The sequence below is a fragment of the Parahoeflea alexandrii genome (genome assembly GCF_024105735.1).
Lineage (GTDB): Bacteria > Pseudomonadota > Alphaproteobacteria > Rhizobiales > Rhizobiaceae > Hoeflea > Hoeflea alexandrii.
The window spans coordinates 57672-115342 of the sequence record NZ_JAAAML010000001.1 but is presented as its reverse complement, the minus strand read 5'-3'; the positions used below and the strand labels follow the sequence as shown (position 1 = coordinate 115342).

Sequence of the window (57671 nt, the reverse complement as noted above, 5' to 3'; positions counted from 1 at the left end):
CAATCCGCCGGCCAACACCACGTTTCTGGTGGGCAACCTGATCGGCGATTTCCGCGTGGAGATCGAGGCCGAGGCCGTCGTCAGCCGCAAGCGGGACTAGCGGCTATCCGGCTCAGATCCCGAGCCGGTCCCGCAGGCGATAGACGGCAACCGAAGGGGCCAGGAACCATGGCTTTCCGGTGTAGAACGGCCGCGTCTGGAACGGAATCTGGCTGAAGGCGCCCAGATCCGGATCGACGCCAGCCGCTGCCTTTCCAAGCCTTGAGCCGAGATAACCGGCCATCCCGACACCCGAGCCGCAATAGCCCATCGCGTAGGAGAGCCCCTTGTCTTCGCCGCAATGCATCAGCGTGTCGAAAGTGAAGGCCACGATCCCGGCCCAGGAATGGCTGATACGGGTTCCTTCCAGCTCGGGGAACAAGCGCACCAGCTCGGCCAAGAGCTTCGGCCCGCTCTTGCGCGGATCGGTTTCCTGCAGCGACACCCGGCCACCGAACAGGATGCGTTTCCGGTCAGGCGACGGACGATAGTAATAGACCAGCTTGCGTGTATCCGACAGGATACGGTTGGTGGGAAACAGCCGGTCCATCACGTCGGCGGGGATTTCCTCCGTGGCGATCACGTAGGATCCGATTGGAATCACCCGGCGTTGCTGCCATGGCGACAACGGACCCGTGTAGCCGTTGGTGGCGATGATCACCTTGCTGGCACGAACCCGTCCCTTGTCGGTCGACACTTCAAATCCCTGGGCTGAACGCTCGAGATCATTCACCCGGCACTGGCTGATGATGTTGGCACCCGCCGCCTTTGCCACGCCAAGAAGCCCTGCATGATACTTGCCGGGATCGATGCTGGCATGCTTTGGAAAGACGATCCCGCCATGATAGGCATCGGTGCCGAGTTCCCCGTGCTGGCTGCCACGCGGCACCATGAAGGCGCCGGTTTCGAAACCGGGATGCCGGCTCTCGCAATCCTTTGCCAGCTTGTCATACTGTCCCGCGGTGTGTGCCCCGTGGAAGCGGCCAACCACTCCAAAATCACAATCGAGCTTTTCCTCCGCCACGAACCGGGCCACATGATCGAGCGAGGCCTGACCTTCCTTCAGGATGGCAACCGCGCGAGCCTCGCCATATCGCTGCTTGAGCGTGGAAAACGACGGTTTGACGCTGGTGGAGATCTGCCCGCCATTGCGGGTGCTGCAGCCGAAGCCCGCTGCTTCCGCATCGATCACGACCGTCTCCAATCCCGCGCGCGCGGTCTGCACCGCCGCATGCAGCCCGGTGTAGCCTGACCCGATGATCAGCACATCCGCAGTCGCCGGCGGTTTCGCCATGTCATCGGGCTGCTGCGGGCTCGCATCCCACCAGTAGGGCGTGGGCTTGAAATCGGGAGTAAAACAATCGCTCGATTTTGTCATCTTATGTTCCCGCGTGATCGGAGAGGATCATGTCGGCGCCCTTTTCCGCAACCATGATGGTCGGCGCATTTGTGTTGCCGGATGTCACGGCCGGAAAAACCGAGGCATCGATTACTCGAAGATTGTCCAGCCCGTGCACCTTGAGCTTCGGGCTGACGACACTGTCACTGGCGTCGCCACCCATGCGGCAGGTGCTCACCGGATGAAACACGGTGCCAGCGCGTGCGCGGATATCGGCGATCATCTCATCGTCGGTCTCTACCTGGCGTCCCGGGCGGATTTCTTCTTCGAGGATTTCCGCAAACGCCGGAGAATCGGCAAGCCGGCGTAGGAATCGCGCGCCTTCGAGCTGTTCAGCAACGTCGTGATTGGTCGACAGGTAATTCGGGTGGATCGCCGGCGCATCGAACGGGTCGGACGACTTCAGCCCCAGATGACCGCGGCTGGTCGGCCGTGTCGGCTGCGTTCCCATGATCACACCGGAGAATGGGTCCGGGCTCATCAACGGACGCTTGCCCGGCGGCGCCTTGGTATAGCTTACCGGCGAGAAATAGAGCTGCATGTTGGGGCGCTCGAGCTCCGGCCGCGTCCGGATGAAGCCACCTGCCTGGTTCACGCCGAGTGACAGCGGCCCCCTGCGCCTGAGAACATAGTTGATGCCATGGCGCAGTTTTCCGATGAGCGGCCTCAGGTCGTCATTGAGCGTCTTCACCCGAGCCTTGTAGGTATGGTCGATGCAAAGATGATCCTGAAGGTGCTGGCCTACATTCGGTTGGTCATGCACGACCTCAATGCCATGCCGCTTGAGCGTTTCTGCCGAGCCGACCCCGGAAAGCATCAGGAGCTGCGGCGAGTTTACCGCGCCACCCGAAATGATGACCTCCCGTCCCGCGTAGACCCGTTCGATCTTTCCGTTTCGGACATACTCCACCCCGGTCGCACGGCTGCCCTTGAACAGGATCCGTGTCGCATGGGCGCGCGAAATGACCCTCAGGTTTTGGCGCCGCCGCGCCGGATGCAGATAGGCCCGCGCCGCCGACATCCGGAACCCGCCCCTGGCGGTGTTCTGATAAAGCCCGACGCCCTCATTGGTGGCGGCATTGAAATCGGGATTGTAGCTGAGCCCGCACTCTTCCCCGGCCCGGATGAAATTCCGGCAGGTGGGATGCAAGTCGCGTTCCATGGTCGAAACATGGAGCGGACCGCTGCCACCACGCCATTCCGTCTCGCCCTGGTCGCTGGTTTCACTTTTCTTGAAATAGGGCAGAACATCATTCCAGCCCCAGCCGGGATTGCCCATCACCTCCCAATCGTCGAAGTCACCGGGATGGCCGCGGATATAGACCATCGCGTTGATCGAGGAGGAACCACCGATCACCTTGCCGCGCGGCCAGTAGCTTACCCGGTTGTCGGTGCCGGGATCGGGTTCGGACCGGTACATCCAGTTGATCTGCTTGTCGTAGAATGCCATGCCGTAACCGATCGGCATGAAGATCTTGAAATTGCGGTCATGTCCGCCGGCTTCGAGCAGCAACACCGAATATCTGCCGTTCTCGCTCAGCCGGTTGGCCAGCACGCATCCTGCCGAGCCGGCGCCGACAATCACGAAGTCATGGGTCTTCACGGGGTACGCCACTCTTTGGTTATGAGGCTCAGGTTTGGGGTTTGTCGCGTTGCACCAGGATCGAAACCAGCGCCAGCAGCGCCGAGCCGATCATCAGGAAGAACGAAACCGCATTGAGCACCGGCGTCGAGCCAACCTTGACCATGCGGTCATACATGGTGATCGTCAGCGGCGCTTCCGAACCAACGAGGAACAGCGTGGTGTTGAAGTTCTCGAAGGAGACCAGAAAGGCGACGATACCTGCCGCCGCCATGGCCGGAAACAGGAATGGCAGCGTGATCGTCCTGAGCACCCGTGCCCGGCTGGCGCCGAGATTGTAGGCCGCCTCTTCCATCGACGCGTCGAACTTGCGCAATCGCGCAATGATCACCAGTGACGTGATCGTGGTGATGAACGAGAACTGGCCCAGCACCACCAGCACGATGCCCGGGCGCAGAAAATCCAGATCAAGCGACAAGGCTTCTTCCGCGCCATTGGCGATGTTGCTGGCCAGCAGCAGGATCGAGATACCAAGAATGACGCCGGGAATGACCAGCGGCAGCACCATCATGATGTAAAAGAAGTCCTTGGCCGGGAACTTGCAGCGGACGAACAGGAAGGCGTTGCAGGTGCCGACAAAGACGGAAAGCAGCGACACGAAGCTGGCGATCACGAAGGAATAGTAAAGCCCGCGCAGCAACCGCCGGTCATGAAACATGCCAAGTTTCGGCTCTGAATCGTTGAAGAACCAGTCGAGCGTGAAGCCCTGCCAAGGCAGCGACGGAAACAACGAATCGTTGAAGGCGAAAACGCCCGCGGCAACCAGCGGCGCTGCCAGAAACACAAAGAACAGGCCAACGTAGATCCGGTAGCTGGCGAGAAAGGCGGTGTTGGGTTTGATAGCCATCAGCTTCGCGCCACCGTGCTGTTGAGTGTCTGACCGGAGAGCTTGAGACCGCCCCAGACCACCAGCGAAGTGAAGGCCAGCAGCAGGAAACCGAACGCAGCACCCGATTCCCAGTTGTAGCGGGTGATGAACTGGTCATAGATCTGCTCGGTGAACCAGCTCGAGTTCTTGCCGCCCAAGAGGATCGGCGTCAGGTAACTGCCCGCGGTCAGCATGAACACGACGATGCAGCCCGAAACGATACCGGGCATGGCATACGGAATGATGATCCGCCTGAGCACGGTCGGTCCGTTGCCGCCAAGATTGTAGCCGGCTTCAATCATCGCATCATCCATACCGTCCAGCGTCGAGACCAATGGCACGATCATGAACAGGATAACCGTATAGACCAGCCCCATGATCACCGTGGCATCGTTGTAGAGGAACTCGATCGGCGTGTTGATCAGTCCGGCCCACTGCAGGCTGCTCGAAATGATTCCGGTTTCCCTCAACAGCAGGATCCAGCCGAAGGCGCGAATGAGATCGCTCACCCACAGCGGGATCAGGCACATCAGGAAAAGTGCGCCGCGGGTCCGGTTACCGGCAATCTTGGCGATGTAGTAGGCGATCGGAAAGCCCAGCAGCAGCGCCAATACGGTGACCAGCAACGACATCGACCCGGTGCGGATCAGCGTGTTCCAGTAGATCGGTTCGGTGAAGAAATTGATGTAGTTCTCGAGCCCGAACTCATACATCCGGGGCCCGACCTTTTCCCGCAGCGAAATATAGAACATCCCCAGATGCGGCAGGATGATAAGCAGCAGGATCCACAGCGCGAAGGGCGCAAACAGCAAGATCAGCGACAGACGCTTGATATCTCTTTGCATCATCGCGTCACCCTCAAGCCTTGAAGCTCATGGTCTGTTCCGGCGACCATGAAAGCGTGACGTCATCCTTCGGCTTCAGGTCCTGCGCTCCGCCGGTCAGAACCACGTCGGCTTCGATCAACTCGCCGGCGCGGTCGCGGACCAGAACCCGGCTGTTGGCACCGTTGAAAAGAATACTGTCGACCTTGCCCTCGATCACGTTCTGACCATTTCCGGATTGAACGGCAGAGCCACCTGCTTTCTCGGCCGTGATGAATTCGGGCCGGACGAAAGCATTCACCCTGTCGCCGATCCCCGGTGCGCCAGCGCCACGAACCGATCCGCGCATCGCCAGACCAGCCTCGGTTTCCACCTCGACCGTATTGCCTTCGACGCGGGTTACCTTTCCGGCCCACCGGTTGGTGTCGCCGACAAACCCGGCAACGAAAGCGGCCGATGGATTGTGATAGAGTTCCTGCGGCGTTCCGATCTGGACAAACTTGCCCTCGTTCATGATCGCCACATTGTCGGACATGACCAGTGCTTCCGACTGGTCGTGGGTGATGTAGACGAAGGTGGTGTCGAACTGGTGCTGCAGGAGCTTCAGCTCGATCTTCATGGCTTCGCGCAGTTTGAGATCCAGCGCACCGAGCGGCTCGTCAAGCAGCAGCACATCCGGGTCCAGCACCATGCAGCGGGCGATCGCGATGCGCTGCTTCTGCCCACCGGAGAGCTGTGTGATCTCGCGATTGGCGACATCGGGCAGGGAGATGCGTTCGAGAACATCATGCACCTTGGTGCGGATGACGTCCTTGGAAGCCCCGGCGCAGCGCAGGCCGTAGGCGATGTTCTCATAGACATTCATCATCGGAAACAAGGCCAGGTGCTGAAACACCATCTTGACGTTGCGCCGGTTCGGCGGCGTCCCGATGACCGATTTGCCCTTGATCCGGATGTCTCCGGATGTGGGCGACTCAAAACCGGCAATCATCCGCATCAATGTGGTCTTGCCACATCCCGACGGGCCCAGAATCGAGAAGAAGGAGCCCTTCGGGATCTCGAAAGAGACGTCATCCACGGCCCGCACCGAGCCGAAGTGCTTCTTGATCTGGATGCATTCCAGATCGTTCTCGGTGTTTGATTGCATCGAGTACCCAGTGCAGTGTGTCATGTCAGGTCTTTGGAATTTGAAGTGCGGCTACACAAACGGGCTGCGCAGCCGCACTCAGTCTCAATCAGTCGAAGATGTAAGACCCGGCTTATTCGGAGCCGGTGGCAGCCTTGATCTTCTCAAGTGTCTTGCCTTCCATGTCCTCGACACCTGCCGGGATGTTGGCAAAGAACTTCAGATTGTTGATGTCCTCGTCGGTGAAGGCGGCATTGACGGCAGCCTTCTTGTCATCCGGAAGCAGGTCCTTGCCGCCTTCGACAGCGGCAATCGCGCCGGTGCTGGCCGACATGGTCTTCACGTTCTCGGGCTCGAGCACGAAGTTGATCCACTTGTAGGCGGCATCATCGGCTTCGCCCTTGCGCGGGATGGCAAAGGTGTCGATCCAGGCCAGCGCGCCGGTCTTCGGCGGCACAAAGACAATGTCCTTGTTCTCGCCATAGAGCTTGTAGGCGGTCGAATCCCAGGTTTCCGAGGCGACGATTTCGCCCGACATCATCATCGCCGAAAGGTCGTCACCGCCCTTCCAGTAGGCCTTCAGGTTGTCCTTGCACGAGATCAGCTTGTCGGCGACCTTGTCCAGGATCTCCTGGTACTTGTCGAGATCGGCATAGGCCGCAAACGGGTCTTCGCCCATGTCAAACGCCATCCCCAGGAGGATCGTGCGGCGCAGGCGCATGGAGGTCTTGCCCGCGTATTGCGGGTCGCAAAGATCGCCCCAGGCCTTGACGTCCGGTGCCATGGTCTTGTTGGCCATCAGGCCCGATGTGCCCCACTGGTGCGGCACGGCATAGACTTCGCCGTCGATGGTGGTGTTGGCCTTGACGCCATCCAGCAGCTTGGCCTGCATGGTATCGGTGTTGATCTTCGACAGATCAAGCGGCTTGTAGATGTTGTATTCCTGCTGCACGGCATAGATGCGGTCATGACTTGGCTGGGCCAGGTCAAAGCCTGCGCCGCCGGTGGCACGCAGCTTGGCGATCATTTCCTCGTTGTTCGAGAACGTCACCTCGACGGTAATGTCGGGATATTTTTCCTCGAACTTTTTCACCAGCTCGTCAGGAGCATAGGAGCCCCATGTCAGCAGACGCAGGGTTTCTGCCTGCGCCGGCGCGGCGGCCATCACGGTCGTGGCCAGAAGCCCGGCAATTGCTAGTTTCATGATCATGTTGATCTCCCTTTGAACCCTCTGAATATCGGCGCATTATTGTTTATAACCCGCGCAGATGTGACGAAGCGTAGCCCCTCATTGGACTGCACCGCATATCCATTATAGATATTTTATCATACCAATTTGTGACAGGAACACTCACTCGTGTACACCATAAGTTTCTGAATTTTCGACACTTTCTGGCACCAACAAGACGCAGTCTTCGTGCCTCATTCATCCCGCTGTAGCGAATAGCCGCGCGAGCACATCCATGCCTTGCCGGATATCGGCCTCGTTGGCGGCACCATATCCTATGACCACCCCCTTGCGATCGATCGGAGCAAGGCAGTATCGGCCAATCCCGGAGAGCGTCAATCCCGCGGCATTTGCCTCGCGGACAAAATCCTCTTCGCTGCGCCCGGGATCGGTGAAATAGCCGACCGTGTGAAAACCCGCCGAGGCACGCTGGACAAGCATGTGCGGTTCGATCTGCCGGGCATGCGCGTGCAGGAGTTCGTGACGCTGCCTGTAGTGGTGCCGCATGGTCCTGATATGGGTGGCGAAATGCCCCTCGTCGATGAAATCTGCAACGATGGCCTGGGGCCAGGTCGGAACGCCGCTCAACGCCGCGGAGAAGATCGCCGACATGGCCTCCACCATGCTGGCAGGCGCTACCAGGAAACCAAGGCGCAGCGAAGGAAACAGGGTTTTGGAGAATGTGCCGACATAGATTACACGGCCATTGGTATCGATGCTCTTGAGAGTGGGCAGCGGCTGGTCGCCGAAATAGAAGTCGCCGTCATAATCATCCTCGACAATGAACGCATCCGCCCGGTCAGCCGCATCCAGCAGTGCCAGCCGCCGGGACAGGCTGAGAACCTTGCTCAACGGCTGCTGATGCGAAGGCGTGACAAAGGCCAGCCGGAAATCCGGAGCCTTCGCCAAACCATCGGCAACCACGATCCCTTCATCATCCACAGGCACGGCAACCAATTCGGCACCGCAGGAAATGAAGGCATTCCTCGCCCCGATCGCACCGGGATTCTCGAACCAGACCTTCTCTCCCCGGTCCAGCAGCATGCCGCCGACAAGCGAGAACGCCTGCTGAGCACCGCCAACCACGAAAACCTGCTCCGGATCACACTGGATCCCGCGGCTGGCATTGAGATGTGTCGCGATAGCTGCCCGCAACCTTGGCAGACCATAGGGGTTGCCGTAACCCATCACCGCATCCCGGTCGGATCTCAGGTGCCGGGCCGAAAGCCGCGCCCATTGCGCCATCGGGAATGCATGCAGCGCCGGCAAGGCCGTGACAAAAGCCTGGGATTTGTGCGGCAGTCGCCGTCTCTCGGCAAACATCGCCCGCGCCCGCATTGTAGAGGGCGACAAGCGTGGCGCCCGCTCCGCATCGATCTTGGCAGCTTTCGGCTTGACCGGTGTGCGCCCGGTCATCGTGTGGCTGACGAATGTGCCGGCCCCGATCCGCGATTCCAGCAATCCTTCGGAGATCAGGCGGCTGACCGCATCGAGCGCCGTGGTTCGCGAAACGCCCAGTTCGGAAGCCAGGGTCCGGGTTGCGGGCAACCGCTCCCCGCCATTGAGCCCGCCGGACAGGATGATATCGCGCAGCCCCATGTAGAGCTGCACGCTGATTTTCCGGTCTAGGCTCCGATCGATCCGGATCGAGGAGAGAATTGCTCCGGCCTTGGTTTTCATGGATGGGCTCTCACGGTAGTCAAAATTGGTCTGGAAGCTTTGCGAGATTGGACCTTATCGTAAGTCCAATCGACCCGCTACGGTTTGCCAAAAATTGCGGCATGGAATGACATCACATGAAAATCACCCACATTGAAACCTTCACCAACGAGTTCGTCTGCTTCGTCAAGGTCACCACCGACACCGGCGACATCGGCTGGGGCCAGGTCGCTCCCTATTATGCCGACATCACAGCGCAGATCGTGCACAGGCAGGTGGCGCCCTACGCGCTTGGTCAGTCGGCGCTCGACATCGATCACCTGGTGGACCTGATCCCCGAGAAGGAACACAAGTTTCCCGGCTCCTATCTCAAGCGTGCACTTGGCGGCCTCGACACAGCGCTTTGGGACTTGCGTGGCAGGATCGAAGGCAAGCCGGTTTGTGAGCTGATCGGCGGCACACCGGGAACCATCCGCGCCTATGGTTCTTCCATGAAACGCGACATCACCCCGAAGGATGAGGCCACGCGGCTGAGCCGACTGCGCGACAAATTCGGCTTTGACGCTTTCAAGTTCCGCATCGGTGCGGAATGCGGTCGCGGCAAGGATGAATGGCCCGGACGAACCGAGGAAATCGTCCCCACCATGCGCAAGGCCATGGATGACAGCGTTGCGCTGCTGGTCGACGCCAATTCCTGCTATTCGCCGGCCCAGGCCATCGAAATTGGAAAAATGCTGGTCGACAACGGCATCAGCCATTTCGAGGAGCCCTGCCCCTACTGGGAATACGAGCAGACCAGGCAGGTCACCGAAGCACTGTCCGCACCGCCCATCGATGTCACCGGCGGCGAACAGGATTGCGAGCTTCCGAACTGGCGCTGGATGATCGACATGAAGGCGGTCGACATCGTCCAGCCCGACATCTGTTATCTCGGCGGCCTGACCCGTACTTTGCGGGTGGCGGACATGGCCCACAAGGCCGGCCTGCCCTGCACGCCCCACTGCGCCAACTGGTCGATGGTCACCCTGTTCACCATGCACATGCTGCGCGCCATCCCCAATGCCGGCAAGTATCTCGAGTTCTCGATCGAGGGCGAGGACTACTATCCCTGGCAGGACGGCCTCTTCGTCGAAACCCCCTACGCCATCGTCGACGGCAAGGCGACGGTAACAGACGCACCCGGCTGGGGCGTCGAGGTCAGCCCGGCCTGGCTCGAACAATCAAGTCACCAGATCAGCTCGTTGGGAGCCTGACACATGCTCACAAAACCCGACAGCCTCCTCGCCTACATCAATGACGCCACTGGACTGCGCCTGCCCGATGGCCATTTCATCGACGGCGGATTTCGTGCTCCGCGCTCCGGGCGCTCCATGCAAAGCGAGGATCCGGGCCGCGGCGAGGCCTTTGCCGATTTTGCCCGCGGCAATGCCGACGATGTTGCTGAAGCCGTCGAAAATTCGCGCAAGGCGTTTGCCCTCTGGCGCCGGACACCGCCTGCCGAACGAGGACGCATTCTCGCACGCACCGCAGAGCTGATCCGCCGCAACTCGGAACGGCTTGCCATCACCGAATGCCTCGACAGCGGCAAGCCGATTTCCGAGGCAAGGGGGGATGTCTCCGGCGCGGCGAGAACGTTTGAGTACTACGCAGGCGCATGCGACAAGCTGGAGGGAAGCACTTTCCCGCTGCCGTCAGACTATGTCGGCTACAGCCAGTTCGAGCCGGTCGGCGTCACCGCTCACATCATTCCCTGGAATTTCCCGATCTCGACCGCCGCCCGTGGCATGGCCCCGGCGCTTGCCGCCGGATGCACCGTGGTTGCCAAACCCGCCGAACAGACACCATTCACCGCCTTGTTGCTGGCCGAACTGCTGTTTGAGGCCGGACTGCCCGCCGGCGTCTGCAATGTCGTGACCGGAACCGGCATCGAGGTCGGCGCCCCGCTGGTCTCCAACACCGGCATCGACCATGTCACCTTCACCGGTTCGGTGACCACCGGCGCCAGCGTCATGCGCGCCTGCGCCGAAAACGTCACCCGCTCGGTGATGGAACTCGGCGGCAAGTCGCCGGTGGTCGTGCTCGATGACTGCGATTTCGACGGCACCGTCACCAATGTGGCAGGCGCCATTTTCGAGCATGCCGGACAGATCTGTTCCGCTGGCTCGCGGCTGGTGATCGAAGCTGGAATTCACGACCGCTTTGTCGAAGCCCTCGGACGCAAGGCCAAGGCGATCTCGCTGGGTCATGGTCTTCGCTCACCCGACATGGGACCGGTCAATTCGGCCATGCAGCAGGAAAAGATTGCAGGCTTTCTCGATCGGGCGCGGGAACGCGGCGCGGAATTCATCAGCGGCGGCAAGGCATCGAGCGATCCCGAAACCGGCAAGGGCTATTTCATAGAACCCACGATCGTTGCCAACCGGCCTGCCGAGGATGAACTGGTGCAGGAAGAGATTTTCGGCCCGGTCCTCACCGTCCAGAAAGCCGACAATTACGAACATGCGTTGCAGCTGGCCAATTGCACCCGCTTCGGACTGGTGGCCGGTGTCTTCACCGGCAATTTCACGAGAGCCCACCAGCTCGCCCGCGACATTGACGCCGGTCAGGTCTACATCAACGAGTACTTTGCCGGCGGCATCGAAGTGCCCTTCGGCGGCAACAAGCAATCAGGCTTCGGCCGCGAGAAGGGTCTCGAAGGCCTCAAGAGCTATTGCAAGGTCAAGAGCATCGCCGCCCGCATCGGCTAGGGCGGCACTCCTCCTGCGACTGAAGTCTTCATAAAGGGGCCCGGCAGACTTCTGACGGGCCTTTTCTGTTTCCGCAGTGTTTCGAAGATCGCCTTGCCGCGTCTAGACCTTGACCGCGATCACCGCCACACAGTCCCCGGCCTTCACCAGCCCCGGGAAATGCCGAGACGCAAGGATACCCGAACGCCTGGCGCGATAGTCCAGCGGTGGCCTGCCGGTCCGGTCGACAGGCCAGACACGGGCCACAATTTCGCCTTTCTCCACCTCCTCGCCCAAGTCCTTCATCGCTTCGATCATCCCGTCATCGTGAGAGAAGACAAAGCAATCATCATCCGGCATGTCGAGCATCACCGAGGCAGAGAGGTCCAGTTCCCCTTTCATGATCCCGGCATGTTTGAGCACGTTGCGCACACCTTTCTTGGCGATGGCATTGGAGCGTGCCGTCGAGGTGCCGCCACCGCCGAGTTCCGTGGTGACGAAGGTCTTGCCCTGATCCTCGACACTGGTGTCATACATGCCGACATTGTCGATCTCGAGCATGATCATCGAATAGGGTGCGTTGAAGGCTTCCACGGCGGCCACACAGGCTGCCTGCTGCTCCTTGTTTTCGAGCACATGCGCCGATGCGAAAGGAATGAAGTCCAGCGTCCTGCCACCTGAATGGAAATCGAGCACGATGCTCGCCTCCGGCAGCAGAACCGTCTGGATGTAGTCCGCGATCTTCTCCGTCACGGTACCGCTCGGCGAGCCTGGAAAAGACCGGTTCATGTTGCCCCGGTCAATCGGCGATGTACGCGTTCCCGCCCGAAACGCCGGATAGTTCATGGCCGGCAGGATGATCACCCGGCCTTCAATGTCGCCCGCTTTCAGGCTCATCGCCAGGTCCATGAGCGCGATCGGACCTTCATACTCGTCGCCGTGATTGGCGCCGGTCAACAATGCGCTGGGGCCAACGCCATTCTTGATCACCGTTATCGGGATCATCACGGACCCCCAGGCCGAATCGTCACGGCTGTAGGGCAGTCTCAGAAAACCGTGATGTTCGCCGTCCTCGTCGAGCGGGATTGTGGAGGTGATGGGATTACCGCTCATTTCGCATCAATCCTTCACAAGCATCTTGCGGGGCACGTTCGACAGGCATTCGGGGCCGGTTTCGCCGATGGCGATGCTCTCGGTGATCTCGAAGCCCATGCCCTCCATCCAGAGACCGGTCATGAAGTGGAACGTCATCCCGGGCTTCAGCACCGTCCGGTCGCCCGGGCGCAGCGAACAGGTCCGCTCGCCCCAGTCCGGCGGATAGGACAGACCGATGGGATAGCCAGTGCGGTTGTTCTTCACGATGTCATACTTCTGAAGCACGCCGAAGAAGGCGATTGCAATATCCTCGCACAGGTTTCCGGCCTTTGCGGCCTCCAATCCGGCCTCCATGCCTTCGAGCACGGCTTTTTCCGCGTCGAGGAACTGCTGTGTCGGCTTGCCGAGGAAGATGGTGCGCGACAGCGGACAGTGATAGCGGCGGAAACAGCCGGCAATCTCGAAGAAGGTGCCCTCGCCGGTCACCATCTTCTTGTCGTCCCAGGTCAGATGGGGCGCGGCGGCATCCGCGCCCGATGGCAGCAGCGGCACGATCGCCGGGTAATCGCCGCCAAAGCCCCACCCCTCGTCGTAGCGCAGCGAGGCGTCGTAAATTTCGGCCACCAGATCGCACTTGCGCATGCCGGGCTCGATCTTCTCGGCGATACGCGCATGCATCCTCTCGACGATCTTGCCGGCTTTGCGCATGCGATCGAGTTCCGCAGGAGATTTCGGGCCACGCAACCAGTTGACGAGGTTGGTGACGTCGACCAGCTCGTTGGGCAGCCCGGCGCTCAGCGACAGAAATCCCTTGGCGGAGAACCAGTAATTATCCATCTCCACGCCGATCCGGCCAATGTGCCACCCCCGCTCGGTCAGCTTGGCGGCGAGGTATTCCATCGGGTGGCGTTCAGCTGATTGCACGAAGTAATCCGGATACCCGATCAGGTCCGGCTCGTTCATCCAGACCGTGCGCAGCGCGCCCTGGGCGTCCTGTTCGCGCCCGAACCAGATCGGGTCGCCGGAGGGTCCTATGATGACGGATTGATGGACATAGAAAGACCAGCCATCGTAACCGGTAAGCCATGCCATGTTGGACGGATCCGAGGTGATCAGCGTGTCGATCCCCTTGGCCTCCATCGCGGCCCTCACCCGCGACAGGCGGGTCTCGTATTCGGCGTCGGTGAATCGGAATGTGTCGATTTCGGCCATGTTTCAGCTCTCGAAGTTGGTGCCGAGTCCGGCATGTGAAGCACGCTGTCGGGCGTGGGTGGCGATGGCGGTGTCCTGAACACCGGTTCCGGTGAGGTCCGCGATGGTGATCTGGTCGGGCGCGGTGCGCCCGGGTACGGCGCCGGAGACGATGGCGCCGAGTTCGGCAAAGTCGGTCTCGGCGGGGATCAGGCCCGCCGCGATGGCGCTGCGCAATTCGCCCAGGATCCGCGTTTGCGACAGGCGGTCGGGGACATAGAGATCAGCCTTTGAAAGACATGCGGGATCGATTTCGTTTTTGTGCTCCTGATCCGACCCCATTGCCGTCACGTGTTGACCGGGCAGCAGCCACGCTGCCTCAAGCACCGGGCTTGTCGCAGGTGTGGTGGTGACAATCACGTCAGCGCGTCTGACCCCCGCGCCAGCATCCTTTACGGCACTCACATCGATTCCGAGTTCCTGTGAAAGCTCCGCTGCCACTGTATGCGCTTTAACGACGTCCCGTGCCCAGATCGTGGCGGTCCTGATCGGACGAACCAGGCACAGCGCCTTGAGTTGCAGCCGGGCCTGGCAACCTGCCCCGAGGATGCAGGCATGTGAAGCGTCGGCACGCGCAAGATGCCGCGCGGCAACCGCACCGGCCGCAGCCGTGCGGACATCGGTGAGATAGCCATTGTCGAGCAGCAAAGCCTCGAGCATTCCGGTCCTTGCCGACAACAGCACCATCAACCCCGATGTGCTCGGCAGGCCGATTTCCGGATTGTCGAAAAAGCCCGGAGAGATCTTGATCGCGAAACTGTCGATACCCGGCACGAACGCGGTTTTGACGTCAACCTCGCCGTTGAACGGCGCGATCGGCATGGACAGGATCGGCGGCATAACCACATCGCCGGTGGCCAATGCGGCGAAAGCCTGCTCGACACACTCAATGGCATCAAGATCCAGCTTCACCAGGCCGCGTAAATCCGCCTCGGTCAGGATCCTGATGTTGCTCATGTCACGCTGCCTCTTGGGTAACATCAACATCTTCGCCGGATATGACGCGATGATGCTGTTTCATATCGATATTGCCGCCGCTGAGGATGGCAGCCACCGGACCGACGCTCTCTATCTTGCGCGAAAGCAAAGCCGCCACGCCGACGGCGCCCGCACCCTCGACGATCTGGCGTTCCTGCCAATAGATGTGCCGTATACCGGCAGCGATTTCTGCTTCGCTCACCAGCACGACATCGTCGACCAGATCTCTTGTCATGGCGAATGTCAGCTGATTGCCGAGCCCGATCCCGCCGCCGAGAGAATCCGCAAGCGTCGCCAGCTCCTTAACCAGCACCGGCCCTCCTGCCTTGAGGCATTCATGCATCGCGGGCCCGCGTTCCATCGATATGCCGATGATCCTGACATCCGGGCGCATGGCCTTGAGTGCAGCGGCGACGCCCGAAACCAATCCGCCGCCGGACAATGGCACCAGAACGGTTGCGACATCCGGCACCTGCTCCAGCAACTCCAGCCCCAGCGTACCCTGGCCTGCAATGATGGCGCGATGATCGAAGGGTGGGATCATGGTCAACCCGTCTTCGTCAACCAGCCGGTCGACCTCCAGTTGCGCCTCATCCTGCGAGTTGCCGACGATCCGGACTTCGGCACCCTGTGCCTTGATGCCGTCAATCTTGGCCTGCGGCACCAGCCGCGACATGCAGATGATGCACCTCACCCCGGCAGCCTTCGCGGCGTGGGCCAGCCCCCGCCCATGATTTCCGGTCGACACGCCAGCCACACCGCGCTGCTTGTCCGCATCGGACAGAGAAGCCACGGCGTTTGTCGCGCCGCGCAGTTTAAAACTGCCGGTGATCTGGGTGTGTTCAAGTTTCAGATGAACCGGGCACCCCAGCAATTCGGAGAGAGATGGCGACTTGTTGACCGGTGTTCGCCGCACGGTTGCGGCGATAGCGGAGCGCGCCGCTTCAATTTCCGCGAGTTCGACAAAGGGCTGTGCCGTGCTCATGCGGCCTCACCGGAAACCGGGGTAGGAAGGACGTAATTGGCCAGAGCCAACCGCGCGAACCCTTGATTTCGCAAGGGATTTACCGACAGGGTGGTTTAACCATGAGGATTCTGGAGGCCAAATTGTCATGAAGTATTGTTGACCGTAATCCCGGAAATTGACAACCCCACGGCGCTGGCTCAAAAGTCTCCGTCATGGCCCCATTCAAGCTCGATGACCGTGATATCAAGATCCTTGCAATCCTTTCTCGGGAGGGCCGGATATCGAAAACCGAGCTCGCAAAAAGGGTCAATCTCAGTGCCACACCGTGCTGGGAACGGTTGAGCCGGCTGGAAAAAGCGGGCATCATTTCAGGCTACAAGGCGGAGATCGAGCTCAGATCCGTGGCGCCTCAAGTCTCGGTCTTCGTCATGGCAGAACTTGAAAACCACCGCGCGGCGACCTTTCAGGCATTTGAGCAAGCCGTTGAAACATATGATGAAATTCTGTCCTGCTGGGCGCTGGGCGGCGGCTTTGATTATCTCCTGCACATCATCACCCGAGATATCGACAGCTATCAACGGCTGATCGACGATCTGCTGGGCCGCGGCGCGGGGCTGGCGCGCTATTTCACCTACATCGTCACCAAGCCGGTGAAACACTCGGCAAGCCCGCCCTTTGAAATTCTGATGGGGCTGGAACCGGGGGTAGATTAACGCCTCGCCCGACAAGATTTGGACGAACCGCCTGGCGGGAGCCGACACATCAGAGGAATCCTCTGGATCTCAGCCGCTAGCATCGGGCATGGCACATCAGAGCACAAATCCCCCGCGAGCCGGATCATCAACCTTTGACGCAACGCCGCTTGATCTGACCGATCCGGCGCTGTTTCGCGGCTTTTCCTATATTGGCGGCCGCTGGACGGCCGGCGCGAAGTCAGGGACGATTGCCGTGATCAATCCTGCCGATGGCAGCCATCTCGGTGATGTTGCAAGCCTGTCCGCCATTGACAGCGCTGGCGCAGTTGATGCCGCGGAAACCGCCTTCAGCATCTGGTCCGCCATGCTGCCGCAGCAGCGTTCGATAATCCTCCGGCGCTGGTTTGAACTGATTCGTGAAAACAGCGAAGACCTGGCGCGGATCATGGTGCTGGAGCAGGGCAAGCCGATCTCGGAAGCGCGTGGCGAGATCGAGTACGCTGCGTCCTTCGTGGAGTTTTTCGCCGAGGAAGCCAAGCGGCCAAACATCGAAAGCGTGACGTCGCACCTGCCTGACGCCGAAGTCGAGATCTGGCGCGAGCCTGTGGGCGTTGCAGCCCTGATCACGCCGTGGAATTTCCCTTCAGCCATGCTCACCCGCAAGGCCAGTGCAGCGCTGGCCGCGGGATGCACCGTTGTCGCTCATCCCTCGGCTGAAACACCCTATTCGGCGCTGGCGCTTGCCGAGCTTGCCGAACGCGCCGGCTTCCCGGAAGGTGCATTCAATGTCGTGACCGGCGTTGCCCCGGTTGTTGTTGAACCATGGATGAAAGACAAGCGCGTTCGCGCTGTCTCGTTCACCGGCTCCACCGAGATCGGCAAGCTTCTCTACAGGCAGGGCGCCGACACCGTGAAGCGGCTGGTCCTGGAACTCGGTGGTCACGCTCCCTTCATCCTGTTCGCCGATGCCAATCTGGACCAGGCTGTCGAAGAGGCCATCAAGGCAAAATTCGCAACATCCGGACAGGATTGCCTTGGCGCCAACCGGTTCTTTGTCGAGCGCCCGGTCTACGATCTGTTCTGCGCGAAATTCTCGGAAGCAGCATCAAGGCTTTCCGTTGGCATCGGCATGGACAATCCAGACATCGGACCATTGATGAACGACAAAGCGGTCGCCAAGCAGCAAGGGCATGTTGCCGATGCCGTTTCCAAGGGGGCGCGTCTACTTGCTGGTGGAAAGCGTCACAAGGCCGGAACATTGTTCTTTGAGCCAACCGTGCTTGCCGATGTCACAGCTGATGCATTGATCATGCATGAAGAGACATTCGGCCCGGTCGCAGCCATTGCCTCCTTCGACACGGAAGAAGAAGTTCTGCAGCGGGCCAACGATACCGAATATGGCCTTGTTGCCTATCTGCACACGCAGGATCCGCGCCGGATTTACCGCGCCAGCCGTTTGCTGCAGTTCGGCATGGTAGCGGTCAACCGGACCAAGGTGACCGGTGCTCCCATCCCCTTTGGCGGCATGAAGCAGTCGGGGCTGGAGCGCGAAGGCTCACGTCTTGGCATGGAGGCCTTCACGGAAGTCAAATATGTCTGCCGCGACTGGGCATGACACAATCAAGAAGGAAACAACAATGTTGCGCAACGATCAGCTCGACCAATGGGATCACGATCACTTTTTCCATCCCTCCACGCACCTTGCACAGTTCGCACGTGGTGAGTTGAAGAACCGCATCGTCACCGGGGGTGAAGGGGTCTACATCAACGACCGCGAAGGCAATCGCCTGCTGGATGCCTTTGCCGGCCTTTACTGCGTCAATATCGGCTATGGCCGCCAGGAAGTCGCTGACGCCATTGCCGCGCAGGCCAAAGAGCTGGCCTATTATCATTCCTATGTCGGCCACGGCACCGAAGCTTCGGTGACGCTTGCCAAGATGGTCATTGACCGCGCGCCAGAAAACATGAGCCGGGTCTATTTTGGCCTTTCAGGCTCCGACGCCAATGAAACCAACGTCAAGCTCATCTGGTACTATAACAACATCCTGGGCCGGCCCGAGAAGAAGAAGATCATTTCCCGCTGGCGCGGCTATCACGGCTCCGGCCTGATGACCGGCTCGCTGACCGGGCTTGATCTGTTTCACAAGAAGTTCGACCTGCCATTGTCACAGGTGCTGCACACCGAGGCGCCCTACTACTACCGGCGGGCCGATCTCTCGATGTCGGAGGCCGATTTCGTTGCCCATTGCGCAAGCGAACTTGAAGCCATGATCGAACGCGAAGGCGCCGATACCATTGCTGCCTTCATCGGCGAACCGGTTCTCGGCACCGGCGGCATCGTGCCGCCACCCGCTGGCTACTGGGAGGCAATCCAGACCGTGCTGAGGAAGCATGATATCCTGCTTGTCGCAGACGAGGTCGTGACCGGCTTCGGACGCCTGGGGACCATGATGGGATCAAACCACTACGGCATCGAGCCCGACATCATCACCATCGCCAAGGGCCTGACCTCGGCCTATGCCCCGCTGTCGGGTTCCATCATTTCCAAAAAGGTTTGGCAGGTTCTCGAACAGGGCACCGATGAATTCGGCGCCATTGGCCACGGTTGGACCTACTCCGCTCACCCGATCGGCGCAGCGGCGGGTGTCGCCAATCTCAAGCTTATCGACAGCCTTGGCCTCGTCGCAAATGCCGGAGATACCGGCGCCTACTTTAACAAGGGCATGACTGACGCAGTTGGCAAGCACAAGAATGTCGGTGACGTCCGCGGCGAAGGCATGCTCTGCGCGGTCGAGCTGGTCGAGGACCGGGACAACCGCGTCTTCTTCGACCCGGCCAGGAAAGTCGGGCCGTCGGTCGCCGCAGCCCTGCTCAAACGCGGCGTCATCGCAAGGGCAATGCCGCAGGGCGATATCATCGGCTTCGCCCCGCCACTTTGCCTGTCGCGGGAAGAAGCAGACACCATTGTCTCGGCAACGGCCGATGCTCTCAAGGAAGTCTGCGGCTGAACAGCAATCTGGCCAGTCCGGATCAGAAGCAGGCCGGCCCTCCCATCGGGCCGGCCTTGCAGTTCCAATGGATGAGAAACATGCCAGACAATCACCGCCTGTGAATTGTCGATCAGAGGATTTTCCCTGTACAAGGATCCCATGGAACATCGTCGATTGGGATTGTCTGGACCAAGCGTTTCCGCGATTGGGCTCGGATGCTGGAATTTCGCAGGGCCTTATGGCCCAACCACCGAGCAGGAAAGCCACGAGACCCTGGCCGCTGCCAGGGATCTCGGGGTGAACCTGATCGACACGGCGAATGTCTATGGCATGGGCATCTCTGAAACGGTGATCGGCAACTACCTCCGGCACAACCCGGGTCACTTCAGGATTGCCACCAAGGCAGGCATCCGTCGCGATCCAGCAACCGGCGCCCGGTACTTCGACAATTCCGCGGACCACCTCCGGAGCGAACTTGAAGCATCGCTGAAGAGGCTCGGCGTTGATCATGTCGATCTCTTCTATGTCCATCGTCGGGAGGCGGATCGGCCGATCGAGGAGGTTACAGGCACGCTTCAACGCTTTATCGAAGAGGGCAAGATCGGTGGCTTCGGTTTTTCGGAAATTGCCCCGAGTTCGCTGAAACTGGCGCACGCGGTCGCCCCGGTGACGGCCGTCCAGAGCGAATACTCTCTGTGGACGAGACAGCCGGAACTTGGAATGGTCGAGGCCTGCAGCGATCTCGGTGTTGCCCTGGTCGCCTTCTGCCCGCTCGGACGCGGGATTTTCGCAAGCAAGGCTCCCAACCCGGCGAGTTTTGGCGCGGCTGATTTCCGTAGCCACAATCCACGCTTCGTCGAGCCCAACCTGGCCCGCAACATCGAAGCCGTCGCCCCCTTCAAGGCCTATGCAGGCGACCTCGGCACCACTCCGGTTGCCCTGGCAATCGCCTGGCTCTTGAGCCGCGGCAGCCATGTCATCCCGATCCCCGGCACGCGCTCGGCAATCCATCTTGAGGAATGCGTCAAGGGCGCCGAACTTAGACTTGGCGCGACGGAACTGGCGGAAATTGGCAGGATACTGCCACGGGGCTTCGCCCACGGCGACCGCTATTCACGGGAACAGTCGAACGGTGTGGAAGGCTATTGCTGACGCAGCTCAAACGAAACCCGGATGCCGTTACCTCCAAAATGAGGTGTCGGGGCTGGCTTGGCCCCGCTTCCCTTAATTCCCATAAACCGGCTTGCCACCAAATTAAAAATGCATAAAAATTGGACATGGAAATTTTTTATGCAGACCCGCCGGAGAAGCCGGCGACGCTCCCCAAGCCGATCCCCAGAAGATTGCGCGACGGATTGCAAATGCTGCTCCAGTCGATCTACCCGGACAGCGACCAGCCAGCCCTTTTGGAACAGACGATAGCGGCCTTCTGGCCCGGCAACGAGCATCCGAAGCGCAGGGGCCGGGTGCCGGCCAACACGCTCTGGTCCGAACGGGACAGCTACGTCATCACCTATGGCAACAGCTTTGTGAATGGCGAACACAAGCCGCTGGATCTGCTGTTCGACTTCCTCGACACACGGTTGAAGGGTACCGCCACCGGTGTGCATATCCTGCCCTATTTTCCCTACACTTCGGACGACGGCTTCGCCATTACCGACTATTATGCCGTCGACAGCGGATTGGGCGCATGGGAGGACATTGGCCGCATCGCCGAAAACTTCCGTCTGATGTCGGATCTGGTGATCAATCATTGCTCGAGCCAGAGCACCTTTTTCAACGAGTATCTGCTTGGCCACACGCCTTATGACAGGTTCTTCTTCGAAGCTTCGCCGGACGATGATCTCTCCATGGTGGTCAGGCCCCGGGCCCACCCGCTGCTGAGGGAGGTCGAGACAGCCACGGGCACCCGGCATGTCTGGTGCACCTTCAGCCATGACCAGGTGGACTTCGACTTCTCCAATCCGGAGGTCATGCTGGAGTTTCTGCGGATCCTTCGCTTTCACATCTCCAAGGGCGTCAGGACTTTGCGGCTGGATGCGATCGCCTTCCTCTGGAAGGAGGTCGGTTCGCCCTCGATCCATCTGCGCCAGACCCACGAAATCGTGCGGCTGATCCGCCTGCTTGCCGACTACACCGCCGAACCATTGGCCCTGCTCACCGAGACCAATGTGCCGAATGCCGAGAACCTGAGCTATTTCGGCAATCGCAACGAAGCCCACATGGTCTACAATTTCTCGCTGCCGCCATTGTTGCTCCATGCCCTGCTCCACGGCACATCGAAGCATCTCAATGCCTGGCAGATGTCGATGCCACCGGCCCAGCTCGGCTGCACCTATTTCAATTTCACCGCCTCGCATGACGGCATCGGCATGCGCCCGGCGGAGGGGTTGCTGAGTGAAGAAGATATTCAGCGCGTCATCGACACGGCCGAGAAATTCGGTGGGCGTCTTTCCATGCGCAAAATGCCAGACGGCAGCACCCGCACCTATGAGATCAATATCGCGCTGTTTGACGCCTTGAAAGGCACGATCGAGGGCGAGGACGAGTGGAACATCGAGCGCTTCCTGTGCAGCCAGATCATCGCCATGGGGCTTGAGGGCATTCCCGGTTTCTATATTCACTCGCTTCTCGCCACCGGCAATGATCACGATGGCGTCGAGAAATCCGGGCACAACCGCGCGATCAACCGGCATCGCTGGCACTATCCCGACCTGCTGACGCAGCTCGATGATCCCGGCAGCCGTCATGCCCGGGTGTTCAACGCATTGACCTCCATCCTTCAGACGCGCTCGAAGCAGGCCGCTTTCCACCCCAACGCCACGCAGTTCACCCTGCAACTGGGCGAACAGCTGTTCGGCTTCTGGCGGCAGAGCATCGACCGGTCGCAAAGCATCTTCGCCATCCACAACCTCACCGGTGAGACCATCTCGATTCCCCTGATGTCGCTCAACCTGATCGACGGCGACACCTGGTCTGACCTGATCTCTGGCGAGCACATCGGCGGTTTTGGCGGAGACTTGGAATTCGCGCCCTATCAATGCCGATGGATCACCAACTGAATGGTGATCATGTGAGCGCCCTCGACATCCGCAACCTGATTGTCTTCAGCGATCTCGATGGAACGCTTCTCGACCACCGCAATTACTCCCATTCCGCAGCCGCTCCGGCACTGGCAAGACTGCGGCACCTTGAGGTCCCGCTGATCCTCGCTTCGAGCAAGACAGCCGCCGAAATCACTCCGTTGCGCAAAGAACTCGGCTTCTCCGATTGCGAAGCCATCGTTGAGAACGGGTCCGGTATCCTTGAAGCCGTTGATGAAGACAGTGATGAAGGCGATGCGACCGAAACCAGCTACCATGCGATATGTCAGGCGCTGGAACGGTTGCCCCCTTGCCTGCGTGCTCAATACGAGGGTTTCAGCGACTGGAGCGCACAAGAAGTATCCGACTTGACCGGACTCTCGATCGCCGATGCCGCAAATGCCCGCAAGCGCCGGTTTTCCGAACCCGGCCTCTGGCTTGGGAGCGAAGCGGACAAGGCCAGGTTTGTTGAGGCGGTCACCGCAATGGGTCTGATCGTGCAGCAGGGAGGCCGCTTCCTGACGCTGTCATTTGGCGGAAACAAGTCCGAGCGTATGATGGAGATCGCCGCCCGTCATTCAAGGCAAGGCATGACGCCTTTCATCGTGGCGCTTGGCGATGCCGGCAATGATCTGGCGATGATCGAGCAGGCTGACCTGGGAGTTATCATCCCCAATCCGACCCATTCCGGCATCCCGCCATGCAAGGGCGAAGCCACAGGCCGGATCGTCCGCGCCGAAGCCGCCGGTCCGGAAGGGTGGAACCAGGTGATCATGTCGCTGCTCGACCGGGCAGAGAACAACAGGAGCTGATATGGCCGATTTTCATCAGAATGGCAGCGTGGCCACGCTCCACAACCTGAGCCGCATGCCACTCGAGATGATGGAAGCACAGCTACGCCAGTTTGCAGCGACGCGGAAGATCACGCTGATCCTGCCGTCACTGTTCTCCGAGCTCGGCCGGGATGCACTGTCCAAGATCATCGATGAGCTCAGTGGCGCCAGCTACATCAACCACGTCATCATCGGGCTCGATCAGGCGGATGCCGAACAGTACCGCTTTGCCCGGCAGTATTTTTCGCGACTGCCGCAGAAACACGACATCCTGTGGAACGACGGACCACGCCTGAACGCCATCCACACCAAGCTCGAAAACGCCGGCCTGGCGCCCAGCGAACCCGGCAAGGGCCGCAATGTCTGGTATTGCATCGGCTATGCGCTGGCCTCGCAGAACGCCGACGTGGTGGCACTGCACGATTGCGACATAACAACCTATTCACGCGAAATGCTGGCGCGGCTGGTCTATCCGGTCACCAATCCGGCGTTCCCCTATCAGTTCTGCAAGGGTTATTATCCGCGCATCGCCAACGGCAAGCTGAACGGGCGGGTTTCCCGGCTTCTGGTTTCGCCGCTGCTTCTGTCGATCCAGAAGGTCTGCGGCCACCTCGATTACATCGAATATCTCAAGGGCTTTCGCTACCCGCTCGCCGGCGAATTCGCCATGCGAGTGAGCATGCTGCCCGACATGCGCATTCCGTCTGACTGGGGTCTGGAGATCGGCGTTCTGTCGGAAGTTTGGCGCAACCTGTCCAACCGTTCGGTCTGTCAGGTCGATATCTCCGATGCCTATGACCACAAGCACCAGGACCTTTCCAAGGCCGATGCCACTCAGGGACTTTCGCGGATGTCAGTGGATATCTCCAAGGCGCTGTTCCGCAAGCTCGCCACCGATGGCGTGGTCTTCAATCAGGAGACCTTCCGCACCATCAAGGCCACATATTACCGGACCGCCCTCGACCTGATCGAGATGTATCACAATGATGCGCTGATGAACGGGCTGCACACGGACCGGCACCAGGAGGAGGAAGCCGTGGAGCTGTTTGCGGCCAACATTGTCGCCGCCGGCCAGATCTTTCTTGAGAACCCGATGGAGACGCCGTTCATACCGAACTGGAGCCGGATTCAGTCCGCCGACCCGGATCTGTTGCGGAACATGTATGAGGCCGTTGCCGCCGACAGCGCCGAAACCTAGCGGGCCCCACCCGGCCGCACCGTCAATGAAAAACGCAATTCGGGCGCGGACGGAAAGCTCCATCCGCGCCCGAACAATGTCACGCTGAAATCAGGCAGCGAGGTCGAAACGGTCGGCGTTCATGACCTTGGTCCAGGCCGCCACGAAGTCACTGACGAACTTCTGCTTGGCGTCGTCCTGGGCATAGACCTCCGCATAGGCACGCAGGATCGAGTTGGAGCCGAACACGAGGTCGACCCTGGTCGCCGTCCACTTGACCGAACCGGTCTTGCGGTCGCGGATCTCGTATATGCCACCGTCGACAGGATTCCAGGTATAGCCCATATCTGTCAGGTTGACGAAGAAGTCGGTCGTCAGCGCGCCTTCGCGGTCTGTAAAGACGCCATGCTTGGTGCCGGCGTGATTAGCGCCGAGCGCGCGCATGCCGCCGATCAGAACCGTCATTTCGGGAGCCGTCAGGCCCATCAGCTGGGTGCGGTCGAGCATCATCTCTTCCGGGCTGACGACATAGTCCTCCTTCTGCCAGTTGCGATAGCCGTCAGCGAGCGGTTCAAGCACGTCGAAGGATGCCGCATCAGTCATCTCGTCGGTGGCATCGCCACGGCCCGGCGTGAAGGGAACGGAGACATCATGGCCGGCGGCCTTCGCCGCCTTCTCGACACCCACATTGCCTGCAAGCACGATCACGTCGGCGACGCTGGCGCCGTATTCGGCTGCGATGGGTTCGAGCACACCGAGAACCTTGGCGAGCCGGGCTGGCTCATTGCCTTCCCAGTCCTTCTGCGGCGCGAGACGGATGCGTGCGCCGTTGGCGCCGCCGCGCATGTCGGAGCCGCGATAGGTGCGGGCGCTGTCCCAGGCGGTCGAAACCAGCTCGGCAACGCTGAGGCCGGACGCCGCGATCTTCGACTTGATGGCACCGACATCATAGTTGTTTGGGCCGGCCGGAACCGGATCCATCCAGATCAGCTCTTCTTCCGGAACGTCCGGGCCGACGTAGCGGACCTTGGGACCCATGTCGCGGTGGGTCAGCTTGAACCAGGCGCGGGCGAAAGTGTCCCTGAAATAGTCGGGCTCAGCCATGAACTTCTGGCAGATCGCGTTGTAGGTCGGGTCCATCTTCATGGCCATGTCGGCGTCAGTCATGATCGGCATGCGACGGATCGACGGATCGGTCGCATCCACAGGCATGTGCTCTTCCTTGATGCCGATGGGCTGCCACTGGTTGGCACCGGCCGGGCTCTTGGTGAGTTCCCACTCGTAGCCGAACAGCAGCTCGAAATAGCCCATGTCGAATACGGTCGGGTTTGTGGTCCATGCCCCCTCGAGGCCCGAGGTGATGGCGTTGGATGCCTTGCCGCCCAGGTTCGGGTTGATCCAGCCGAATCCCATGTTTTCGACTTCCGCAGCCTCGGGTTCAACGCCAAGAGCACCGGCATCGCCGTTGCCGTGGGTCTTGCCGACTGTGTGACCACCGGCGGTCAGGGCGGCGGTTTCCTCGTCATCCATGGCCATGCGGGCGAAGGTCTCGCGCACCTGCCCGGCGGTCTTCAGCGGATCGGACTGACCGTTCACGCCTTCCGGGTTGACGTAGATCAGGCCCATCTGCACGGCAGCGAGCGGGTTTTCCATCGTGTCCGGCTTGCCGACATCCTCGTAGCGGTTGTCGGACGGCGCCAGCCATTCCTTCTCGGCGCCCCAGTAGGTGTCGATTTCCGGATGCCAGATGTCCTCGCGCCCGAAGCCGAAACCGAAGGTCTTCAGGCCCATGTTTTCATAGGCGATCGTGCCGGCGAGCAGGATAAGATCAGCCCAGGAGACGGCATTGCCGTATTTTTTCTTGAGCGGCCAGAGCAGGCGGCGCGCCTTGTCGAGGTTGCCATTGTCCGGCCAGGAGTTGAGCGGCGCGAAACGGATATTGCCGCCGCCGCCGCCGCCACGCCCGTCCGCCAGACGGTAGGATCCTGCCGAATGCCAGGCCAGGCGAATCATCAGGCCGCCATAGTGTCCATAGTCCGCAGGCCACCAGTCCTGACTGTCGGTCAGCAGCGAATGCATGTCCTTCTTCAGAGCTTCAATATCGAGCTTCTTCAGTTCATCGCGATAGTCAAAGTGCTTGCCAAGCGGGTTTGTCTTGGTGTCATGCTGGTGAAGAATTTCGAGATTGAGTGATTTTGGCCACCAGCTGACGACACCGCTACCCGAAAGAGTGTTGCCGCCATGCATGACGGGACATTTACTCACTTTGTCTATGGCGTTCATTATATGTCTCCGATCCTACCTGTGTTGACTGCTTCATCTTTTGATGAAGGCCTTGAAATGTCTGGGTTTGACAACTCTCGCCCAAGGCCCGATCCGTCTGGATTGCTGCCTGACGAAACAACGCTTGGCTTGGGCGTTATTGGTTGCCGAGACAAGAAGCAGTGTGAATCCTACCCTCTCCTCATCTCCTCACATTGACATATAGCAAACATACGCCATTGGATTAAGTTGTTTTAATTCATCACTCTGATAATTTGAAACTATGAGAAACCTGACCCTCAAGCAGTTGCGGTATTTCGAGGCGCTGGCGCTCCACGGCCATTTCGGACGCGCGGCGCAGGCTTGCGCGATTTCCCAGCCGGCCTTGTCCGTGCAGATCAGGGAACTGGAGGAATCTCTGGGAACCGAATTGTTCGAGCGCGGCGCTCGCCAGGTCAGACTGACGAATTTCGGAGAGGAGTTTGCCGACCGCGTCCGCGGCATCCTCCGATCGGTCGACGAACTGGGGGAACTGGCAAGGGCGTCACGTGATCATTTGGTCGGGCGTCTTCGCATTGGCGTGATACCAACCATTGCGCCCTACCTGCTGCCGGAGATCATCACCGACCTGACGGCATCCAACAGCAGCATCGATATCCAGATCCGTGAATCGCTGACCCCGATCCTTGTCCGCGAACTTGCTGACGGCCGGCTCGACGCAGCCATCGTCGCCTTGCCGGTCTCCGAACCGTCACTGACGGAGGTTGCGCTGTTTGAAGAGAATTTCGTGCTGGTGCGGCCTGTTGCCGACCAGGACAAACCGGTTCCCGGGCACGAGGACATGCGCGAGATGAAACTTCTGCTGCTCGAGGAAGGCCACTGCTTTCGCGACCAGGCGCTTTCTTTCTGCAACATTCAATCGTCCCGGCCTCGCGAAATGCTTGATGCCAGTTCGCTTGCCACGCTGGTCCAGATGGTTGGCGCCGGCCTTGGCGTGACGCTCATTCCGGAAATGGCCATCGCGGTGGAAACCCGCTCCGCACCGGTCTCGATCGCTCATTTCAGAAACCCGCAACCCTCGCGAACCATCGGCATGATCTGGCGCAAGACCAGCCCGCTGGCCAAACAACTCGGACAGATCTCCGAAGTCGTCCGCAAAACCACGAGCGCCCGAACCTAAGCCCGAAGAGCGAAAGCTTCAGCAAGCATGTCGATCGCTGCGGCCTGTGGCGAAGACCCTTGTGCTATCTCTGATGCGCCAGGATGACTTGCAGGAACGCATCCCCGTACCGCTCGAGCTTCGATTGTCCAACGCCGGAAATACCGAGCATGGCTTCCCGGTCGAGAGGCCGGCTGGTGGCAAATCCCACCAGGGTCGTATCGGGGAAGACCACATAGGGAGGCACCCCCAGTTCCTTGGCAATCGTCATGCGGGCGGCGCGCAGTGCCTCGAACAGTTCAATATCCGCTTCGTCCTCAAGCGCCGATTTCGCCGCCATTGAGCGTGACGAACTGCCTCGCGGCGCTTTTCCCTTGGTCGGCCGGTCCTTGCGGAAGCGGACCTCTCGCTCGCGCTTGAACACCGCACGCGCCTCCGGTTCGAGTTTCAGCGCACCGAAGGCCTCGTGGTCGACACTGACCAGGCCGGCGGCAAGAAGCTGCCGGTAGACCGATTGCCAGGTCTTGGCGGCAATATCCTTTCCGGCCCCGAAGACGGGCATGTCGACATGGCCGAAACGGCTGGTTTTCTCGTTCTCGTTGCCCATCAGCACGTCGATCAGGTGCCCGGTGCCAAAACGCTCGCCGGTCCTGTAGACTGCCGCCAGTGCCTTGATCGCCGCATCGGTGCCGTCCCAGGTCTCGACCGGCTTGAGACAAGTGTCGCAGCTTCCGCAATTGCCCGGATGTGTTTCGCCGAAATGGGCAAGGATGGCCTGCCGCCGGCAGCCTGCGGTTTCGCAGATGGCCAGCAGCGCATTGAGCTTGGCCCGTTCAACCCGCTTTATGTCGTCGCCCGATGCGCCGCCATCGATCATCCGTCCTCGCTGGATGACATCGGCCATGCCGTAGGCCATCCAGACATCCGACGGCAGACCGTCGCGCCCGGCCCGACCGGTCTCCTGGTAGTAAGCCTCAACCGATCCCGGCAGGTCAAGATGGGCGACATAGCGCACATTGGGTTTGTCGATCCCCATTCCGAAGGCGACGGTGGCGACCAGACAAAGATCTTCTTCCTTGAGGAAGGCATCCTGGTTGGCGTCGCGAACCTCGCGCGCCATGCCCGCGTGGTAGGCGAGCGCGCGGATACCCTGCTTGTTGAGCCATTCCGCCGTGTCCTCGACTTTCGCACGCGAAAGGCAATAGACGATGCCGCTCGAACCCTTGTGCCGTGACAGGAAACGCAAAAGCTGCTGGCGCGGCTGGTCGCGCTCGACAATCTCGTAAGCAATGTTGGGCCGGTCGAACGATGTCGTGAAGACTTCCGCCGAGCCAAGCGCCAATTTGTTGATGATGTCATCACGGGTATGCGGGTCTGCCGTCGCCGTCAGCGCCATGCGTGGCACACCCGGATAAGCTTCCCCAAGATGCCCGAGCTCACGGTATTCCGGCCTGAAATCATGCCCCCACTGCGAAACACAATGCGCTTCATCTATGGCGAACAAGGCAATCTTCGCATTGCCGATCATCTCCCTGAAACCCGGCGTGACGATCCGCTCCGGCGTGACATAGAGAAGATCGAGCTCGCCCCGGTCAATCGCCGCGCGGACATCCAGGAACTCCTCTCGCGTCAGCGAGGAATTGAGCGCGGCCGCACGCACGCCCAGCTGCCTCAGCGCCTCCACCTGGTCGCGCATCAGCGCAATCAACGGCGAAACGACAATTCCCACCCCATCCCGGCACATCGCCGGGATCTGGAAGCACAGCGACTTTCCGGCGCCGGTTGGAAACAGCACCACCGCATCGCCACCCGAGACCACCTGCTCGACGACCTCGGACTGCCGTCCGCGGAACGCGTTGTATCCGTAAACCCGGTTCAGTACTGCAAGCGGCTCTTCGAGCCTGTCATCGGTATAAGGGGGATCGGCGCGGTCGTGGGATTGCTGCATGGAATCGCTTTCTCGGGAAGACCCCGACTATGGCACAGATCGCCCTGCCGCCGCGAGCACTTCCCCGTTCTGCCCACAATTCCAAGCATGAAAACGCCGCGCATCCCAATCGATACGCGGCGTGCTTTACGATTTGATCCCCGAGTACCTGGCTCAGACCGCGGCGATGCAGATGATCTCGACCTTGTAGTCCGGTGTCGCGAGCTTCGCTTCCCCGGTTGCACGTGCCGGTGCGTTGCCCGGAGAAACCCATGCATCCCAGACAGCGTTCATTTCCGCAAAGTCATCCATCGAGGCCAGCCAGATCGTGGTCTGCAGGATCTTGCTCTTGTCCGAACCCACCGATTCCAGCAGCCGGTCGATACTGGCAAGAATGTCCTTGGTCTGGTCGGCAACACTGGCCCCGGCGGTGCCGACCTGACCGGCCAGGTAAGCCACGCCGCCATGGACGACAGCCTGGCTCATGCGCGGGCCGGTTTCGAAACGTTTGATATCGCTCATTTTTCTATCCCTTTTGAAGATTGAGTGCCGCCCGCGCGGGGCTAAGTGCATCGAGTACGGACGGCCCCAGCGGCGACAGCCTGCCAAGGCACAGATCCGCAGCCAGTTGCGACAGCGCCGGCGCCGTCTGCATACCATAGCCGCCCTGACCCGCAAGCCAGAAGAACCCCTCAGCATCTGCTGCAAAGCCGACCACCGGCGTCCTGTCCGGCGCGAATGTGCGCATTCCGGCCCAGCTGTGTTCAACTCTGGTGATCGGCGTGGTCACAGCCTGCCCGTAACGATCAAGCCCCTCGGCAATCACCATGTCTTCCGCCCAGACATCATGTGGCTCGACCGGATCCTCGTCCGCAGGCGAGATCATCAGCTTGCCCGCTTCGGGCTTGGCGTACCACTGATCACCTGCATTGGCGAACAGCGGCCATCGGGTGATGTCATGGCCATCCGGCGCAGGAATCAGCACCGCTGAACGGCGCAGCGGTGCCAGACCCAGGGTACGCACACCGGCCATGGCGGCAACCGCATCGGCCCAGCCACCCGCGGCATTGATCACGATCGGCGCACTAAAGTTCCCAGCTGGTGTTACAACCGTCCAGCCACTTTCCTGACGGGAAATCGACTGCACGGACGCACCCGTGACGATCCGGCCCCCATGCGCACGGAGTCTGCGGGCAAATCCCTGCAGCATCCGATCGACGTCAATGTCCTGGGCGTCCCATTCAATCGCCGCTGCAGCGATTGCGTCTTCCCGCAGGATCGGCACCAGTTCGAGCGCCTGGGCCGGTGAGAGCCGTTCAAGCCCATCGCTGCCATCAAGATAGTCATCAAATTTGGAAAGATCCGCTTCGGTCGCCAACAGCAATTCACCGCGGGGAGACAGCAGGCTTGTGTCACATACACCTTGGGGATCTGCCAGGAACGGCGACGATGCGGCGTTGAGCGCCCGCAACGTGGCATTGCCGTAATTGCGAATGAAGATCGCAGCCGAGCGTCCGGAGGAATGGTGCCCGATCATCGGCTCGGTTTCGAGCACGGTGACGCTGGCATCGGGCGCCAGCCGTGCAGCCGCGCTGATGCCGGCAATACCGCCGCCAATCACCAGAATGTCGGAACCTGCGCTCATCCTGCTTCATACCCTTTGAGAAAGCTGGTCAGATTGTCGCCCAGATCGGAAGACAGATAACCGCCTTCCTGCACGATCACCGTTGGCAGGTCCATCCCTGCAATCGCCCCGGCGATCTTTGCAAAGCCCGGAGTGGTCACCTTGAAGCCGTGGAACGGATCGTTTTCGTGTGCATCAAGACCAAGCGCCACGACCAGCACGTCTGCCCCGAACGAGCGTATCCGTGACAGCGCCGGGTAGAGCGTTGCGAGATAGTCGGCATCGCCGGTGCCGCGTGGCAGCGGCAGATTGAGATTGTACCCCATTCCCTCTCCCTCGCCGCGCTCCTGCGCATGCCCCCAGAAGAACGGGTAGAACCGTGCCGGATCGGCATGGATCGAGACGGTCAGCACATCGCGGCGATGATAGAAGATGCCCTGCGTCCCATTGCCGTGATGCACATCGACATCAAGGATCGCCGGACGACGCCCGGCGCGCAAAAGGGCCTGCGCCGCAATCGCCGAATTGTTGAGAAAACAGAACCCGCCGGCGAGATCTCCGTACGCATGGTGACCGGGAGGACGGCACAGCGCATAGGCCGCGCTCTCTCCAGCCAATACGATATCAGTCGCAGTCAGCGCCGACTGCGCCGACCAGTAGGCAGACTGCCAGGTGCCTGCCGCAATCGGGCAGGATGTGTCGGCCTGGTGAAAGCCGGACTGTCCGGTGGCGGACTTGGGATAGCTAACAGTCCGGCGATCGGGATGGATGTTGGGGATCACCTCGTCGGAAGCGCCCTCGGTCCGGATCCAGCGGGCGTGAATGGTCTCGAGAAAGGTCAGGTATTCAGGCGAATGGATTTCAGCGACCGGGCCGAGACCATGATCTGTTGGCGCAATGAGGTCACAGCCTGCAGCACGAGCGCCACGGCTCAACTCCTCGATACGCTGCGGCTGTTCCGGATTGGCCGAAAGCCTGCCATTGGCCATGAAGTGTTTCGGATCATGCGCCCGTTGACGCTCGTCAAATACCGCCTTCATGCCTGCTCTCCCAGGGATTCGAGTGCTTCGCCGGACAGCGTCAGATACTGCGTGTCGGAAACGGGGACGAAGCCGATGCGTTCATAGAAGGCCAAAGCCTTCGGATTGTCGTGATAGACATTCAGCCGCATCAATTGCGCATCCCACATCCTGATGCCTTCGGCGCGGACCGCTGCCAGCAATCGCTGCCCGAGCCTTTTGCCGCGGGTTTGTGCGTCCACCCAGAGATCCGAAACGTAAACGCCGACGCCTCCATAGACGGTGGAGAAAAACGGTGAATAGGCCACAGCCCCGACAACGGTACCGTCCTGAGCCACGGCCAGCAGCGCGTGGAAGACGGGCGCAGGCCCAAAGCAAAAACGTGCGATGTCGCCATCACCGGCCCGGTGCTGGTCACCCATGTCGGCAGACAATTGGCCAAGCGCGCGGTTCAGGTCCACCGCATCCGAAGCAATCGCCCGCCTGATGATGATGTCATCCATGCTCAAAACCCAACCTTGTCCCGGCCTTTCAACTCGAGCATGGCACGGGCTTCATCGGGCGTTGCCACTTCCCTGCCGATGCCTTCAACGATTTCACGCACCATCTCCACCTGCTCGGCATTGGACTGGGCCAGCCTGCCTCGTGCGATATAGAGATTGTCTTCCAATCCGACACGGACGTGACCACCCATCGACGCTCCGAGCCTGGCCATCGCCATCTGCTGGCGGCCGGCCGCAAGAACCGAGAACATGTAGCTGTCACCGAACAGATTGTCCGCGGTCTGCTTGAGATGGGCCAGGTGCTCCGGTTCGGCGCTGACGCCGCCGAGCACGCCCATGACGAACTGGATGAAGATAGGCGCCTTGATCATGCCGCGCTCGACGAAATGGTGCAGCATCTGCAGATGGCCCAGATCGTAGCACTCGAACTCGAACCGGGCGCCGCGATCCTGCCCCAGAAGCCGCAGCACGCTTGCGATATCCCTCGGTGTGTTCTTGAAGACCAGGTCGTCGGAGTCCCGCAGGAACGGCTCCTCCCAGTCATGCAGCCATTCGGTGCGCTTGCCGAGCATCGGATAGAGCGCGAAGTTCATCGTCCCCATATTGAGAGAACACATCTCGGGCTCCGCCGCCAATGGCCCGGCAAGGCGTTGCTCAAGCGTCATCACCGCACTGCCGCCAGTCGTCAGGTTCACCACCGCATCGGTCCCAGTCTTGATGGTTGGCAAAAACCCCATGTAGTGTTCGACGCTAGCCGACGGGCGGCCATTGCTGGGATCGCGCGCATGCAGGTGCAGTATCGCCGCCCCAGCTTTTGCCGCGCCGATCGCCTGTTCGGCGATCGCCTCTGCTGTCACTGGCAGATAGGGTGACATCGAGGGTGTATGAATCGAGCCGGTGACGGCGCAGGATATGATGATCTTCGACATGCTGTCTCCCGTCAGGCCATCTCGGCGGCAAGCCCCGCTTTGGCGGAAAACTTGTCGAGTGCAGAAGTCAGCATGTCGATGATCTCGTCGACCTGGTCCACCGAGGTGATCATCGGCGGACAGACCAGAAAATGATCGCCATCGACGCCACCGCGCGTCCGCCGTGAATAGATGATCAGCCCTTCGGCATAGGCCAGTTCAACAAGCTCGGAATAGGCATTGAGCGCTTTTGGCAGGGGCTGCATGGTCTGGCGGTCGGACACCAGCTCGAAGGCCAGCAGCAGCCCTTCGCCGCGCACATCCCCGATGAAGGAGTAACGCTGCATCAGGTTTTGCAGCCGCGACTTGAGCACCGCACCCACCCGTGCTGCATTGCCCATGAGATCGTCGGTTTCAATTTCCTCGAGCACCGCCAGTCCGGCAGCACAGGCGAGCGGGTTTCCGGCATAGGTATGACCGTGCAGGAACCCGCCGGCATCGAGCACCGGGTTGATCAGCCGGTCGCTGGCAATCATGGCGCCAAGCGGCGCATAGCCGGCACCGAACCCCTTGGAAATAGCGATGATGTCCGGAGCAACCCCGAAATGCTCGCCACCCATGAACTTGCCGGTCCGGCCGCCGCCGGACATGACTTCATCATGGATCAGCAAGATGCCGTACCGGTCGCATATCTCGCGCACCGCCTGCATGTACCCGGCCGGCGGCACCAGCGCACCGGTCGAGGCACCTCCGATCGGCTCCTGGATAAAGGCGAGGACGGTCTCGGGACCCTCTTCAAGGATGCAGGCCTCCAGCATGGCCGCATAATGCTGGCCGGTCGCCGGATCATCCATCGCAATCCCGTCAAGATAGGCGCGCGGAGCCGGGATCTTCGGCATTGCCTGCATCATCGGCGCGAATGGGTCCGACAGCGGCGCATATCCTGTCAGCGCCAGCGCGCCCAGCGTCGAGCCATGATAGCTGGGAAACCGCGAGATCACTTTCCAGCGCGATCCCTGGCCCACCGTCACGGCATATTGCCTTGCCAGCTTGATGGCGCTCTCAACGGCTTCCGATCCACCGGAGACGAAGAAGACCTTTTCCATGCCCTCAGGCGACAGCGAAGCGACCTTGGCCGCAAGCCGCTCGCTTGGTTCGGTCTCGAAATGCAGCCGGTAACCGAAGGTCGACTTCTCCATCTGCCGCCGCATCGCGTCGATGACACGCGGATTGGAATGACCGATATTGCTGACCATGGCGCCGGACGAGCCGTCGAGATAGCGTTTGCCGTCGACATCCCACATGTAAATGCCACGCGCTTCGGCCAGCACCGGCCGTCGGGAACGGCTCTGGTAAAACAGGTTGCTTTCTGATTTCACGGATTGGTCTCCACCGGCAAGGCAGCACAGTCTTTCGCACGAAACCGCAAGGCCACCTTCGCGCCGGCCGCGAACGGGTGATCTTCGATCATGTTGATCGCCTGCATCTGATGATCGCCGACCCGCAGAAAGTAGCGCGCCGACTGGCCCTGATAATCGACATTCTCGACAATTGCGTCAACGTTCAGCATGCCCTCGGCTGTCGAGCCGGCAGGGTGCAGATGCAGTTTCTCGGCACGGATGACGAGCCGGACCGGGCCCGTTCCGGCAACCCCAGGGGCGCGTTCCCCGGGGATCACAATGCGGGGGAAGCTCGGAAGATCCAACTCGATCTCCCCGCCTTCAACTGCCGTACACTTGGCTGAAAGCAGGTTGGACGCTCCGAGAAACTGGGCCACAAACTCTGTTGCCGGGGTATTGTAGACCTCTTCGGGCGCCCCGATCTGCTCGACCCGTCCCTCCGACATGACAATTATCTGGTCCGACATCGCCAGCGCCTCTGTCTGATCGTGGGTCACGAAGACCGTGGTCACCCCGATGCTTTGCTGGATCCGCTTGAGTTCGACGCGCATGTCCTCGCGAAGATTGGCGTCCAGTGCCGAGAGCGGCTCGTCCAGCAGCAGCACGTCCGGCTCGATGACGATCGCGCGTGCCAGTGCAATGCGCTGCTGCTGACCGCCGGAGAGTTCCTTTGGATAGCGCGCGCCGAGATCGGGCAGTTGGACCAGTTCCAGGGCTTCCGCCACCTTCCGCCTGGCTTCCTCCTTGCCGACATTGCGGTAGTTGAGGCCGAAGGCCACGTTGTCGGCAACGGTCTTGTGTGGAAACAGCGCATAGTTCTGAAACACCAGACCGAGATTGCGCTTGTGGATCGGCACGTCATTGACTCGCTTGCCCTTGATCGCGATTTCGCCTTCGCTCGGGTCTAGTAGGCCGGCGATCATTCGCAAGGTTGTTGTCTTGCCGCAGCCCGAGGGACCAAGCAGCGTGACGAAGCTGCCCTCTTCGATGTCGAGTGACATCTGGTGGACGGCTGTATAGTCGCCAAAGCGCTTGACGATATTGCTCAGGGATACGGCGCTCACGACATCATGCCTCCGGGTTTGCAGGGGGGACCGGCCCCGCCACGACGGCGGGACCGGTTGCTGGCTTAGTATCCGCGCTGGACGCGGCCGAATTCCTTCGACCACTCTGCCTCGTTGCCGTTCCAGTAAGCCGGATTGGCGAAGGTGAGGCCCGACAGGGTGCCGGTCGGATCGAAGGCGGGTAGTGTCGGAATCTTGTCGCCGAGGTCGACCTTGGTCGGGTCGAGCGCGGGCGGATAATTCTGACCTTCGGCCACCGCGATCGAGGTCTCCTTGTCGAGCATGAAGTTGAGCAGTTCTTCGCAAGCCGACATCGGGCTGCCGCGGAGAACGAACAGGCACTCCTGCCAGCCAAAGCCGTTCGGCGGATCGTAGTAACCGATATCGTGGCCCTGCTCCTGCAGCGCGAAGATCCGGCCTGACCAGCCCTCGGTAACGTGGATTTCTTCCTCGGCAAGCAGGCTCATCAGTTCGGCCCCGGAGGCCCAGTATTTGAGCGCCAGATCGCGGTGCTTGCGCACGGCTTCCCAGGCAGCTTCCGTGTCCTGAATGTTGTTCGGATCCTGTCCGGTCTGCAATGCTGCGTACCACATCCGGGTGCGCCAATCGCCCCAGCCGCCGATCTTGCCCTTGTACTTCTCGTCGATGAGAATCTTGGCGCCCTTCTCCTTCATTTCCTCGTCGAAGATGAACTTGCGGTTATATGCGAGGCCGGTTGTGCCATAATCGTATGGCGCCGCACTCAGGCTGTCGGGCGTGATCGACTTGAAGGCATCCATCAGTGCCGGCATGACATTTGCCATGTTCGGAATATTGGCAACATTGAGTTCGCTGGTCAGATCGAAACTCGCGTAGCGGGCATAATCGAACACACCGGAAAGGTGGGCGATGTTGTATTCGCCGGGCTGGCTGGCGCGCACGAGTGCGAGATACTCGTCGCCGCCGGGGAAGGTGCCGTCAACCACGGTGATGCCGGTCTTCTCGGTGTAGGGATCGAAAGCAAATTTGCGGAACGCTTCCGAGACAACGCCGCCCCAGCCGTCAAAGCGGACCTGGGACACGTCGCTCTGCGCGAACGCCTGCCTGGCAAACGGCATCTGCAGACCGTAGGCAGCGCCCGCGGCGCCGAGGAGGCCAAAGAAATTGCGGCGGCTGATATCACCGTTCTGGAACCGCTCGCGCAGTCGTTCATAGCGTTTTGTATCGTCCATCTTGTTCTCCATCTCTGGTTCAGGTTTTCTTGGCGGTTTACCCACCGCTTCTTGTTGCAAGTGTCCGGGCGATCGCCGCGCCGATCAGCGGCAGCCCGACCGTCAGCACGATCATGACCGTGCCAAGAGCGTTGATCTCCGGAGAGATCGAATTGCGCAGCATCGAAAAGATCTGCGTCGGAACGGTTTCAATCCCGCCCGGCTTCCAGAACAACGTTCCGGTAATGTCGTCGAAGCTGATGGTGAAGGCGAAAAGGCCGCCTGCGGCCACCGCAGGCATCAGCAGAGGAAGCGTGATCGCGAAGAAGGTTTGCCGCGGCGAAGCTCCGAGGCTCAGCGCCGCCTCTTCCACATCGCGCTTGATGCTGACCAGACGGGCCTGGACCACCAGAATGACGAAAGGCAGCGTGAAGATCACGTGCCCCAGAAGCAGAAGCGTGAAGCTCTTGCCGATGTCGAGAAAATTCAGGAACAAAAGCAGGGCCACCGCAAGTACCACCTCTGGTACAAGGATCGGCGCGATCAGCATTGTGGTGATCAGGTTGCGGCCCGGGACCTTGTAGCGGACCAGCGCCAGGCTGGCGAGCACACCGAGGACGGTGGAAATCACCGCGGTCATCAGGCCAAGCACGATCGAGGTCCGGAAGGCCCGCATGATGGCGTCATTTTCCCACAACACCTCGAACCAGTGGGTCGACAGCCCCGTCATCGGGAAGCTGCCGAACTGGTTGGCGTTGAATGACAACAGCACCACCACCGCAATCGGCAGGAACATGAACATATAGACCAGGATTGTGTAGATGCGGATCAGACGCCAACCCATCAGCCCAGCCCCTTCGCCAGTTGTGCCATGCCGAGATAGCGGTTGTAGATCAGCACCAGAACGCCAAGGACAACCAGAAGCATCAGCGACAGGGCCGATCCGAGAGGCCAGTTGAGCTGCCTGATAATCGCCTCGTAGACGAGATTGGCAAACATCGCATCGCGCGGCCCGCCGAGAATGACCGGCGTGATGTACGTGCCGGCGGCAAGCACGAAGCAGAGCAGTCCGCCCGCCGCCAGTCCAGGCAGCGACAGCGGCAGCGTCACTTGCAGGAAACCCTGCCAGCGCGTCGCCCCGAGCGAATTGGCGGCGTCCTCAAGATTGGTGTCGATACCCTCGAGACTGACAAAGATGTTGAGAACCATGAACGGCAGCAGAAAATGCACAAGACCGAGGATCACGGTGGTCTCGTTGTACAGCATCTGGATCGGCTCATCGATGACCCCGATCCAGATCATCGCCGAATTGAGCGCTCCTGAAACGCCAAGAATATTGATCCAGCTCATCGTGCGGATGATGTAGCTGATCCAGAATGGCAGCATCAGGAGCACCAGCAGCACCAGCCGGTTGCCCTTCGAACGGGCGATGAAGTAGGCGGCCGGGTAGCCGAGCAAAGCGCAGGCCACCGTGGTCACTGCGGCGATCTTCAAGGTGTTGAGCAGGATGTCCCGGTAAAACGGGTCGGTCAGCGCTTCCTGCCAGTTGTCAAGGAAAAAACCCGGTGTGTCGGCACCGGCGGCGCTCTTGAGCCAGAACGAATAGACGATGATGAACATGAGCGGAACGATCAGCAGCAGGACGATTGCTGTCAGTGCAGGCGTCAGCAGAATCCATGGCTGCCGCGCTTCACGTTGTTCGATGCTCATGTTCCCAACGCTCCCCGGCGTTTTTCGTTGGAACCATGATGTTCGCTTCAACTACATTGATCAAATAGATAATTGATATTGCCTGCATAGATGATATCAATAATGAAATGAGCAGCCTCACACCGCCCGAACGTCTCGCCCGTGAACTCGACTGGAATCTGCTTCGCACATTCCTGGTGCTGGCCGATTCCCGCTCGGTCACCGAAGCCGCAGAACGCCTCAGCCTGAAGCAGCCCACAGTCTCAAGTGCCCTCAAGCGGCTGGAAGAACGGCTTGGCAAGCGATTGATCAACCGCAAGCCGGGCCGGTTCGAACTCACGGCCGCCGGGCAATTGCTCTATGATGAGGCGATCGACATTCAGGGTGCCATCCTCCGTCTGGGCACGGTCATCCGGGATGTAGAGGATGAAGTCAGCGGCCATGTCCGCATTGTCATGGCTAGTCATGTGGTCAGCCCGTTGCTCGACGCCGCTCTGAACAGGTTTCACACCGACCACCCCCGCGCGACGCTGTCCATTGAAGCCATGGCAAGCCGCAGCGCGCTCAGTGCCGTTGCCGCCCGCCGCGCTTCCTTTGCCATCTGCCTTGTGATGGAGCGCAGCCCGCAACTCGAATACCGGCGCCTGTTCAGGGAGTATTTCGGGCTCTTTTGCGGCCCCGCCCATCCGCTTTACGGGCGCGAGGCCGTGACGATGGCCGATCTCGCCGGTCACTCCTCGGTCAGTTTCGTCACCGACCAGATGGGCGACGCGCTGCGTCCGGTAGCCGAGATGCGGGCCGAGGCACAGCTTGATGCGCGCATCGTTGGCACCTCGCCCAATCTCGAGGAGGTACGCCGCATGATCATCGCCGGGCTCGGCATTGGCCCACTGCCGCTGCATGTGGTGCGCGAGGATGTCGAGCGGGGCAGGCTTTGGCGTTTGCCGCCCTACGAGTCTCCGCCCGCCATCGATGTGCATGTGGTCTGGAACCCCCATGCAAAGCCAAACCGCGCAGAGGCCGCCATGCTGGCCGGACTGATCGACCTGATTGCGCGGACACCTATGGAACAACGCATCTACGACTGAGCGATCAAGCCCGCGGCCCGTCCATAAAGGATGAAGGTCACCAGTGCGAGCAAGAGGGGGCTGTCAAACTGTCAAACTGCCAAACTGCCAAACTGCCAAACTGCCAAACTGCTTTCGGCAGTTCACCTCGACCTGTTGAAGTGCGGCAAGGCATTGACGCTGGACAAGGTCATCGAAAATAAATATGAGTGAATTTGTCATATATTAACAACCAGCCTCCCCTGCCATTTCAGCTGCAGGTGGAACCGCAGCGAGTGTCCGGGTATTTTCATGCGTAACCTCCAAAGCCAGATGTCCTTGTCCAGCGGCTCGACAGCGTCGCCGCCACGGGCCGCCCTCGCCCCGGCGTCACAGACCAGCCCCTTGGCCGCCATCATACCGTCCAGCACCCTGTTTCAGGACCGGCGCGAGATCACTATCTCTCACGAAGGGGCAATGTATCGTTTGCGGATTACCCGCCAGGGCAAGCTGATTCTCAACAAATGAGCGCGAAACACCCGGCGGCCGACCTGCAACCGACATTGCGGGATTATGAAAGCCGGGCACGGGCACTATTGAGCGCCGACCGGTCGGCCTATTTCTTCGGCGGCGCTGCTGACCAGCAAACACTTGCAGCCAACCAGAAGGCTTTCTCCGAGCTGGAGTTGCTTCCGCGCGTGCTGCGTGATCTGCGGGGCGGATCGACAAGACTGACCCTGCTCGGAGAATCGCTGTCTCACCCGATCCTCGTGGCTCCGGTCGCCTACCAGAAACTGGTTCATCCCGACGGTGAAGCCGCCATGGCCATGGGCGCAGCGGCACAGGACGCAGCCATGGTGCTGAGCAGCCAGAGCAGTATCGATGCGGCAGTGGTGCGGGCCGCCAGCCCAGGCTGCAACTGGTTCCAGCTCTACTGGGGCCCGTCCCGCGATGCCAACCGGGCATTGGTCCAGCGCGTCGCCGATCTGGGTTTTGCCGCGATCGTTCTGACCGTCGATGCGCCGGTCCAAGGCGCGCGGGACAACGAGGCCCGAACCGGTTTCCAGCTGCCGCCGGACATTGCGGCCGTCAATCTGGCAGACATGCCGGCTGCCCAGTTCGCCCCGTTGGCACCATCGGAATCGATCCTCTTCGACCGTGTTGCCCACATCACGCCCCGCTGGTCCGAGGTTGAATGGCTGTGCCGAAAATCCCCCCTGCCGGTGATCGTGAAAGGCGTCGTTCACCCGGCGGATGCAAGGCAGGCAATCGACGCAGGCGCCGGCGCCATCATCGTTTCCAATCACGGTGGCCGGACACTCGACACCATGCCGGCCACTATCCGGTTGCTGCCGGCGGTCGCAAAAGCGGTCGACGGCGCGGTTCCGGTACTTATGGATGGCGGCATCAGGCGTGGCACCGATGTTCTCAAGGCGCTGGCGCTTGGCGCTACGGCGGCACTTGCCGGACGGCTGCCAGTCGCCGGCTTGACAGTCGCCGGAGCCGCAGGAGTCAGCCATGTGCTGCGCCTGCTCCGCGATGAGCTTGAAATCGCGATGATGCTGACCGGCTGCGCGTCTCTCGACCAGATCACGCCGGACATTATCTACCGGAACGAATAGCGTATCGGCGCCAACAGCGTGAAACGCTCGCCCTCAAGGTATCTTGGCGGGGTCGGCAGCTTGCCGATCTCGTCGAACACCGCAAGGGCCGCTTCATCTAGAACCCACGAACCTGACGAGGTTTCTATCTCCGAAGACAGGATCGCACCGTATTGGTCGAGCGTGAAGCGCACCCGAACCTCCCCTTCGATCCGTTCCTTGCGCGCCTGCGGCGGATATTTCCGGACCTTGGAGATCCTGAGCACGATATCGCGCTGCCACTCGCGCACCGCTTCCTTTTCTTCCGCTGTCAGCCCCTCACCGGTTGCCTTGCTGGTGTCCGCGGTCTCCTCGGTGGCAACGGCCGCAACCGATGCATCGGCCGCGTCGCTCTCCTGCGCACCGGTGGTGCTGGCCTGGTCGACATCTTCCGGCCTGTATTCCGTGGCGATTTCGTGCGCCAGATCTTCCGTCTCCTCGACCGGATCCGGGCTGGCGACCCCGAACTTCAGGCTTTCGTCCTCGACCTCGTAGGGAATCTGGCTCAGGATTGGTTCATCCGCGGCTTTCGCCGGATCGACCACTTCGGGGCTTTCGGCAATGGTCGGGGCCTCAGCCGATTCCGCCGCTTCGGCGCTGTCTTCAGCCATGTCCGCCGGCGCGGCGATCAGGTCCGACAGATCGAACATGATGGCACCGGTGATACCGGCATCAACCTGCTGTTCAGCCACCTCGACAGGCGGATCCTGCAATGCCAGATAAGACAGGCCACCGTGAAGACCGGCACTCACGACCGCGGCACAAGCCCAGAACCAGACGCCCGATGCACCCCGCTGATAGACCAGGCTCATGGCTTCAGCCCTGCTCCCGTTCCGCTGCCGCCGGCCGGGCTCTGCTGGTCCGGCCCGACCGCACTTTCATCCAGTCCCACCAGTCCGATCTTCAAGAACCCGTCGGCCCTGAGAATGTTCATCACGCGGATGAACTCGCCATAGGGCACAGATTTGTCAGCCCGGATGTAAAGCCTGGTGTCACGCTTCTGCAGAGTGGCAATGCCGACATCGATGTAAAGCCGCTCGAATGTGGTTTCGGTTTCGCCGACCGACAGCGAAAGATCCTCTGCAATCGTGATGAACACCGGCTTCAGCGGGCGCTGCGGAGGCTCCGCCACGGCAACGGGAAGCTCGACGGGAATGTCCACCGTCGAAAGCGGCGCCGCGACCATGAAGATGATCAGCAGCACGAGCATCACGTCGATAAACGGCGTGATGTTGATGTCGTGGTTTTCCGAAAGTTCGTCGTCGTCGCTGATCTTGCCCGCCATGGCGCCTACTCCGCAGCCTCGGCAAGATCTGACGTCGGGACCACGGCGGGGGTCGCCGCCACACCCCTGGTGGCTTGCTCGGCAAGATCGAGATCGCGCGACAGCGTCCGCTCGACCAGCGCCGCCGCATCGGCGAGCATCACCTTGTAGCCGCCCAGGCCGCGCGCAATCAGGTTGTAGAAGATCACCGCGGGGATCGCCGCCACCAGACCGATCGCCGTGGCGAGCAAGGCTTCCGCGATCCCGGGAGCCACTACGGCAAGGTTGGTGGTGTTGCTCTCGGAGATTGAAATGAAGCTGTTCATGATGCCCCACACAGTCCCGAACAATCCGACGAAAGGCGCTGTCGAGCCAATATTGGCGAGGATGCCGGTGCCCGACATCATGCTTCTGGCAGCACCAGCCTCTATCCGCGTCAGTTCCGAGGCCACGCGCTCCTTGATGCCGGTTTTGTCGAGGCTTGCGGAGACACTGCGGTCGCGCTCACGCACGGCCGCGTCCACCATCCGTCCGACGACACCCTTGCTGTGTTTGAAGATCGACGTGGAACCGGCCAGCGTCGCGTGGGCATCCATGCGCCGAAAGCCGTGCTTCAACCTGGATCGCTGCCACAACAGGTCAGCGGTCTTGGCGAAGAAGATCAACCAGGTCAGCACCGAGGCAAAGGCCAGCGAGATCATCACCGCCTTGACCACCCAGTCGGCCGCCATGAACATCCCCATGGCGCTCAGCTCGTCTTCTCCCGCCTCATGAAGCCAGGCGTTCAGCCCTGCAGCAACGCCTTCGAGCCAGCCTCCGGGCGCCGCGGACTGAACCGCGTCCTGAGCAAGGGCACTGCCCGCCAGCACCATGAGAATACCCGGAATGCCTATTTGGATCAGCTTCGTCTTCATGATCAAGTCTCTGCCCAGGTACGGATGAGGTTGTGATAGATCCCGGTCAGCCGAACCACTTCGCTGTCCCCCGTACCCAGGCGCACGGCGAGCGATTGTATGGTCTGGTCGAGATCGAACAGCATGGTGCGGTGCGCATCCGACCGGATCATGCTTTGCAGCCAGAAGAAGGACGCAACACGCGCTCCGCGGGTCACCGGCACCACCTGGTGAAGGCTGGTCGAGGGATAGAGCACCATGTGCCCGGCTTCGAGCTTGACCTCCTGGGCGCCGTAATGATCTTCAACGATGAGTTCGCCGCCGTCATACTCATCCGGTTCGCTGAGGAACACCGTCATCGAAAGATCGGTTCTCAGACGTTCCTGCGTCAGGTGATTGAGCCGGATGGCATTGTCGACATGCACACCGAAAGTTTCGTCGGTCTCGTAGCGGTTGAACATCGGCGGCAGGATTCTGAGCGGCAGCGCCGCGGACAGAAAGACCGGATTGGCGGACAGTTTCTGCAGCAGGTACTGCCCGAGCTTGAGCGCAGCATCGCTTCCGACCGGCATCTGCTGGTTTCGCTTGACGCTTTCCGATTGCACTCCGGCGGTCTTGGAACCGGCTTCCCATTCGGACTTGTCGAGCACCTCCCGGAAATGACGCACTTCATCCTTGCTCAGGAGATCGGGAATTGTGATCAGCATCTGGCTATCCCATCATGAGCGTTCCGGACGATGACCGCCCGGAACGCTGGTTTTTCAGCAAGCCCTAGAACTTGGCTTTCAGGTTGAACGAGAACTCGCGGCCAGGCGCCACATAGGTGAAGGGCGAACCGGAACGGTAACCGGAGTCATAGTAGGTGGTGTCCGCCACATTGGTGACGTTTAACTGCAGCTCGGCGTTTTCAGAGAACTTGTAGGTCGCCAGCAGATCAAGCGTGGTATAGTCCGGCAGCGTGTTGCCGTTGGCCGCCACGCTGCCGAGCTTGCGCCCGCCGGCATAGGTCACGCGCGCGCCCAGGGTCAGCTTCTCATTGTACGCATAGGTACCCAGAAGGCTGAACTGATGATGCGCGATATTGGCAATATCCTTGCCAATATCCGCAGTCGTCTTGCTTTCCAGGATCTTGCTGTCCATCAGGACGGCCCCACCGAACAGGCTGATCCGGTCGGTCAGGTTGCCCGACACGCCAAGCTCCACGCCGGTCATGCTGTATTTGAGGGTATCCAGGTACTGGGTCGGCGCAGGTCCGCCACGACCGTCAGGATCATAATCCTCGCGTGCGCTGGATTTCACCGTCTGGAACACCGCGGCCGTCAGCAGCAGATCGTCATTGTACTCGTACTTGACGCCTGCCTCGTAGGACATGTTGCGTTCCGGAGCCAGCAACACGCCGCCATCATCAAGACCGCCGTAGAAACTGCCGCCGGCAGCAATTTCCTGTCCGGACGGGTTCGATGAACTCGCAATCGCCGCGTAAAAGCTCGTGTGCTCCCACGGCTTGTAGGTCACGCCGGCATTCCAGTTGAACAAGGTGTCCTTGCGCTCAAGGTCGGTGGTGCCGGAACTGCGTTTGTTGTCGTAAAAATCGACGCGAACGCCGCCATTGACCAGCCAGTGGTCGTTGAGCTCGACGGTGTCGAGGGCATAGAGTGAGGTCGAGCGCACCCGTGTCGTGGTGGCGGCGGTTCCACGAACCGGCGCTTCGCCCGACCAGCAGCCCTGGGCGATCGGATCAGGATTGACCGCGCTGACCGTGCAGCCGCGCTGCCCTGCCGGAGGCCGGTAATCTTCGCTCTGCAGGTTCTGGTAGGAGTAGGTGTTCACCTTCTCGTCGCTGTAGCTCAGACCCGCCACGTAGGTGTGCGAGAGCCCGCCCAGCGAGGTTTCGCCGGTCAGTTCCAGAACATCGGAGAATACATCGGTCTCCTGGTAGCGGCTCTTGAAGCTCAGAGACACCTGCCAGTCGTTGATGTCGGTCGAGTTGTTGGTGATCAGGCTGCTCGGAGCTGTCAGTACATAATCATTGATCGAGCGGGAGTAGCGCGCGGTGTTGGTCAGTTTCGCGCTGTCGGAGAATTCGAGGATCGTCCTGATGGTTCCGACAGTCTGGGTCACGTCCTGGTAGTCGCGGCCGACCACGCCGTAGAAGGTCGAACGGTCAACGCCGTACTCGGTCACCGGCCCGCCATTGTTTGACAGGTAGGGAACACCCCAGTCCGGCGTCTGCTTGATCACCGTGTGCGCAATGTCCGCCTCGATCGTGAACAGATCGATCGGCTTGATGGTCACGGCAGCGGCGAGGCCGCGGCGGTCATCATTGACATTGTCACGCCCGGCGACCTTGCCATCCTGCACCAGCCCGTTGAGGCGAAGCTGAACCTGTTCGTTGAAGGCATGGTTGTAATCGACCGTTGCGCGCTTCGTCTTCGCACTGGTCACGGTTGTGGAAGCCTCGAAGAACGACACGTCCTTGGCCTTCTTGCTGACGATGTCGAGAGCGCCGCCGGTGGTGCCGCGTCCGCCAATCGTCCCTGCCGGCCCCTTGATCACCTCGATCTGTTCAGTGTTGAAGGTTTCATGGACGCTGATCCCGGAATCGCGCACCCCGTCGACATAAAGGTCGTTGTTGGCCTTGAAGCCACGAATATAGATGTTGTCGCCGTAGGAGTTGCCGCCCTCGCCGAAACCCAGCGAGATGCCCGGGGTGGTGCGTGCGATCTCACGGACCGAGGTCATGCCTGTGGCCTCCAGCACTTCCTTGCCGATCGCGGTGACGGTGCGCGGCGTGTCGGCGATGGCCCCTGGCAGACGGGAATTGGCAAGCCGGTCGCTCTTGAAAGGGGCATCCGGATCGGCATAGGGGTTGCCGCGTGCGATTTCCTTGGCCTTTGCCGCCGCTTCGGCAGCAGCCCTGGCTTCGGCTTCCGCGCGCTGGTTGGCTTCCTCGAGCGCCGCTGCGCGAGCGGCCGCGGCTTCAGCCTGGCGCTGGGCCCTTGCGGCCGCAGCCCGTTGCGCTGCGCGCTGGCTTGCGGCCGCCGATTGCTGGTCTGCAGCCGCTGCCGCAGCAGCGGGGTCCTGTTGCTGCGTCGTTTCCACTTCGACCGTCGGAAGAACGATCGCATCACCGTCCTGAGCGAGTCCCGGATGTGTTCCCACGGCCACGAAGCAGGCTGCTGCCACCGTGGCGCTGAGCATGTCGGAGATCTGCGAGTGTGAAGTTTTGCGATTCCCGGAAACCGGCACGCCCCTGAGCGAGACTGTCATGTCCCATCCCCCTAAAAAATGTACAAAGATCGGTGAGCCTCCCGCACGGAAATGCCGCAAGGAGTAACGAGTTGGCTGGCTCACGATCCGCGAAAGGGGATGGTTGGCGGGCTACAATGAGCGACTCAATAGTTGACCAAATCAGTCAAGTAAAGACGCGAAAAGCCGCTAATGGGTAGAAATCGACATGCCGCGCCAGCTGTACAACCCCAGCAGAGATTTTTAAGTTTTTGTTTTTTATGGGAAAACACAAAACGGACATCTGCTCGAAAAAGCTGCCGACACCCAACGCGCCGCAGCGATGTGGCAAATCAGCGACAGGTCACGGAAGCAGGATCGCGTCCTTGCGCGTCAGCAAGAACACCTCCAATGCCTGCAAAACGGACGGCAATACGTCCGCATCAACCGCTGCAGGATGCAAAACGGCCACCCAGCCCGCCGATTGTGGAAACGTCCGCATTGGCAAAGGCCACCCGCAGATAGCGTTCGAGCCCCTGGCCGAAGAAGGATCCGGGAATGGTGATGACCCCGGCATCGCGCGCAAGCCTGTGGGCGGCTTCATGGCTGCTCAGGTTGTGAAAGGGGTGCCGGACGAAGGCGAAATAGGCGCCAATCGCCGCAATGTCCCAGCCTTCGACCCCCGTCACTACATCACGCAAGGCTGAAGCCCGCGCAGATATCTCCAGCGTGTTTGCCCTGCGCCAGTCGCCGAGTGCGGGAATGGCTCGGGCCAGTGCCGCCTGAGGCGGACGCGGCGCGCAGATCTGCAGATTGTCCATCACCTTTGCAATCTGTTCGACAACCGCTTCTCCCGCCGTGATGGCGCCCACCCGGTGGCCGGGAATGCAGAAGGATTTGGAAAAGCTGTAGAGCCCGACCAGATTGTCCTCCCAGCCGGGCGACGCAAAGAGCCCGTGGGGCCTGCCGAGATCGAGCGGCAGGAAGTCGCGATAGGTCTCGTCGACAATCATCCATATGCCATGCTCCCGGCAGAGACCGAACAACGCCTGCAGCAGCCCGTCCGGATAGGTCGCCCCCGTCGGATTGTTCGGCGTGACCACCGCCAGCGCCCGAACCCCGCTGGAGATCATCGCCTCGACGGCTGCAGGTTCGGGCAGGAATCCGTTCTCGGCATCGCAAGTGACATACCGCACCTCGACCCCGCTCATCGCCAGCGTCGTCTCGTGATTGAAGTAACAGGGATTGGTCAGCAGCACCGCGTCGCCTGGCCCGGCAATAGCCATCATCGCCGCCATGAAGGCCTGGTTGCAGCCCGAGGTGATGTGGATGTTTGCAGGACCGATCTCGGCCGCATAGACATTACTCACCCAGGATGCGTAGGCCGCACGCAAGTCTGGCTCGCCCTCGATATCTCCATATCCGGCCAAGGCCACCGAACCGGCGGCCTCGCCGAGCCAGCGCAACATATCGGCATGCGGCGGGTAGCCGGGCACCGCCTGAGACAGGTCGATCAGCGGACCCAGGCTGCCATCATAGGCCTTCTTCCAGGCCTGAACCTCGGGGATCGGCGGAGCAGACAGTGTTGCAACAAGCGGATTGATGCGGGGACTAGGCATGGCAGGCGCTTTCATGGATTGGACGGTTCGAAGGAAGTTGCGGCGTCATGGGCGGGGCTGGCAGCCTGTGCCCGGCGAATGGTGCGGCGGGCCGCAATCATCGGCTCGGCCTTGGCGTCGTCTTCCTCGAGGCTTGAGAACAGCCAGTCGATAAAGGCCTCTACCGCGGGTGTCGACCGCACATCATTGCTGCAGGCGACATAGAATGCATCCACCGCCGGCACGGCGAGCTTGAAGGGAACGATCACCTGTCCCCTCGTCAACAGGCTTGCTGCCGTCAACGTATCACCGAGCGCGATACCATGGCCGAGCAATGCGCCTTCGATTGCAAGCCGCGCGTCGGAAAAGTGATGCTGCTGCACGCCTGAGATCCCATGCACGTCGGCTTGCGTCAGCCAGATGTGCCATTCATGGCCATCATCGCCGTGCAGAATAGTGTGCTCCGCCAGGTCCCGCGCGGTGCGGATCGGCCGGTTGTTGATCAGCGACGGGCTGGCGATCGGAAACAGGTCAAGATGCGACCAGAGCTTGAGCCAGCAATCGGTCCAGCTGCCGTCGCCATAGAGAATGGCTATGTCGACATCGGGCGAGTGGATAGCCGCCGGATCATTGGCCGCATTGAGTGTCAGCCGGATATCCGGATACCGCGCGGTAAAACTCGCCAGCCGCGGCATCAGCCACAGCGACAAGAGCGCCGACACGCAGGTAATGGACAGCGAGCCGGATTTCGCAGGCCGTGTCATCCGCGCCGTGGCAGCGGCGATTTCCGCAAACGCCGATGTTACCGAGGGCAAAAGGTCGGCCCCATGTTCGGTCAGCGTCAGTCTCTGCCCGGCGCGGTTGAACAATTTGACCTTCAATGACGCTTCCAGCGCCTTGATCTGATGGCTGATCGCGCCATGGGTGACGCAGAGTTCCTTCGCCGCCTTGGTCAGGGAGCGGTTTCGCGCAGTCGCCTCGAAGGCCCGAAGCGGGTTCAACGGCGGCAGTCTCTGGGTCATGGGCTCAATCCTGATGTGAGAAATTTTCACATAAATGGCGCTAACAATATCAATTGCTTTCCTTTCGCTGCTTTGCAACATTTTAATCGGCAACGGTGTCGGTTGTCGCGACACCGCATGATCTCGGGATGGCATTCACATGACGTGGGACAAGACAAAGCTCGATGAGCTGAAGAGCAAATACGGCGAGAGCCATGGTGGCGAACTGTTCAATCCGAAGTTCCGCCGCGTGGCCGAAAAGATCTTCACCGAAAGCGGCACGCGGCTGGCGCCCTATTCCGGCATCCCGACCTTCCTCACGGCACCCCATGTCGAAATCGACAACGACAATCCCGATTTCGGTGATCTGCAGGTGGCCATGATCGGCATGCCGATGGACCTGGGCGTCACCAACAGGAACGGCTCGCGCTTCGGTCCGCGCGCGTTGCGCACCATCGAGCGCATCGGCCCCTACAACCATGTTCTTGATTGCGCCCCGGTGCACGAACTGAACGTTGCCGATATCGGCGATGTCAGTTTCCGCAGCCGCTACAGGCTCGAGCTCTGCCATGAGGACATCGAGCGCCGGCTGCACCAGATCGTCGATGCCGGCGTGCTGCCGCTCTCAATTGGCGGCGACCATTCGATCACCCACCCGATCCTCAAGGCCGTCGGCAAGAACAGTCCAGTCGGCATGATCCACATCGACGCCCATTGCGACACCGGCGGCGCCTTCGACATGACCAAGTTCCACCATGGCGGCCCGTTCCGCAATGCGGTGCTTGATGGCGTGCTCGACCCGACCCGGACGATCCAGATCGGCATCCGCGGCCCGGCCGAGTATCTTTGGGAATTCTCCTACGAGTCCGGCATGACCGTGATCCACGCAGAGGAAGTCACCGGGATGGGCATGCCGGCGATCATAGAACGCGCCAGACAGATCATCGGCGACGGACCGACCTACCTGTCCTTCGACATCGACAGCCTTGACCCGGCCTTTGCACCGGGCACAGGCACGCCGGAAGTTGGCGGACTGACGACGCGCGAAGTGCTGGAGCTGATCCGCGGCCTGAAGGGTATGAACATCGTCGGCGGCGACGTCGTCGAAGTTGCGCCGCAATATGATTCCACCACCAACACGGCCCATGCTGGCGCCCAGGTGCTGTTCGAGATTCTCAGCCTGATGGTCTTCAGCCCGGCCATCGCAGGCGGGAAAGCCTGACCGGCGCCTCCCGCGAAGACAACGATCCGCATTCAAAACCATCGTGGCAATGCGGCAAGGACGATCCATTGAGGCACAGAACCTCAAGCAGAACCGCAAGGGAACACCGGTCTGAGACCGGCCAACAAAGGAGAAGTTCATGACCAAGTTTCTCAACAGCCCCATCAGCCGCCGGGCAGTCCTCGGCGGCACGGCAGCAGCCATCGGCGCCCTGTCGATGCCGTCGATCCTGCGCGCCCAGGACCGCTCCCTGAAGGTCGGCGTCTATGGCGGCTACTTCAAGGATTCGTTCGACGCCAACATCTTCCCGGACTTCACCTCAGCCACAGGCATTGCGGTGGAATCGATTGCCGAACCGACGGGCGAAGCCTGGCTGGTCCAGCTCGAGCAGGCGGCCAAGGCCGGCGTCGCGCCCGCCGATGTCTCGATGATGTCACAGGTCGCCATGCTCAAGGGCCAGTCCACCGACCTCTGGGCGCCGATCGATACCTCGAAGATCAGGAACTATGACGACCTGCTTGGCCAGTTCGTCAACAAGTACCCCGATGGCCGCGTTGCCGGCATCGGCGCGGTGGCCTGGTACATCACCCTGGTCACCAACACCGATGCCTACCCGGAAGCCCCCGACAGCTGGGCAGCACTCTGGGATCCGGCCAACGCCGACAAGCTCGGTCTGCTGGCGCTGGTCTCGAATTCCTTCCTGCTCGAAGTCACCGCCAAGACTTACCTGGGCGGCACCAAAGCGCTCGACACGGAAGAAGGCCTCAACAAGGCATTCGAGAAGCTTGCCGAGGTCAAGCCAAACGTCCGTCTGTGGTACCGCGACGAGGCCCAGTTCGAACAGGCGCTGAAATCAGGCGAAATCCCGATGGGCCAGTACTACCATGACGTCACCGGCCTCGCCGCCGCCGACGGCAATCCGGTCCGCTCGACCTTCCCCAAGGAAGGCGGCATTCAGGATTCGGGCTGCTGGGCGCTGTCGCGCGCTTCCGGCAAGGTCGAGGAAGCCCATGTCTTCATTGATTACATGAGCCAGCCGGAAATCCAGGCGACCCTGTCGCGCAAGGTCGGCACCGCGCCCACACTGAAGCGTGATCTGCTTGATCTGACCGCCGAAGAGTTCGCCAGCGTCTCCTCGGACATCGATCCGATCATCCCGCGCTACGACCTCTACCAGACCAAATCGGACTGGCTGAACCAGAAGTGGACCGAAATGATCGTCGGCTGACGTCTGCTTGCGTCCCGCACGGGGACGTGATTGCCTGAAAGCGGGAGGGCAGTTTCGCCGCCCTCCCCACCCCGGCAAATCCGGGGCAAGACCCATGGGGACGCGATGTCTGGTTTGACCCTCAATTCCGTCCGCAAGGACTTCGGCGGCTTCACCGCGGTCAATGACGTGCAACTGACCGTTCCGCACGGCACTTTCGTTTGCATGCTGGGCCCATCGGGATGCGGCAAGACCACGCTGCTCCGGATGATCGCCGGACTCGACCTGCCAACCAGCGGCGAGATCCGGCTCGACGGCGAGGACATCACCGCCGTACCCACCCACAAGCGCAATCTCGGCATGGTGTTCCAGTCGCTGGCGCTGTTCCCGCATCTCACCGTCGGAGAGAATATCGCCTATCCGCTCAGAATCCGCGGCGCACCGCGCGAGGAGCAGAAGCGCCGCGTCGATGAATTGCTGGCAATGATCCATCTCCCCGGCTATGCCGACCGCCCGGTGGCAAAGCTGTCCGGGGGCCAGCGCCAGCGCGTGGCCATCGCCCGTGCGCTGACCCGTTCGCCCAAGCTGTTCCTGCTCGACGAACCGCTCTCCGCGCTTGATGCCAAGCTACGCGAAGCCATGCAGGTGGAACTGAGACAGTTGCAGCAGCAGCTCGGCATCACCACCATCGTCGTCACCCACGACCAGCGCGAGGCCATGACCATGGCCGACACTGTTGTCGTGATGAACCAGGGCGAGATCCGCCAGGCGGCAAGCCCGATGGAAATCTATCGTCGGCCCGCCGACACCTTCGTCGCCGACTTCATCGGCTCGACCAATCTCATCGACATGGAAACCGACAGCGCCGGCCGCGCCGTCGTGCTGGGCCAGGCGATTCCCGGCCTGTCCGCGCCCAGTGGCGGCAAGGCAATCCTGTCGGTCCGCCCGGAAGACGTGCAGCTGACAGCGCCCGGCGGCGACGGCGCCATCACCGGAACAGTGACCTTCGTCCGCGATCTCGGCGGCACCATCGAAACCTTCATCGATTGCTCCGGCAGGCCGCTGATTGCGGTCTCGACGCCGCGCGCCCGTCCGGAAGTCTCCGTCGGCCAGCCGGTCGGCGTGGTGCTGGATCCGGGTGTCTGCGTGGTGCTCGACAGATGAGACGCGAGGCGCCGCAAAAGCTGACCGATTACGCTCCGCTCGCCTTCCCGGCGATCATGCTGACGCTGTTCTTCGTCATTCCGTTCGGAACCATGATCGCTGTCAGCTTCTTCCAGCGCCAGCAGGGCGGCTTCTACACGCCCGCCTTCGTGCTCTCCAATTACGAGCGCTTCGCCAGCCTGTTCTTCGCCAATGTGCTCGGGTTCTCGCTGATGCTGGCGGTTCTCGTCGCCATCTGCTGCGTTGCCATCGGCGTCCCGTTCACCTATCTCCTGACCCGGATGAGCAGACGGGCACAGATCGTCTGGATGGTGGCCCTGCTTTCGGTTCTGTCCCTGTCGGAAGTGATCATCGGCTTTGCCTGGTCGACGCTGTTTTCCCGCACCGCCGGCATCACCAACCTCTTGGTGGCCCTGGGGCTGATGGAAAAGGCAGTGGCGCTGTCACCGGGGTTTCCCGCGGTGCTCACCGCCATGGTCTACCAAGCCCTGCCCTATACGATTCTTGTCCTCTACCCGGCATTGGTGCGGCTTGATCCGACGCTGACCGAAGCCGCCCGAACGCTCGGCGCCTCACCGCTCAGGGCCTTTTTCACCGTGGTCGTACCGGCGCTGAGAGCCACCATTCTCGCCACGCTGATCATGGTCTTCATCTTCGCGCTCGGCTCCTACCTGCTGCCGCAGATCCTCGGCCGGCCGCAGCACTGGACGCTGTCGGTGCTGATCACCGACCAGGCCATCTACCAGTCCAACATGCCGTTCGCAGCAGCCATGGCCGTGTTCCTTGTGCTGGTCACGCTCGCCATGGTCGCGCTGACGCTGTTTGCCGGGCGCAAGCGGGAGGCAGCCGCATGAGCGTCTTCCTGCGCCGCTTCTATTTCGTCCTCGTCGGCCTGTTCCTCGCCGCGCCGCTGATCGTGGTCGCCGGGGTCTCGGTCAATGCCAGGCAGACGCTGGCCTTTCCTCCACAGGGCTTCTCGCTGGACTGGTACATCGAGATCTTCGCCGACACCGGCTGGCGCAATGCGCTGTTTGCCTCGCTGACACTGGCAACGCTGTCCGCGGCACTTGCCGTGGCCATCGCACTGCCGCTGGCGTGGTTCCTGTGGCGGCGGATCGCGCCCTGGGCCAACGTCTTCCAGCTGCTCGGTATCGCTCCCTTCACATTGCCGCCGGTGATCACCGCGCTGGGATTGCTCACCTTCTGGGCCACCACCGGCTTTTACGGCCAGCCCTGGACGGCGGTGATCAGCCACGCGATCTTTTTCGTCACCCTGCCGCTGGTCACGCTCTCGCTCGGCTTTTCCGCCATCGACCGCTCTCTGGTGGAAGCCGCGGCCACCATGGGCGCCGATGACCGGACCATCTTCCGCACCGTCGTGCTGCCGCTGATCACGCCCTACCTGGTATCCGGCTATGCTTTTGCCTTCGTGCTGTCGCTCAACGAATACATCGTTGCCTACATGACCGTCGGCTTCACCATGGAAACGCTGCCGATCAAGATCTTCAACGCTCTCAGGTACGGCTACACGCCGACCATGGCCTCGGTCACCGTCCTGTTTGTGGTACTGGCCGCCGTCATCTATTCGCTGATCGCCCGCTATGGCGATCTGTTGAAGCTGCTCGGCGCCAATTCGGAGGAAAAACCATGATCCGTCTTTCGGCCCTGCAGATGCAGACGGCAGGCGCTGATACGACCGCCAATCTCGCCCGCATCGAAGCCGCCGCCCATGAGGCCGCCCGAGCCGGAGCGACGCTTCTGGTCACTCCGGAGCTCGGAATCACCAGCTATGGCGGCGGCGAAAAGATCCTGGCACTGGCCGAACCGGCAGATGGCGCGCTCGTGACCCGGCTCGCTGAGATCGCCCGCGAGACCGGCGTCGCCCTCGTGGCCGGTTTCGCCGAAAAGGCCGGGGATGCGGTCTACAATTCAGCCGTCTACACCGATGGCAGCGGCAAGCCCTCCGTCTATCGCAAGTCGCATCTCTACGGTGATTACGAGCGCAACCTGTTTACGCCGGAGAAGCCATCGACCTGCCTGTTCAGCCATCGCGGCATGACGCTCGGAATGCTGATCTGCTACGATGTCGAGTTCCCGGAGAATGTCCGGCGCCTAGCCAAGGCCGGCGCCGAGATGATCCTCGTGCCGACGGCCACACCGAAGGGCGCCTCGGGCACCTTCATCGCCGAGAAAATGATTCCGGTACGCGCCTTCGAGAACCAGGTCTTCATCGCCTATATTAACAACATCGGCCGGGACGGCGACTTCGACTATGCGGGACGGTCCGTGATCGTAGCACCCGACGGCACGGCTCTGGCGACTGCGGGATTGGCGGAGGAATTTCTGACAGCGGGTATCGAGCCTGGTCTGTACGCCCGCTCCAGAAGCGAAAACACCTACCTCAAGGACCTGTAGGCAAGCTGCAGCGCCAACCGGCCCGGATATCTGCGTTCTTTCAGACTTGCCCGGCCGCGATTGCTTCTCTTACCGCAATATCTGCCATGGCCAGAGCCGCCGCACGGGTCTTTGCTGCAGCAATGAAGCGGCCATTGTGGCAGAAACTTGCTCCCTCAACGCCGCACGCAGCCTCGAGATCGCCATTTGTCAGGCCAGCCCAGGCGGCGGGCAGATCGGCGCGCTGCTCGAACCCCTCGTCCGACTGGCGAATGCCGGTCAGGCACCAATCCTTGTCGCGCGGGTGAACCACGAACAGCAGATGATCCGCGCCAGCCTTCATGATCGCCGGGCGGAAAGGCATTCCCATCGGAAGTTCCAGAACCCGGTTTTCGCCCGAAGTCGCAATTGCCTGCAGCACAAGATCTTCGGCCCGCAGCTTTGCAGCACTTCCGGCGATCCGGGCTTCGAGAAAACTCCGCGCGATTGTCAGCGCTTGATCGAATGCCCGTCGCAGCGCCTCCGGATCCGGCTCGTCGAAGACGGGCTTGAGGGTTTCAAGCAAGACCGGCAAGGTCAGCACGGCCAGGGGGCCTGCCACCGCCGGGCTCATCGCCCCGTTGTCGAGCAGATCGATCGGCAGGACGAAGCTTTCGTCAAGACCCGCATACACAGGGTGGATATGGGCATCCGGCAGTCCGATCGCGGCAAGATAGTCATGGCCGAAATGCTTCCAGATCAGGCCGAACGAGCTGAAGGGTTGCCCATCATCACGCAGCGGCGCACCGCGCTGGTGGTGGTCGAAGATCCCCGCTTCGGCGTCATAGGCGCCACCGACATCATAGATGATCCGGTTTGCCCCGGGTGTGATCCATTCCGGCGCCCGGCTGCGGACGATCTCCGCATTCGGGAACAGCCGCGTCAGCACCGCGCTGGACAGCAACTCATCGGCATGAAAGCCGCCGGAATGGGTAACGAGGTAATCTGGTTTCATTGCAAAAATGCCTTGTATTTGGCCGCAGTCCCGCCCGTGTTTGGCACCAGATAGCCACAGTCGGAGTTCAACTCAACCCGACAGCGAAACAAACAAGCAGCCTGAACCGGCGAGGACATGCGATTGCTTCAGGTCCTGACGATGAACCCCTTGGCAATATGGTTCCTGACGAAATAGATGACGGCCAGTCCGGGGATGAGAGACACAAGCGTCATGGCCATGACCAGCCCGATATCCGTTCTGAAGCCGTAAAGCGTGTTGATGGCCATGGTGATGGGCTTGCCACCGGTCACCGTCAGTATCCGCGCAAACACCACTTCCACCCACGAGAACATGAAACAGAAGAACGCCGCCACTCCGACACCGGGCGCAATCAGCGGCAACAATTGCCGGACGAAGAACCGCGGCAGCGAGTAGCCGTCGAGAAATGCCGTTTCATCAAGCTCTCTGGGTACCGCCGAAATGAAGCTTTCAAGAATCCATATGGCGATCGGGATGTTGAAGACACAATGCACCAACGCGATGCCCACCGGAGTGTTCACCAGCCCGACCTTGGCAAACAGGATGAAGACCGGAAGGGTCAGGACAACGGGTGGTGTTATCCGGAAGGCAATCAGAAGCAGGAAGACATGCTTGTCGCCGGTAAACCGATAGCGCGCAATGGCATAGGCCGCCGGAATTGCAACCAGCAGTGT

52 protein-coding genes (2 of these 52 cut by a window edge) are annotated in these 57671 nt (G+C 60.9%); 20 read left to right on the top strand and 32 right to left on the bottom strand.

The genetic code is table 11. The features are described 5' to 3' along the window. A protein-coding gene (locus GTW23_RS00505) for an aldo/keto reductase (RefSeq protein WP_252914210.1) crosses the window boundary here: on the top strand, positions 1-100 show its 3' end. Its footprint begins 1367 nt before the window's first position; 100 of the gene's 1467 nt are visible here — the last part of the coding sequence; its start codon lies off the left edge, out of view; the stop codon is at positions 98-100. Between the two features lie 12 nt (positions 101-112). On the opposite strand, the gene GTW23_RS00500 is transcribed toward GTW23_RS00505, so the two are convergent. The 7 genes from GTW23_RS00500 to pdxR form a co-directional block, all read right to left on the bottom strand. Continuing rightward, complete coding sequence (locus tag GTW23_RS00500; protein ID WP_252914209.1) at positions 113-1417, bottom strand: NAD(P)/FAD-dependent oxidoreductase; 1305 nt, start codon at positions 1415-1417, stop codon at positions 113-115. Position 1418: 1 nt separating this feature from the next. Next, the gene (locus tag GTW23_RS00495; RefSeq protein WP_252914208.1) at positions 1419-3041 is read right to left on the bottom strand and encodes a GMC family oxidoreductase; all 1623 of its coding nucleotides are present in this window, start codon (positions 3039-3041) and stop codon (positions 1419-1421) included. A 28-nt stretch (positions 3042-3069) separates the two neighbouring features. Further along, entirely contained in the window at positions 3070-3927 is an 858-nt protein-coding gene (locus GTW23_RS00490) for an ABC transporter permease (protein WP_152010458.1), read from the bottom strand. Beyond that, positions 3927-4793 carry an ABC transporter permease gene (locus tag GTW23_RS00485; protein ID WP_152011646.1) on the bottom strand — a complete coding sequence of 289 codons (867 nt, stop codon included), beginning with the start codon at positions 4791-4793 and terminating at the stop codon, positions 3927-3929. Before GTW23_RS00485 ends, GTW23_RS00490 begins: the two co-directional genes overlap by 1 nt. Positions 4794-4806: 13 nt before the next feature. Next, a complete protein-coding gene (locus tag GTW23_RS00480) occupies positions 4807-5919 on the bottom strand; it encodes an ABC transporter ATP-binding protein (RefSeq protein WP_252914207.1) in 1113 nt (370 codons plus the stop codon). Between the two features lie 112 nt (positions 5920-6031). Next, on the bottom strand, positions 6032-7108 hold the full coding sequence (locus GTW23_RS00475; RefSeq protein ID WP_152010460.1) for an extracellular solute-binding protein: 1077 nt from the start codon (positions 7106-7108) through the stop codon (positions 6032-6034). Positions 7109-7324: 216 nt separating this feature from the next. After that, positions 7325-8806 carry a MocR-like pyridoxine biosynthesis transcription factor PdxR gene (pdxR, locus tag GTW23_RS00470; protein WP_252914206.1) on the bottom strand — a complete coding sequence of 494 codons (1482 nt, stop codon included), beginning with the start codon at positions 8804-8806 and terminating at the stop codon, positions 7325-7327. Between the two features lie 116 nt (positions 8807-8922). Here pdxR and GTW23_RS00465 point away from each other — a divergent pair, with 116 nt between their 5' ends. Next, entirely contained in the window at positions 8923-10038 is a 1116-nt protein-coding gene (locus tag GTW23_RS00465) for a mandelate racemase/muconate lactonizing enzyme family protein (protein ID WP_252914205.1), read from the top strand. Positions 10039-10041: 3 nt separating this feature from the next. Continuing rightward, positions 10042-11532: an aldehyde dehydrogenase family protein gene (locus tag GTW23_RS00460; protein WP_252914204.1), complete on the top strand. Its 1491-nt coding sequence runs from the start codon at positions 10042-10044 to the stop codon at positions 11530-11532. A gap of 102 nt (positions 11533-11634) precedes the next feature. On the opposite strand, the gene doeB is transcribed toward GTW23_RS00460, so the two are convergent. Genes doeB through eutB form a run of 4 tightly spaced genes read right to left on the bottom strand, consistent with a single transcriptional unit; the run spans position 11635 to position 15820 of the window. After that, the gene (doeB, locus tag GTW23_RS00455) at positions 11635-12624 is read right to left on the bottom strand and encodes a N(2)-acetyl-L-2,4-diaminobutanoate deacetylase DoeB (protein WP_152010464.1); all 990 of its coding nucleotides are present in this window, start codon (positions 12622-12624) and stop codon (positions 11635-11637) included. 6 nt (positions 12625-12630) lie between these two features. Continuing rightward, complete coding sequence (gene doeA, locus GTW23_RS00450; protein ID WP_152010465.1) at positions 12631-13818, bottom strand: ectoine hydrolase DoeA; 1188 nt, start codon at positions 13816-13818, stop codon at positions 12631-12633. A 3-nt stretch (positions 13819-13821) separates the two neighbouring features. Then, positions 13822-14814 carry an ectoine utilization protein EutC gene (eutC, locus tag GTW23_RS00445; protein WP_252914203.1) on the bottom strand — a complete coding sequence of 331 codons (993 nt, stop codon included), beginning with the start codon at positions 14812-14814 and terminating at the stop codon, positions 13822-13824. Between the two features lies 1 nt (position 14815). Further along, positions 14816-15820, bottom strand: coding sequence for a hydroxyectoine utilization dehydratase EutB (eutB, locus tag GTW23_RS00440; protein WP_252914202.1), 1005 nt, complete (start codon positions 15818-15820; stop codon positions 14816-14818). A 194-nt stretch (positions 15821-16014) separates the two neighbouring features. Here eutB and GTW23_RS00435 point away from each other — a divergent pair, with 194 nt between their 5' ends. From GTW23_RS00435 to GTW23_RS00405, 7 genes are all read left to right on the top strand, one after another. Next, entirely contained in the window at positions 16015-16515 is a 501-nt protein-coding gene (locus tag GTW23_RS00435) for an Lrp/AsnC family transcriptional regulator (protein WP_152010468.1), read from the top strand. A gap of 88 nt (positions 16516-16603) precedes the next feature. Next, entirely contained in the window at positions 16604-18112 is a 1509-nt protein-coding gene (locus tag GTW23_RS00430; protein ID WP_252914201.1) for an NAD-dependent succinate-semialdehyde dehydrogenase, read from the top strand. Positions 18113-18134: 22 nt separating this feature from the next. Next, complete coding sequence (locus tag GTW23_RS00425) at positions 18135-19505, top strand: aspartate aminotransferase family protein (RefSeq protein WP_252914200.1); 1371 nt, start codon at positions 18135-18137, stop codon at positions 19503-19505. Positions 19506-19661: 156 nt separating this feature from the next. Further along, on the top strand, positions 19662-20639 hold the full coding sequence (locus tag GTW23_RS00420) for an aldo/keto reductase (RefSeq protein ID WP_252914199.1): 978 nt from the start codon (positions 19662-19664) through the stop codon (positions 20637-20639). 125 nt (positions 20640-20764) lie between these two features. Then, positions 20765-22549 (top strand): sugar phosphorylase, encoded by a 1785-nt coding sequence (locus GTW23_RS00415; RefSeq protein ID WP_252914198.1) that lies wholly within the window; start codon positions 20765-20767, stop codon positions 22547-22549. Positions 22550-22560: 11 nt separating this feature from the next. Further along, a complete protein-coding gene (locus GTW23_RS00410) occupies positions 22561-23382 on the top strand; it encodes an HAD-IIB family hydrolase (RefSeq protein ID WP_252914197.1) in 822 nt (273 codons plus the stop codon). A gap of 1 nt (position 23383) precedes the next feature. Further along, positions 23384-24601 carry a glycosyltransferase family protein gene (locus GTW23_RS00405; RefSeq protein WP_252914196.1) on the top strand — a complete coding sequence of 406 codons (1218 nt, stop codon included), beginning with the start codon at positions 23384-23386 and terminating at the stop codon, positions 24599-24601. Between the two features lie 90 nt (positions 24602-24691). On the opposite strand, the gene katG is transcribed toward GTW23_RS00405, so the two are convergent. After that, on the bottom strand, positions 24692-26863 hold the full coding sequence (katG, locus tag GTW23_RS00400) for a catalase/peroxidase HPI (RefSeq protein ID WP_252914195.1): 2172 nt from the start codon (positions 26861-26863) through the stop codon (positions 24692-24694). A 262-nt stretch (positions 26864-27125) separates the two neighbouring features. Here katG and GTW23_RS00395 point away from each other — a divergent pair, with 262 nt between their 5' ends. Next, positions 27126-28022, top strand: coding sequence for a hydrogen peroxide-inducible genes activator (locus GTW23_RS00395; RefSeq protein ID WP_252914194.1), 897 nt, complete (start codon positions 27126-27128; stop codon positions 28020-28022). Between the two features lie 64 nt (positions 28023-28086). On the opposite strand, the gene recQ is transcribed toward GTW23_RS00395, so the two are convergent. From recQ to GTW23_RS00340, 11 genes are all read right to left on the bottom strand, one after another. Then, complete coding sequence (recQ, locus tag GTW23_RS00390; protein ID WP_252914193.1) at positions 28087-29949, bottom strand: DNA helicase RecQ; 1863 nt, start codon at positions 29947-29949, stop codon at positions 28087-28089. 153 nt (positions 29950-30102) lie between these two features. Beyond that, entirely contained in the window at positions 30103-30450 is a 348-nt protein-coding gene (locus tag GTW23_RS00385) for a RidA family protein (protein ID WP_152010478.1), read from the bottom strand. A 4-nt stretch (positions 30451-30454) separates the two neighbouring features. Then, positions 30455-31573: an NAD(P)/FAD-dependent oxidoreductase gene (locus tag GTW23_RS00380; RefSeq protein WP_252914192.1), complete on the bottom strand. Its 1119-nt coding sequence runs from the start codon at positions 31571-31573 to the stop codon at positions 30455-30457. Next, entirely contained in the window at positions 31570-32592 is a 1023-nt protein-coding gene (locus GTW23_RS00375; RefSeq protein ID WP_252914191.1) for a histone deacetylase family protein, read from the bottom strand. Before GTW23_RS00375 ends, GTW23_RS00380 begins: the two co-directional genes overlap by 4 nt. Further along, positions 32589-33074 carry a GNAT family N-acetyltransferase gene (locus GTW23_RS00370; RefSeq protein WP_152010481.1) on the bottom strand — a complete coding sequence of 162 codons (486 nt, stop codon included), beginning with the start codon at positions 33072-33074 and terminating at the stop codon, positions 32589-32591. The genes GTW23_RS00375 and GTW23_RS00370 overlap by 4 nt, the downstream gene beginning before the upstream one ends. A gap of 2 nt (positions 33075-33076) precedes the next feature. Next, positions 33077-34003: a 3,5-dioxohexanoate:acetyl-CoA acetone transferase gene (gene kce / locus GTW23_RS00365; protein WP_252914190.1), complete on the bottom strand. Its 927-nt coding sequence runs from the start codon at positions 34001-34003 to the stop codon at positions 33077-33079. An 11-nt stretch (positions 34004-34014) separates the two neighbouring features. After that, positions 34015-35361: an aminotransferase family protein gene (locus tag GTW23_RS00360; RefSeq protein WP_252914189.1), complete on the bottom strand. Its 1347-nt coding sequence runs from the start codon at positions 35359-35361 to the stop codon at positions 34015-34017. Further along, positions 35358-36446 (bottom strand): ABC transporter ATP-binding protein, encoded by a 1089-nt coding sequence (locus GTW23_RS00355; protein WP_252914188.1) that lies wholly within the window; start codon positions 36444-36446, stop codon positions 35358-35360. The genes GTW23_RS00360 and GTW23_RS00355 overlap by 4 nt, the downstream gene beginning before the upstream one ends. A 65-nt stretch (positions 36447-36511) precedes the next feature. Further along, a complete protein-coding gene (locus GTW23_RS00350) occupies positions 36512-37657 on the bottom strand; it encodes an extracellular solute-binding protein (protein ID WP_252914187.1) in 1146 nt (381 codons plus the stop codon). Positions 37658-37694: 37 nt separating this feature from the next. Further along, entirely contained in the window at positions 37695-38480 is a 786-nt protein-coding gene (locus GTW23_RS00345; RefSeq protein ID WP_252914186.1) for an ABC transporter permease, read from the bottom strand. Further along, positions 38480-39346: an ABC transporter permease gene (locus GTW23_RS00340; protein WP_252914185.1), complete on the bottom strand. Its 867-nt coding sequence runs from the start codon at positions 39344-39346 to the stop codon at positions 38480-38482. The genes GTW23_RS00345 and GTW23_RS00340 overlap by 1 nt, the downstream gene beginning before the upstream one ends. 107 nt (positions 39347-39453) lie before the next feature. Between GTW23_RS00340 and GTW23_RS00335 the strand changes: the two genes are divergently transcribed. From GTW23_RS00335 to GTW23_RS00325, 3 genes are all read left to right on the top strand, one after another. Continuing rightward, on the top strand, positions 39454-40413 hold the full coding sequence (locus GTW23_RS00335) for a LysR family transcriptional regulator (RefSeq protein WP_152010487.1): 960 nt from the start codon (positions 39454-39456) through the stop codon (positions 40411-40413). A 270-nt stretch (positions 40414-40683) separates the two neighbouring features. Then, positions 40684-40899, top strand: a complete 216-nt coding sequence (gene hemP, locus GTW23_RS00330; protein ID WP_425602787.1) for a hemin uptake protein HemP — start codon at positions 40684-40686, stop codon at positions 40897-40899. Further along, the gene (locus tag GTW23_RS00325; RefSeq protein ID WP_252914184.1) at positions 40896-41993 is read left to right on the top strand and encodes an alpha-hydroxy acid oxidase; all 1098 of its coding nucleotides are present in this window, start codon (positions 40896-40898) and stop codon (positions 41991-41993) included. The genes hemP and GTW23_RS00325 overlap by 4 nt, the downstream gene beginning before the upstream one ends. On the opposite strand, the gene GTW23_RS00320 is transcribed toward GTW23_RS00325, so the two are convergent. The 7 genes from GTW23_RS00320 to gcvA form a co-directional block, all read right to left on the bottom strand. Beyond that, positions 41978-42823 carry an energy transducer TonB gene (locus GTW23_RS00320; protein WP_252914183.1) on the bottom strand — a complete coding sequence of 282 codons (846 nt, stop codon included), beginning with the start codon at positions 42821-42823 and terminating at the stop codon, positions 41978-41980. The genes GTW23_RS00325 and GTW23_RS00320 overlap by 16 nt on opposite strands. Beyond that, positions 42820-43296: a TonB system transport protein ExbD gene (gene exbD / locus GTW23_RS00315; protein WP_252914182.1), complete on the bottom strand. Its 477-nt coding sequence runs from the start codon at positions 43294-43296 to the stop codon at positions 42820-42822. Before exbD ends, GTW23_RS00320 begins: the two co-directional genes overlap by 4 nt. Positions 43297-43301: 5 nt before the next feature. After that, positions 43302-44147, bottom strand: a complete 846-nt coding sequence (gene exbB / locus GTW23_RS00310) for a tonB-system energizer ExbB (RefSeq protein ID WP_382265836.1) — start codon at positions 44145-44147, stop codon at positions 43302-43304. Between the two features lie 44 nt (positions 44148-44191). Further along, positions 44192-44875, bottom strand: coding sequence for a Fe2+-dependent dioxygenase (locus GTW23_RS00305; protein WP_152010492.1), 684 nt, complete (start codon positions 44873-44875; stop codon positions 44192-44194). A 64-nt stretch (positions 44876-44939) separates the two neighbouring features. After that, positions 44940-47438, bottom strand: a complete 2499-nt coding sequence (locus GTW23_RS00300; RefSeq protein WP_252914180.1) for a TonB-dependent receptor — start codon at positions 47436-47438, stop codon at positions 44940-44942. A gap of 401 nt (positions 47439-47839) precedes the next feature. Continuing rightward, positions 47840-49015: an aminotransferase gene (locus GTW23_RS00295; RefSeq protein WP_252914179.1), complete on the bottom strand. Its 1176-nt coding sequence runs from the start codon at positions 49013-49015 to the stop codon at positions 47840-47842. An 11-nt stretch (positions 49016-49026) separates the two neighbouring features. Next, positions 49027-50016 (bottom strand): transcriptional regulator GcvA, encoded by a 990-nt coding sequence (gene gcvA / locus GTW23_RS00290; protein WP_252914178.1) that lies wholly within the window; start codon positions 50014-50016, stop codon positions 49027-49029. A 139-nt stretch (positions 50017-50155) separates the two neighbouring features. Here gcvA and speB point away from each other — a divergent pair, with 139 nt between their 5' ends. The 6 genes from speB (at position 50156) to GTW23_RS00260 (ending at position 56003) form a co-directional block, all read left to right on the top strand. Then, positions 50156-51217: an agmatinase gene (gene speB, locus GTW23_RS00285; RefSeq protein WP_252914177.1), complete on the top strand. Its 1062-nt coding sequence runs from the start codon at positions 50156-50158 to the stop codon at positions 51215-51217. A 139-nt stretch (positions 51218-51356) separates the two neighbouring features. Then, complete coding sequence (locus GTW23_RS00280; protein WP_252914176.1) at positions 51357-52445, top strand: ABC transporter substrate-binding protein; 1089 nt, start codon at positions 51357-51359, stop codon at positions 52443-52445. A gap of 105 nt (positions 52446-52550) precedes the next feature. Further along, positions 52551-53588, top strand: coding sequence for an ABC transporter ATP-binding protein (locus tag GTW23_RS00275; protein WP_252914175.1), 1038 nt, complete (start codon positions 52551-52553; stop codon positions 53586-53588). Continuing rightward, positions 53585-54442 carry an ABC transporter permease gene (locus GTW23_RS00270; RefSeq protein WP_252914174.1) on the top strand — a complete coding sequence of 286 codons (858 nt, stop codon included), beginning with the start codon at positions 53585-53587 and terminating at the stop codon, positions 54440-54442. Before GTW23_RS00275 ends, GTW23_RS00270 begins: the two co-directional genes overlap by 4 nt. Next, a complete protein-coding gene (locus GTW23_RS00265; protein WP_252914173.1) occupies positions 54439-55239 on the top strand; it encodes an ABC transporter permease in 801 nt (266 codons plus the stop codon). Before GTW23_RS00270 ends, GTW23_RS00265 begins: the two co-directional genes overlap by 4 nt. Next, entirely contained in the window at positions 55236-56003 is a 768-nt protein-coding gene (locus GTW23_RS00260; protein ID WP_252914172.1) for a carbon-nitrogen hydrolase family protein, read from the top strand. The genes GTW23_RS00265 and GTW23_RS00260 overlap by 4 nt, the downstream gene beginning before the upstream one ends. Before the next feature lie 40 nt (positions 56004-56043). Here the strand turns inward: GTW23_RS00260 and GTW23_RS00255 are convergent, their stop codons facing one another. Together GTW23_RS00255 and GTW23_RS00250 are read right to left on the bottom strand one after the other, a co-directional pair. Next, positions 56044-56976, bottom strand: a complete 933-nt coding sequence (locus GTW23_RS00255; RefSeq protein WP_252914171.1) for an MYG1 family protein — start codon at positions 56974-56976, stop codon at positions 56044-56046. 128 nt (positions 56977-57104) lie between these two features. After that, positions 57105-57671, bottom strand: the 3' portion of a protein-coding gene (locus tag GTW23_RS00250) for a carbohydrate ABC transporter permease (RefSeq protein ID WP_152010502.1). It continues 210 nt past the right edge of the window; 567 of the gene's 777 nt are visible here — the last part of the coding sequence; the start codon falls outside the window, past its right edge; its stop codon occupies positions 57105-57107.

Excerpts from the sequence above, each read along its gene's own strand:
- doeB (WP_152010464.1), bottom strand. The coding sequence starts at position 12,624 with ATGAGCGGTAATCCCATCACCTCCACAATCCCGCTCGACGAGGACGGC.
- GTW23_RS00280 (WP_252914176.1), top strand. The coding sequence starts at position 51,357 with ATGACCAAGTTTCTCAACAGCCCCATCAGCCGCCGGGCAGTCCTCGGC.
- GTW23_RS00375 (WP_252914191.1), bottom strand. The coding sequence starts at position 32,592 with ATGAAGGCGGTATTTGACGAGCGTCAACGGGCGCATGATCCGAAACAC.
- GTW23_RS00475 (WP_152010460.1), bottom strand. The coding sequence starts at position 7,108 with ATGATCATGAAACTAGCAATTGCCGGGCTTCTGGCCACGACCGTGATG.
- GTW23_RS00295 (WP_252914179.1), bottom strand. The coding sequence starts at position 49,015 with ATGCCTAGTCCCCGCATCAATCCGCTTGTTGCAACACTGTCTGCTCCG.
- GTW23_RS00425 (WP_252914200.1), top strand. The coding sequence starts at position 18,135 with ATGTTGCGCAACGATCAGCTCGACCAATGGGATCACGATCACTTTTTC.
- GTW23_RS00500 (WP_252914209.1), bottom strand. The coding sequence starts at position 1,417 with ATGACAAAATCGAGCGATTGTTTTACTCCCGATTTCAAGCCCACGCCC.
- recQ (WP_252914193.1), bottom strand. The coding sequence starts at position 29,949 with ATGCAGCAATCCCACGACCGCGCCGATCCCCCTTATACCGATGACAGG.
- GTW23_RS00370 (WP_152010481.1), bottom strand. The coding sequence starts at position 33,074 with ATGGATGACATCATCATCAGGCGGGCGATTGCTTCGGATGCGGTGGAC.
- GTW23_RS00270 (WP_252914174.1), top strand. The coding sequence starts at position 53,585 with ATGAGACGCGAGGCGCCGCAAAAGCTGACCGATTACGCTCCGCTCGCC.
- GTW23_RS00405 (WP_252914196.1), top strand. The coding sequence starts at position 23,384 with ATGGCCGATTTTCATCAGAATGGCAGCGTGGCCACGCTCCACAACCTG.
- GTW23_RS00260 (WP_252914172.1), top strand. The coding sequence starts at position 55,236 with ATGATCCGTCTTTCGGCCCTGCAGATGCAGACGGCAGGCGCTGATACG.
- GTW23_RS00460 (WP_252914204.1), top strand. The coding sequence starts at position 10,042 with ATGCTCACAAAACCCGACAGCCTCCTCGCCTACATCAATGACGCCACT.
- GTW23_RS00350 (WP_252914187.1), bottom strand. The coding sequence starts at position 37,657 with ATGGACGATACAAAACGCTATGAACGACTGCGCGAGCGGTTCCAGAAC.
- pdxR (WP_252914206.1), bottom strand. The coding sequence starts at position 8,806 with ATGAAAACCAAGGCCGGAGCAATTCTCTCCTCGATCCGGATCGATCGG.
- GTW23_RS00275 (WP_252914175.1), top strand. The coding sequence starts at position 52,551 with ATGTCTGGTTTGACCCTCAATTCCGTCCGCAAGGACTTCGGCGGCTTC.
- hemP (WP_425602787.1), top strand. The coding sequence starts at position 40,684 with ATGCGTAACCTCCAAAGCCAGATGTCCTTGTCCAGCGGCTCGACAGCG.
- doeA (WP_152010465.1), bottom strand. The coding sequence starts at position 13,818 with ATGGCCGAAATCGACACATTCCGATTCACCGACGCCGAATACGAGACC.
- GTW23_RS00385 (WP_152010478.1), bottom strand. The coding sequence starts at position 30,450 with ATGAGCGATATCAAACGTTTCGAAACCGGCCCGCGCATGAGCCAGGCT.
- gcvA (WP_252914178.1), bottom strand. The coding sequence starts at position 50,016 with ATGACCCAGAGACTGCCGCCGTTGAACCCGCTTCGGGCCTTCGAGGCG.
- GTW23_RS00340 (WP_252914185.1), bottom strand. The coding sequence starts at position 39,346 with ATGAGCATCGAACAACGTGAAGCGCGGCAGCCATGGATTCTGCTGACG.
- GTW23_RS00490 (WP_152010458.1), bottom strand. The coding sequence starts at position 3,927 with ATGGCTATCAAACCCAACACCGCCTTTCTCGCCAGCTACCGGATCTAC.
- GTW23_RS00415 (WP_252914198.1), top strand. The coding sequence starts at position 20,765 with ATGGAAATTTTTTATGCAGACCCGCCGGAGAAGCCGGCGACGCTCCCC.
- GTW23_RS00300 (WP_252914180.1), bottom strand. The coding sequence starts at position 47,438 with ATGACAGTCTCGCTCAGGGGCGTGCCGGTTTCCGGGAATCGCAAAACT.
- GTW23_RS00325 (WP_252914184.1), top strand. The coding sequence starts at position 40,896 with ATGAGCGCGAAACACCCGGCGGCCGACCTGCAACCGACATTGCGGGAT.
- GTW23_RS00435 (WP_152010468.1), top strand. The coding sequence starts at position 16,015 with ATGGCCCCATTCAAGCTCGATGACCGTGATATCAAGATCCTTGCAATC.
- GTW23_RS00380 (WP_252914192.1), bottom strand. The coding sequence starts at position 31,573 with ATGAGCGCAGGTTCCGACATTCTGGTGATTGGCGGCGGTATTGCCGGC.
- GTW23_RS00265 (WP_252914173.1), top strand. The coding sequence starts at position 54,439 with ATGAGCGTCTTCCTGCGCCGCTTCTATTTCGTCCTCGTCGGCCTGTTC.
- GTW23_RS00465 (WP_252914205.1), top strand. The coding sequence starts at position 8,923 with ATGAAAATCACCCACATTGAAACCTTCACCAACGAGTTCGTCTGCTTC.
- speB (WP_252914177.1), top strand. The coding sequence starts at position 50,156 with ATGACGTGGGACAAGACAAAGCTCGATGAGCTGAAGAGCAAATACGGC.
- GTW23_RS00480 (WP_252914207.1), bottom strand. The coding sequence starts at position 5,919 with ATGCAATCAAACACCGAGAACGATCTGGAATGCATCCAGATCAAGAAG.
- eutB (WP_252914202.1), bottom strand. The coding sequence starts at position 15,820 with ATGAGCACGGCACAGCCCTTTGTCGAACTCGCGGAAATTGAAGCGGCG.
- exbD (WP_252914182.1), bottom strand. The coding sequence starts at position 43,296 with ATGGCGGGCAAGATCAGCGACGACGACGAACTTTCGGAAAACCACGAC.
- GTW23_RS00335 (WP_152010487.1), top strand. The coding sequence starts at position 39,454 with ATGAGCAGCCTCACACCGCCCGAACGTCTCGCCCGTGAACTCGACTGG.
- GTW23_RS00430 (WP_252914201.1), top strand. The coding sequence starts at position 16,604 with ATGGCACATCAGAGCACAAATCCCCCGCGAGCCGGATCATCAACCTTT.
- GTW23_RS00395 (WP_252914194.1), top strand. The coding sequence starts at position 27,126 with ATGAGAAACCTGACCCTCAAGCAGTTGCGGTATTTCGAGGCGCTGGCG.
- katG (WP_252914195.1), bottom strand. The coding sequence starts at position 26,863 with ATGAACGCCATAGACAAAGTGAGTAAATGTCCCGTCATGCATGGCGGC.
- GTW23_RS00345 (WP_252914186.1), bottom strand. The coding sequence starts at position 38,480 with ATGGGTTGGCGTCTGATCCGCATCTACACAATCCTGGTCTATATGTTC.
- GTW23_RS00255 (WP_252914171.1), bottom strand. The coding sequence starts at position 56,976 with ATGAAACCAGATTACCTCGTTACCCATTCCGGCGGCTTTCATGCCGAT.
- eutC (WP_252914203.1), bottom strand. The coding sequence starts at position 14,814 with ATGAGCAACATCAGGATCCTGACCGAGGCGGATTTACGCGGCCTGGTG.
- GTW23_RS00305 (WP_152010492.1), bottom strand. The coding sequence starts at position 44,875 with ATGCTGATCACAATTCCCGATCTCCTGAGCAAGGATGAAGTGCGTCAT.
- kce (WP_252914190.1), bottom strand. The coding sequence starts at position 34,003 with ATGTCGAAGATCATCATATCCTGCGCCGTCACCGGCTCGATTCATACA.
- GTW23_RS00320 (WP_252914183.1), bottom strand. The coding sequence starts at position 42,823 with ATGAGCCTGGTCTATCAGCGGGGTGCATCGGGCGTCTGGTTCTGGGCT.
- exbB (WP_382265836.1), bottom strand. The coding sequence starts at position 44,147 with ATGGTGCTGGCGGGCAGTGCCCTTGCTCAGGACGCGGTTCAGTCCGCG.
- GTW23_RS00485 (WP_152011646.1), bottom strand. The coding sequence starts at position 4,793 with ATGCAAAGAGATATCAAGCGTCTGTCGCTGATCTTGCTGTTTGCGCCC.